The 53,783-nt window shown below is 68.4% G+C and carries 59 protein-coding genes, 2 tRNA genes, 1 pseudogene and 1 riboswitch (1 of these 63 running past the window's edge); of the genes and pseudogenes, 28 read left to right on the top strand and 34 right to left on the bottom strand.

All coding sequences use genetic code 11. The annotated features are described in order from the left end of the window. The 3 genes in view from AB0F43_RS33595 to AB0F43_RS33585 are tightly spaced (at most 1 nt apart) and all read right to left on the bottom strand, a layout consistent with a single transcriptional unit that may run on beyond the window. Window positions 1-788, bottom strand: the 5' portion of a protein-coding gene (locus AB0F43_RS33595) for a carbohydrate ABC transporter permease (RefSeq protein ID WP_360486242.1). 40 nt of this gene lie to the left of the window's left edge; only the first 788 of its 828 coding nucleotides appear in the window; its start codon is at window positions 786-788; its stop codon lies off the left edge, out of view. After that, the gene (locus AB0F43_RS33590; protein WP_360486239.1) at window positions 778-1,773 is read right to left on the bottom strand and encodes a sugar ABC transporter permease; all 996 of its coding nucleotides are present in this window, start codon (window positions 1,771-1,773) and stop codon (window positions 778-780) included. The genes AB0F43_RS33595 and AB0F43_RS33590 overlap by 11 nt, the downstream gene beginning before the upstream one ends. Window position 1,774: 1 nt before the next feature. Then, a complete protein-coding gene (locus AB0F43_RS33585; RefSeq protein WP_360486236.1) occupies window positions 1,775-3,058 on the bottom strand; it encodes an extracellular solute-binding protein in 1,284 nt (427 codons plus the stop codon). A gap of 123 nt (window positions 3,059-3,181) precedes the next feature. On the opposite strand from AB0F43_RS33585, the gene AB0F43_RS33580 reads away from it, so the two are divergent. Next, window positions 3,182-3,784 (top strand): HAD-IA family hydrolase, encoded by a 603-nt coding sequence (locus AB0F43_RS33580; protein ID WP_360486233.1) that lies wholly within the window; start codon window positions 3,182-3,184, stop codon window positions 3,782-3,784. 11 nt (window positions 3,785-3,795) lie between these two features. After that, window positions 3,796-4,026 (top strand): hypothetical protein, encoded by a 231-nt coding sequence (locus AB0F43_RS33575; RefSeq protein ID WP_360486231.1) that lies wholly within the window; start codon window positions 3,796-3,798, stop codon window positions 4,024-4,026. Between the two features lie 60 nt (window positions 4,027-4,086). On the opposite strand, the gene AB0F43_RS33570 is transcribed toward AB0F43_RS33575, so the two are convergent. From AB0F43_RS33570 to AB0F43_RS33555, 4 genes are all read right to left on the bottom strand, one after another. Beyond that, window positions 4,087-4,569 carry a GNAT family N-acetyltransferase gene (locus AB0F43_RS33570; protein WP_360486228.1) on the bottom strand — a complete coding sequence of 161 codons (483 nt, stop codon included), beginning with the start codon at window positions 4,567-4,569 and terminating at the stop codon, window positions 4,087-4,089. Between the two features lie 172 nt (window positions 4,570-4,741). After that, window positions 4,742-6,538, bottom strand: coding sequence for a DUF222 domain-containing protein (locus tag AB0F43_RS33565; RefSeq protein ID WP_360486225.1), 1,797 nt, complete (start codon window positions 6,536-6,538; stop codon window positions 4,742-4,744). Window positions 6,539-7,048: 510 nt separating this feature from the next. Beyond that, complete coding sequence (locus AB0F43_RS33560; protein WP_360486222.1) at window positions 7,049-8,236, bottom strand: MFS transporter; 1,188 nt, start codon at window positions 8,234-8,236, stop codon at window positions 7,049-7,051. Then, a complete protein-coding gene (locus tag AB0F43_RS33555) occupies window positions 8,233-8,889 on the bottom strand; it encodes an HAD-IA family hydrolase (protein WP_360486219.1) in 657 nt (218 codons plus the stop codon). Before AB0F43_RS33555 ends, AB0F43_RS33560 begins: the two co-directional genes overlap by 4 nt. A gap of 47 nt (window positions 8,890-8,936) precedes the next feature. On the opposite strand from AB0F43_RS33555, the gene AB0F43_RS33550 reads away from it, so the two are divergent. Next, the gene (locus tag AB0F43_RS33550) at window positions 8,937-10,097 is read left to right on the top strand and encodes an ROK family transcriptional regulator (protein ID WP_360486216.1); all 1,161 of its coding nucleotides are present in this window, start codon (window positions 8,937-8,939) and stop codon (window positions 10,095-10,097) included. On the opposite strand, the gene AB0F43_RS33545 is transcribed toward AB0F43_RS33550, so the two are convergent. From AB0F43_RS33545 to AB0F43_RS33535, 3 genes are read right to left on the bottom strand one after another with little or no spacing between them, the layout of a single operon-like run. Further along, window positions 10,075-10,710, bottom strand: a complete 636-nt coding sequence (locus AB0F43_RS33545) for a DinB family protein (RefSeq protein WP_360486213.1) — start codon at window positions 10,708-10,710, stop codon at window positions 10,075-10,077. The two genes, AB0F43_RS33550 and AB0F43_RS33545, sit on opposite strands and share 23 nt — an antisense overlap. Further along, a complete protein-coding gene (gene thiD, locus AB0F43_RS33540) occupies window positions 10,707-11,510 on the bottom strand; it encodes a bifunctional hydroxymethylpyrimidine kinase/phosphomethylpyrimidine kinase (protein WP_360486210.1) in 804 nt (267 codons plus the stop codon). The genes AB0F43_RS33545 and thiD overlap by 4 nt, the downstream gene beginning before the upstream one ends. 1 nt (window position 11,511) lies before the next feature. After that, entirely contained in the window at window positions 11,512-12,474 is a 963-nt protein-coding gene (locus tag AB0F43_RS33535; RefSeq protein WP_360486207.1) for a thiamine-phosphate kinase, read from the bottom strand. A gap of 130 nt (window positions 12,475-12,604) precedes the next feature. Between AB0F43_RS33535 and AB0F43_RS33530 the strand changes: the two genes are divergently transcribed. The 4 genes from AB0F43_RS33530 to AB0F43_RS33515 all read left to right on the top strand — a co-directional run bounded on the left by AB0F43_RS33530 (window position 12,605) and on the right by AB0F43_RS33515 (window position 15,067). Next, window positions 12,605-12,838, top strand: a complete 234-nt coding sequence (locus AB0F43_RS33530; protein ID WP_040455366.1) for an Lrp/AsnC ligand binding domain-containing protein — start codon at window positions 12,605-12,607, stop codon at window positions 12,836-12,838. Between the two features lie 27 nt (window positions 12,839-12,865). Further along, a complete protein-coding gene (locus tag AB0F43_RS33525; protein WP_360486204.1) occupies window positions 12,866-13,321 on the top strand; it encodes a DUF3515 domain-containing protein in 456 nt (151 codons plus the stop codon). 120 nt (window positions 13,322-13,441) lie between these two features. Then, window positions 13,442-13,858 carry a YciI family protein gene (locus AB0F43_RS33520; RefSeq protein ID WP_360486201.1) on the top strand — a complete coding sequence of 139 codons (417 nt, stop codon included), beginning with the start codon at window positions 13,442-13,444 and terminating at the stop codon, window positions 13,856-13,858. Between the two features lie 6 nt (window positions 13,859-13,864). Then, complete coding sequence (locus AB0F43_RS33515) at window positions 13,865-15,067, top strand: sigma-70 family RNA polymerase sigma factor (protein WP_360486198.1); 1,203 nt, start codon at window positions 13,865-13,867, stop codon at window positions 15,065-15,067. A gap of 58 nt (window positions 15,068-15,125) precedes the next feature. On the opposite strand, the gene AB0F43_RS33510 is transcribed toward AB0F43_RS33515, so the two are convergent. Continuing rightward, a complete protein-coding gene (locus AB0F43_RS33510) occupies window positions 15,126-16,259 on the bottom strand; it encodes a D-alanine--D-alanine ligase family protein (protein ID WP_360486195.1) in 1,134 nt (377 codons plus the stop codon). Window positions 16,260-16,338: 79 nt separating this feature from the next. Beyond that, a complete protein-coding gene (locus AB0F43_RS33505) occupies window positions 16,339-16,524 on the bottom strand; it encodes a hypothetical protein (protein ID WP_360486192.1) in 186 nt (61 codons plus the stop codon). Window positions 16,525-16,619: 95 nt separating this feature from the next. Between AB0F43_RS33505 and AB0F43_RS33500 the strand changes: the two genes are divergently transcribed. Both AB0F43_RS33500 and AB0F43_RS33495 read left to right on the top strand, forming a co-directional pair. Beyond that, the gene (locus AB0F43_RS33500) at window positions 16,620-17,234 is read left to right on the top strand and encodes a TetR/AcrR family transcriptional regulator (protein ID WP_360486189.1); all 615 of its coding nucleotides are present in this window, start codon (window positions 16,620-16,622) and stop codon (window positions 17,232-17,234) included. Between the two features lie 83 nt (window positions 17,235-17,317). Further along, window positions 17,318-18,430 (top strand): aminotransferase class I/II-fold pyridoxal phosphate-dependent enzyme, encoded by a 1,113-nt coding sequence (locus AB0F43_RS33495; protein ID WP_360486186.1) that lies wholly within the window; start codon window positions 17,318-17,320, stop codon window positions 18,428-18,430. Here AB0F43_RS33495 and AB0F43_RS33490 read toward each other — a convergent pair. Both AB0F43_RS33490 and AB0F43_RS33485 read right to left on the bottom strand, forming a co-directional pair. Then, window positions 18,414-19,580 (bottom strand): MFS transporter, encoded by a 1,167-nt coding sequence (locus tag AB0F43_RS33490; protein WP_360486183.1) that lies wholly within the window; start codon window positions 19,578-19,580, stop codon window positions 18,414-18,416. The two genes, AB0F43_RS33495 and AB0F43_RS33490, sit on opposite strands and share 17 nt — an antisense overlap. A 130-nt stretch (window positions 19,581-19,710) precedes the next feature. Then, complete coding sequence (locus AB0F43_RS33485; protein ID WP_360486180.1) at window positions 19,711-20,448, bottom strand: DeoR/GlpR family DNA-binding transcription regulator; 738 nt, start codon at window positions 20,446-20,448, stop codon at window positions 19,711-19,713. Between the two features lie 76 nt (window positions 20,449-20,524). Between AB0F43_RS33485 and AB0F43_RS33480 the strand changes: the two genes are divergently transcribed. Beyond that, entirely contained in the window at window positions 20,525-21,679 is a 1,155-nt protein-coding gene (locus AB0F43_RS33480; RefSeq protein ID WP_360486177.1) for an MFS transporter, read from the top strand. Window positions 21,680-21,764: 85 nt separating this feature from the next. Continuing rightward, the gene (locus tag AB0F43_RS33475; RefSeq protein WP_360486174.1) at window positions 21,765-21,974 is read left to right on the top strand and encodes a hypothetical protein; all 210 of its coding nucleotides are present in this window, start codon (window positions 21,765-21,767) and stop codon (window positions 21,972-21,974) included. Here AB0F43_RS33475 and AB0F43_RS33470 read toward each other — a convergent pair. Further along, a complete protein-coding gene (locus AB0F43_RS33470) occupies window positions 21,971-22,432 on the bottom strand; it encodes a helix-turn-helix domain-containing protein (RefSeq protein ID WP_360486171.1) in 462 nt (153 codons plus the stop codon). The genes AB0F43_RS33475 and AB0F43_RS33470 overlap by 4 nt on opposite strands. A 91-nt stretch (window positions 22,433-22,523) precedes the next feature. Between AB0F43_RS33470 and AB0F43_RS33465 the strand changes: the two genes are divergently transcribed. From AB0F43_RS33465 to AB0F43_RS33455, 3 genes are read left to right on the top strand one after another with little or no spacing between them, the layout of a single operon-like run. Beyond that, window positions 22,524-22,799, top strand: a complete 276-nt coding sequence (locus AB0F43_RS33465) for a hypothetical protein (RefSeq protein ID WP_360486168.1) — start codon at window positions 22,524-22,526, stop codon at window positions 22,797-22,799. Further along, window positions 22,781-22,972 (top strand): dihydrofolate reductase family protein, encoded by a 192-nt coding sequence (locus tag AB0F43_RS33460; RefSeq protein WP_360486165.1) that lies wholly within the window; start codon window positions 22,781-22,783, stop codon window positions 22,970-22,972. The genes AB0F43_RS33465 and AB0F43_RS33460 overlap by 19 nt, the downstream gene beginning before the upstream one ends. A 25-nt stretch (window positions 22,973-22,997) precedes the next feature. Continuing rightward, window positions 22,998-23,381: a TIGR03618 family F420-dependent PPOX class oxidoreductase gene (locus tag AB0F43_RS33455; protein ID WP_360486162.1), complete on the top strand. Its 384-nt coding sequence runs from the start codon at window positions 22,998-23,000 to the stop codon at window positions 23,379-23,381. A 2-nt stretch (window positions 23,382-23,383) separates the two neighbouring features. On the opposite strand, the gene AB0F43_RS33450 is transcribed toward AB0F43_RS33455, so the two are convergent. Together AB0F43_RS33450 and AB0F43_RS33445 are read right to left on the bottom strand one after the other, a co-directional pair. Then, entirely contained in the window at window positions 23,384-24,391 is a 1,008-nt protein-coding gene (locus tag AB0F43_RS33450; RefSeq protein WP_360486159.1) for a sugar phosphate isomerase/epimerase family protein, read from the bottom strand. Between the two features lie 11 nt (window positions 24,392-24,402). Further along, window positions 24,403-25,497 carry a Gfo/Idh/MocA family oxidoreductase gene (locus AB0F43_RS33445; protein WP_360486156.1) on the bottom strand — a complete coding sequence of 365 codons (1,095 nt, stop codon included), beginning with the start codon at window positions 25,495-25,497 and terminating at the stop codon, window positions 24,403-24,405. A gap of 75 nt (window positions 25,498-25,572) precedes the next feature. On the opposite strand from AB0F43_RS33445, the gene AB0F43_RS33440 reads away from it, so the two are divergent. After that, window positions 25,573-26,700: an ROK family transcriptional regulator gene (locus tag AB0F43_RS33440; protein WP_360486153.1), complete on the top strand. Its 1,128-nt coding sequence runs from the start codon at window positions 25,573-25,575 to the stop codon at window positions 26,698-26,700. Here AB0F43_RS33440 and AB0F43_RS33435 read toward each other — a convergent pair. From AB0F43_RS33435 to AB0F43_RS33425, 3 genes are all read right to left on the bottom strand, one after another. Next, window positions 26,676-27,590 (bottom strand): aminoglycoside phosphotransferase family protein, encoded by a 915-nt coding sequence (locus AB0F43_RS33435; RefSeq protein ID WP_360486150.1) that lies wholly within the window; start codon window positions 27,588-27,590, stop codon window positions 26,676-26,678. The two genes, AB0F43_RS33440 and AB0F43_RS33435, sit on opposite strands and share 25 nt — an antisense overlap. Further along, window positions 27,587-28,591: an NAD(P)H-dependent glycerol-3-phosphate dehydrogenase gene (locus AB0F43_RS33430; protein WP_360486147.1), complete on the bottom strand. Its 1,005-nt coding sequence runs from the start codon at window positions 28,589-28,591 to the stop codon at window positions 27,587-27,589. Before AB0F43_RS33430 ends, AB0F43_RS33435 begins: the two co-directional genes overlap by 4 nt. Before the next feature lie 115 nt (window positions 28,592-28,706). Beyond that, window positions 28,707-29,492, bottom strand: a complete 786-nt coding sequence (locus AB0F43_RS33425; RefSeq protein ID WP_360486144.1) for a lysophospholipid acyltransferase family protein — start codon at window positions 29,490-29,492, stop codon at window positions 28,707-28,709. Between the two features lie 16 nt (window positions 29,493-29,508). Here AB0F43_RS33425 and cofC point away from each other — a divergent pair, with 16 nt between their 5' ends. Both cofC and AB0F43_RS33415 read left to right on the top strand, forming a co-directional pair. After that, on the top strand, window positions 29,509-30,180 hold the full coding sequence (gene cofC / locus AB0F43_RS33420; RefSeq protein ID WP_360486141.1) for a 2-phospho-L-lactate guanylyltransferase: 672 nt from the start codon (window positions 29,509-29,511) through the stop codon (window positions 30,178-30,180). 19 nt (window positions 30,181-30,199) lie between these two features. After that, the gene (locus AB0F43_RS33415) at window positions 30,200-30,406 is read left to right on the top strand and encodes a hypothetical protein (protein ID WP_360486139.1); all 207 of its coding nucleotides are present in this window, start codon (window positions 30,200-30,202) and stop codon (window positions 30,404-30,406) included. A 119-nt stretch (window positions 30,407-30,525) separates the two neighbouring features. On the opposite strand, the gene AB0F43_RS33410 is transcribed toward AB0F43_RS33415, so the two are convergent. The 5 genes from AB0F43_RS33410 to leuC all read right to left on the bottom strand — a co-directional run bounded on the left by AB0F43_RS33410 (window position 30,526) and on the right by leuC (window position 35,040). Next, a complete protein-coding gene (locus AB0F43_RS33410; RefSeq protein WP_360486136.1) occupies window positions 30,526-31,092 on the bottom strand; it encodes an HU family DNA-binding protein in 567 nt (188 codons plus the stop codon). A gap of 224 nt (window positions 31,093-31,316) precedes the next feature. Then, complete coding sequence (locus tag AB0F43_RS33405) at window positions 31,317-31,502, bottom strand: hypothetical protein (RefSeq protein WP_360486133.1); 186 nt, start codon at window positions 31,500-31,502, stop codon at window positions 31,317-31,319. A 62-nt stretch (window positions 31,503-31,564) separates the two neighbouring features. Beyond that, complete coding sequence (corA, locus tag AB0F43_RS33400; RefSeq protein ID WP_360486130.1) at window positions 31,565-32,710, bottom strand: magnesium/cobalt transporter CorA; 1,146 nt, start codon at window positions 32,708-32,710, stop codon at window positions 31,565-31,567. Between the two features lie 255 nt (window positions 32,711-32,965). Further along, on the bottom strand, window positions 32,966-33,565 hold the full coding sequence (gene leuD / locus AB0F43_RS33395) for a 3-isopropylmalate dehydratase small subunit (protein WP_360486127.1): 600 nt from the start codon (window positions 33,563-33,565) through the stop codon (window positions 32,966-32,968). 11 nt (window positions 33,566-33,576) lie between these two features. Beyond that, the gene (leuC, locus tag AB0F43_RS33390) at window positions 33,577-35,040 is read right to left on the bottom strand and encodes a 3-isopropylmalate dehydratase large subunit (RefSeq protein WP_360486124.1); all 1,464 of its coding nucleotides are present in this window, start codon (window positions 35,038-35,040) and stop codon (window positions 33,577-33,579) included. 107 nt (window positions 35,041-35,147) lie between these two features. On the opposite strand from leuC, the gene AB0F43_RS33385 reads away from it, so the two are divergent. Next, entirely contained in the window at window positions 35,148-35,867 is a 720-nt protein-coding gene (locus AB0F43_RS33385; RefSeq protein WP_360286824.1) for an IclR family transcriptional regulator, read from the top strand. Between the two features lie 18 nt (window positions 35,868-35,885). On the opposite strand, the gene AB0F43_RS33380 is transcribed toward AB0F43_RS33385, so the two are convergent. Then, complete coding sequence (locus tag AB0F43_RS33380) at window positions 35,886-36,395, bottom strand: 2'-5' RNA ligase family protein (protein ID WP_360486121.1); 510 nt, start codon at window positions 36,393-36,395, stop codon at window positions 35,886-35,888. 7 nt (window positions 36,396-36,402) lie between these two features. Then, window positions 36,403-39,165: a LuxR C-terminal-related transcriptional regulator gene (locus tag AB0F43_RS33375; protein ID WP_360486118.1), complete on the bottom strand. Its 2,763-nt coding sequence runs from the start codon at window positions 39,163-39,165 to the stop codon at window positions 36,403-36,405. Window positions 39,166-39,314: 149 nt separating this feature from the next. Here AB0F43_RS33375 and AB0F43_RS33370 point away from each other — a divergent pair, with 149 nt between their 5' ends. Then, on the top strand, window positions 39,315-39,620 hold the full coding sequence (locus tag AB0F43_RS33370; protein WP_360486115.1) for a hypothetical protein: 306 nt from the start codon (window positions 39,315-39,317) through the stop codon (window positions 39,618-39,620). Window positions 39,621-39,663: 43 nt separating this feature from the next. Here AB0F43_RS33370 and AB0F43_RS33365 read toward each other — a convergent pair. Together AB0F43_RS33365 and AB0F43_RS33360 are read right to left on the bottom strand one after the other, a co-directional pair. Next, window positions 39,664-39,739, bottom strand: a tRNA-Glu gene (locus tag AB0F43_RS33365). Between the two features lie 78 nt (window positions 39,740-39,817). Further along, window positions 39,818-39,889 (bottom strand) — tRNA-Gln (locus AB0F43_RS33360). Between the two features lie 214 nt (window positions 39,890-40,103). Here AB0F43_RS33360 and AB0F43_RS33355 point away from each other — a divergent pair. Further along, window positions 40,104-40,163 (top strand): annotated as a pseudogene (locus AB0F43_RS33355) (hypothetical protein); the annotation flags it as partial. A 547-nt stretch (window positions 40,164-40,710) separates the two neighbouring features. Further along, on the top strand, window positions 40,711-41,301 hold the full coding sequence (locus AB0F43_RS33350; RefSeq protein WP_360486112.1) for a transposase: 591 nt from the start codon (window positions 40,711-40,713) through the stop codon (window positions 41,299-41,301). A 39-nt stretch (window positions 41,302-41,340) separates the two neighbouring features. Here the strand turns inward: AB0F43_RS33350 and AB0F43_RS33345 are convergent, their stop codons facing one another. From AB0F43_RS33345 to AB0F43_RS33335, 3 genes are read right to left on the bottom strand one after another with little or no spacing between them, the layout of a single operon-like run. After that, window positions 41,341-42,249, bottom strand: a complete 909-nt coding sequence (locus tag AB0F43_RS33345) for a CPBP family intramembrane glutamic endopeptidase (protein WP_360486109.1) — start codon at window positions 42,247-42,249, stop codon at window positions 41,341-41,343. Then, entirely contained in the window at window positions 42,249-43,784 is a 1,536-nt protein-coding gene (gene gltX, locus AB0F43_RS33340) for a glutamate--tRNA ligase (protein WP_360486106.1), read from the bottom strand. The genes AB0F43_RS33345 and gltX overlap by 1 nt, the downstream gene beginning before the upstream one ends. After that, window positions 43,777-44,565, bottom strand: a complete 789-nt coding sequence (locus AB0F43_RS33335) for a fumarylacetoacetate hydrolase family protein (protein ID WP_360486103.1) — start codon at window positions 44,563-44,565, stop codon at window positions 43,777-43,779. Before AB0F43_RS33335 ends, gltX begins: the two co-directional genes overlap by 8 nt. A gap of 41 nt (window positions 44,566-44,606) precedes the next feature. Between AB0F43_RS33335 and AB0F43_RS33330 the strand changes: the two genes are divergently transcribed. The 3 genes from AB0F43_RS33330 to AB0F43_RS33320 are packed head-to-tail and all read left to right on the top strand — an operon-like array spanning window position 44,607 to window position 46,150. Further along, the gene (locus AB0F43_RS33330) at window positions 44,607-45,095 is read left to right on the top strand and encodes a GNAT family N-acetyltransferase (protein ID WP_360486100.1); all 489 of its coding nucleotides are present in this window, start codon (window positions 44,607-44,609) and stop codon (window positions 45,093-45,095) included. Next, the gene (locus AB0F43_RS33325) at window positions 45,092-45,943 is read left to right on the top strand and encodes a 3-methyladenine DNA glycosylase (RefSeq protein WP_360486097.1); all 852 of its coding nucleotides are present in this window, start codon (window positions 45,092-45,094) and stop codon (window positions 45,941-45,943) included. Before AB0F43_RS33330 ends, AB0F43_RS33325 begins: the two co-directional genes overlap by 4 nt. Window positions 45,944-45,952: 9 nt before the next feature. Next, window positions 45,953-46,150 (top strand): hypothetical protein, encoded by a 198-nt coding sequence (locus tag AB0F43_RS33320; RefSeq protein WP_360486094.1) that lies wholly within the window; start codon window positions 45,953-45,955, stop codon window positions 46,148-46,150. A gap of 41 nt (window positions 46,151-46,191) precedes the next feature. On the opposite strand, the gene AB0F43_RS33315 is transcribed toward AB0F43_RS33320, so the two are convergent. Further along, on the bottom strand, window positions 46,192-46,824 hold the full coding sequence (locus AB0F43_RS33315) for a class I SAM-dependent methyltransferase (protein ID WP_360486091.1): 633 nt from the start codon (window positions 46,822-46,824) through the stop codon (window positions 46,192-46,194). A 31-nt stretch (window positions 46,825-46,855) separates the two neighbouring features. Next, the gene (locus AB0F43_RS33310; RefSeq protein WP_360486088.1) at window positions 46,856-47,683 is read right to left on the bottom strand and encodes a class I SAM-dependent methyltransferase; all 828 of its coding nucleotides are present in this window, start codon (window positions 47,681-47,683) and stop codon (window positions 46,856-46,858) included. A 153-nt stretch (window positions 47,684-47,836) separates the two neighbouring features. Here AB0F43_RS33310 and AB0F43_RS33305 point away from each other — a divergent pair, with 153 nt between their 5' ends. From AB0F43_RS33305 to AB0F43_RS33290, 4 genes are all read left to right on the top strand, one after another. Continuing rightward, entirely contained in the window at window positions 47,837-49,111 is a 1,275-nt protein-coding gene (locus AB0F43_RS33305) for a Fic family protein (protein WP_360486085.1), read from the top strand. Window positions 49,112-49,191: 80 nt separating this feature from the next. Further along, window positions 49,192-49,773: a DinB family protein gene (locus AB0F43_RS33300; RefSeq protein ID WP_360486082.1), complete on the top strand. Its 582-nt coding sequence runs from the start codon at window positions 49,192-49,194 to the stop codon at window positions 49,771-49,773. A gap of 66 nt (window positions 49,774-49,839) precedes the next feature. Continuing rightward, a riboswitch (cobalamin riboswitch) is annotated at window positions 49,840-49,996 on the top strand. Window positions 49,997-50,128: 132 nt separating this feature from the next. Beyond that, on the top strand, window positions 50,129-52,672 hold the full coding sequence (locus tag AB0F43_RS33295) for a ribonucleoside-diphosphate reductase subunit alpha (protein WP_360486079.1): 2,544 nt from the start codon (window positions 50,129-50,131) through the stop codon (window positions 52,670-52,672). Next, complete coding sequence (locus AB0F43_RS33290) at window positions 52,669-53,724, top strand: ribonucleotide-diphosphate reductase subunit beta (protein WP_360486076.1); 1,056 nt, start codon at window positions 52,669-52,671, stop codon at window positions 53,722-53,724. Before AB0F43_RS33295 ends, AB0F43_RS33290 begins: the two co-directional genes overlap by 4 nt. Window positions 53,725-53,783: the final 59 nt, after the last annotated feature.

Here is a 53,783-nt window from a genome sequence, read left to right as displayed (position 1 = left end):
TGGCGTCCACCGATGATGAAGACGCCGATCAGCGGGATGACACTCATCAGGGCACCGGCCATCACCATCGAGTAGTCGGTGCCGTAGATGCCGTTGAGCTGCTGCAGGGCGACCTGCAGGGGCAGCTTGTTCGGGTCGGTCATCACGATCAATGGCCAGAGGTAGTCGTTCCAGACGTTGATGAAGGTGAAGATACCCAGAAAGGCCAAGCCGGGCCTGAGCACGGGGATGCCGACGGTGAGGTACTGGCGGAAGAATCCGGCGCCGTCCACCTTGGCCGCGGCGATGAGCTCGTCGGGGATGGCGCCGCGGGCGTACTGGCGCATCCAGAAGATCCCGAACGCGTTGGCGGCGCCGGGGATGATCAGTGCCTTCAGCGACCCGATCCAGCCGAACTCGGCCAGTGTCACGAACTGCGGCACCAGGCTCAGCTGGGCCGGGATCATGAACGTGGCCAGCAGCAGCCCGAAGAGCCAGTTGCGGCCGGGGAACTCGTACTTGGCGAAGGCGAAGGCGGCCAGCGAGTCGAAGAACAGCACCAGCACGGTGACCGCGACCGACACGATCAGGGTGATCAGCATCGAGCCGAAGAAGTCGATGTTGTCGAGCACCTTGCCCATGTTCTCGAACAGGTGCGATCCGATCACCAGTTTGGGTGGGTAGCTGAAGATGTCCGAGGTGGTGTTGGAGGCCATCACCACCATCCAGTAGAACGGGAAGATCGACAGCAGCACGCCGAACATCAGCACGGCGTGGCTGATCACGTTACGGGCCCGGTCAGCGCGCATCGGCGGTCTCCTTTCCGGCGCGGCGGGAGGCTCGGCGGGCGATCCGCTCGTCACCGCCGCCGATCAGTCGCCAGTTGATGATGCTGAACAGCACGATCAGGATGAACAGGGCCCAGCCGATCGCGGCGCCGTACCCGAACTGGTTGTCCAGGAACGCGCTCTCGTACAGGTACGACACGATCGTCGTTCCCGCTCCACCCGGTCCGCCGGTGTCGCCGACCAGGACCTGGGACTCGGTGAAGATCTGCAGGCCGCCGATCGTCGAGGTGACCGCGGTGAACAGGATGACCGGGCGCAGCAGCGGCACGGTGATCCGCCAGAACGTCTGCCGCGACGACGCGCCGTCGACCCTGGCCGCCTCGTACACGTCGTTCGAGATCGCCTGCAGGCCGGCCAGGAAGATGATCGCGTTGTAGCCGACCCAGCGCCAGGTGACGATGGTGGCGATCGCGATCTTGATCCCCCACGGCTGGGTGAGCCATTCGATCTTGGTCAGCCCGACCGACTGCAGGAACGCGTTCAGCAGGCCGAAGTTGTTGCTGAAGATCGAGCCGAACACCATCGTGACGGCGACCACCGAGGTGACGTTCGGGATGAAGTAGGCGATCCGGTAGAAGCTGCGGAACCGGGTGGCGTTGTGCAGCGCGTTGGCGATCACCAGCGCCAGCATCAGCATCGGGACGGTCGACAGCACCCAGATGATGAGGGTGTTCCCGATCGACTGCCAGAACTTCGGGTCACCGAGCAGGTAGCTGTACTGCTCCAGGCCGACCCAGGTCATCTGCCCGATGCCGTCCCAGGAGTGGAACGAGATCCAGATCGAGAACAGCACCGGGAACGCGCCGAAGACAGCGAACAGGATGAAGAACGGCGAGATCGCGGCGTACTGCGGCAACGCCTGCCGGTACTTGCCCGGCGGCTTTCCGGAGCCCGGATCCTTGGTGGTGCTGATCGCGGACGGGAGTGTCTTGCTGGTCACTGCCATGTCAGATCGCCCCCGCTCGGGTGAGTTCACGCTCGATCTGCCGCTGGGCGTCGGCCCAGGCCTGGTCGGGCGACTTGCCCGCGACCTCGACGTTGACCAGCTCGGCAGAGATCGGCGAGCCGATGATCGAGTCGTACGGACTGAAGTAGGCGCCCGGGTACTTCTTGGCCGACGCGCCGAACACGTCGACGATCTTCTGGCCGCCGAAGAACGGATCCGGCGCGGTCATCCGCTCGTCGGTGTAGCTGGCCGGTGTGGACGGGAACAGCACCGGGTCGAGGAACGCCTGGGCCTGGTTCTTCGACGACTCCAGCCAGCTGATGAAGGCGAACGCGGCCTCGGGGTTCTTGCAGTACTTCGTGATGGCCAGGAACGACCCGCCACGGTTGCCGGCGCCGCCGGGCGGAGTCGTGACCCGCCAGAGTCCCTTGGTCTTCGGGGCAGCGTTCTTCGGCCCGAGCTGAGCCCACCAGACGGCCGCGTTGTAGGCGACGAGCTTGCCGTTGGTGACGACGGCATTGGCGTCCGTCGTCCCGGACTGCGCGTTGGCGGACAACCCTTCCTTCACCACCCGGATCGCGAGGTCGAACTGCTCGCGGATGTGGTCCTGGTCGCCGATGTATTGGCCGTCCTGCGTCATGTAGCGCTTGGACTGCTGAGCCAGCGCGTAACTGTAGACACCGGTGATGTTGTCGGTGATGGCCGAGCCGGGCACGGCCGCCTTGAGCTTCTTGCCGAGCTCGATGTAGGCGTCCCAGGTCGGCGCCAGCTCGGCGACGGCGGCCGGATCGGTGTCGATGCCGGCCTTCTGGAGCATGTCCGTGCGGTAGAACAGCGCGGTGGGGCCGGTGTCCATCGGGTACGCCATCATCTTGCCCTCGGGCGTGATCCCGAGCTTCCACTTCCAGGCGAGGAAGTCCTTCTCGAGCTCCTTGGCGCCGAGGTCGTTGAGATCGAGGAACTGGTCTGCGTTCGGGAAGTACGTCGCGACGTCGTCGTTGATCGCGACGATGTCGGGGACCAGCGATTTGCCGGCCAGCGCGGTCAGCACCTTGGTCTTGTAGTTGGTGCCGATCCGGGTCATCGCCAGGCGCATGTCGTCGTACCCTGGGATCGCCTTCTCGGCCTGTCCGATCAGGTCGTCGTTCACCGACCCGACCCAGGTCCACATGCTGAGCTGGTCGGAACCACCGAGCGAGCTGCGGGATCCGCACCCGGTGAGACCGGTCGCGGCCGCGGTGGCGCCCGCGCCGAGCGCGAAGAACTTCCTTCTGCTCACTGTCATACGCCTCACCTGGCGCTTTCTGTGTTCATTTCCGCCGGAAGTTGTCCAGAATTGTTCAGGCACCGACAAGGTAAGCGCATACCGACTGAACCGGTCAAGGCCCCAAGGTGTCAGGATGGCGACATGATCTCCGCCGTTCTCTTCGACGCCGACGGCGTCATCCAGCGCCCGACCATCGACTGGTGGTCGCGGCTGACGTCGTTCGTCCCGGCCGGCGACGGCGATGCCTTCGTCGCTGACCTCATGCAGGCCGAGAAGCCGAGCCTGGTCGGCAAAGGTGACTTCCGGGACGCCGTGGCCGAAGTCCTCCGGCGCTGGAACTCTCCTGTGCCGCTGGAGGACGCGCTGGAGCCGTGGCACTGGTTCGCCGCTGAACCGGCGGCCGTCTCGTTGATCGCAGCCTTGCGCGCCGATGGCGTCGACTGTCATCTCGCCACGAACCAGCATGCGTATCGGCGCGCGATCATGCAGGACGAGCGCGGGTACGGCGAGTGGTTCGACCAGACCTTCTACTCGTGCGACCTGGGGCTGGCCAAGCCCGATCCGGCGTACTTCCGGGCGATTCTCGGCGCGCTCGAGGTCCCGGCCTCGTCGGTGCTGTTCATCGACGACAACGAAAGCAACGTAGCGGGCGCCCGGAGCGTCGGACTGCACGCCGAGGTCTACGATCTCGAGTCGGGCGTGGACGAGCTGATCGCCCTGCTTCGCCGGTACGAACTCTTGTGATGCGGGAGTAGATGTGGCATCGTCGCGGGACAGATGACAACGTAGGACAGCGCCAGCCGCTCCTGGAGGCAACGGCGACCCGCAACCCGTTCTCGGAGGCCGGCTACTCGATCGTCCTCTGGCACGCGTGGAGCAAGTCGGTCGACAACGTGATGACGGTCGTCAACGGCCTCGCCCCCCATGTGAAGGTCATCCCGCCCGACTCCCTCGTCAAGATGGTCGGCAAGCACACGAAGCAGTAGAAGCGTTCTGATGTGGCCCGGCTGGTCGCGGCGGATGGTCGCGACCAGCCGGGACAGGCGTCAGAGCTTGCGGTAGTAGACGGCAACCGGGAGTTGTACGCAGCCGAGGCTCTCGTAGAGAGCGCGAGCGGGCGCGTGGAAGTCGTCGCCCCCGGTGCCGATCTCGACTACCTCGGCACCGTGCTGTCGCATCGCATCGAAGGCGTGCTCGCAGAGTGCGGTGCCGAGGTTGTCCCGGCGGTGGTCGGCCGCGACAGCCAGGATGGTGATGCTGCCGTTCCGCCGTACGGAGTCGATGCTCCAGGCAACGTAACCGGCGACGACCCGATCGACTTCGGCGACCGCGACGTGCTTGTCCTGCGCGGGCTCGTGGAGCCCAGCGACCTGTTTGCGGTAGTCGTCGCGCCAGTTGCCGTGCTGGTTGGCGAAAATGGTCTCGCCCACGAGCGGGCGGAAGGACTCTTCGTAGAACGGCCGGAATGTCTCGATGGTCAGCTCGGTGAGCCGAGTGAGATCAGCTTGGACGTACGAACGAATGAGCATGAAGTGTGCCTCTCGCACTGAGGGAGGATCGGACGTGTCTTGACCCGCTCAGGCTCGTGATGCAGCGGCGGGTCACCCTCAGCGGCGACTACGCCAGGCGGCGAAGCACTCCATGCGCGCAACAGTACTTTGCGTGCCTGACCAACCTGGGGTGACTGACGAGCTCAGCGGTTCAGTCATCCGGCAGCGGTCCTGGGGCTCGGTGGGTGCCAGTGGGGTCGACGGTGAAGGTGAAGCCGTTGGGGGTGGTCCATTCCAGGGTTGTGTGGTCGAGGCGGCGTAGCTTCCAGCGGCCGTGGGTCTTGACCCTGTGCGGGAAGCGGCGCAGGGGTGCGAGATTCATGGTGTTGGTCTGGCCGGGTGGGCCGAGCGGGTCGTAGGGCTGGATATGGTCCAGGTCCATCGGGGCGTGGGTTTCGCGGGTGCCGTAGGGGAACACTTCGACCGGGTGCATCAGCTTGATCCGTTCGCGGATCCGGTCGGGGATTTCGTATGCGTCGACGCTGACGGCGTCATGCAGATCGATGATCGGCTTTACGGTGTACGGGCCGTGGCCGATGAGTTCGGTGAGCTGGGACGCGATGAGCGGGCCGATGTCTTCGGCCCTGAGTACGCCGTTGCCGGTGGCGAGGGTGTGGTCGGTGAGGTGTACGTAGATCTCGGTCTGCCCAGGGCTCAGCCGTCCGCGGGATCGCGGCTGGGTGTGTGCGTCGTACCTGATCTGCGCGAGCCGGGCGTCCAGCGCGCGGCGGGCGGCAGCGTCCAGCGGCTGGCCGGCGTCGGGGTCGGACAGCAGGCCAGGGTCGAACGGCTCGACAGCCTCGTTGTAAAGGGTGTCGAGTGGGTCGGGGAGGTCGCTGTCTGCGGGGTGTGGCGCGTCGCGGTCCGCCTCGTCGTTCAGGTGAGGCTCGGCCCAATCGTCCGGCGGGACTTCGTCCTCAAGACGGTCGGGGCCATCCGTGCCTGTCTGTTCGGGCAGATCGCAAGTCCGGGGTGTACGACCTTCCTCGGTGGCCGGCTCAGCGGTCGCCGCAGAGGGTGGCGCGGCACTGCCGCCGGCGGTGTCAACCGCTCGTGCGGTGCGGTGCGGGGTGGCGGCGGCGTCAGCCGCTCGGGCGTGGCGATCCGGAATCGTCGCCGGACGGGTGCTGATGAGGTGTTGGTGAGCCTGGTGGAGGAGTTCTTCGGTGTAGCGGGGGTCGGCGATGATGCCGACGGCGCTGGCGCGGCGGTTTTGTAGAGAGTTCGTGTCGCCGATGATCTTCAGGGCTTCGGCGATGCTGCCGATGCGGGCGTTGAACCTCGTTGCATGCCCGGAGGCGGTGCGGATGAAGATCTTCTTGGAGCCAAACTCGTCGCAGCGGCTCACATAGACGCCGCGTTCCCGGTTCTTCTCCTCGGCCTTCTTGCGGGCGCCGTCGGGGTCGGCGTGCTTCTTCGCGGCTTCGACGATCTTGTCCAGCCGGCCGGGAGTGAGTGAGTCGACGACCCGGGCTACTCGCTGGTCGACAGTCCTGGCGGCGTCATAGGACAACTCCAGGCAGGCGGTGGCGATCTTGCGGGCCTTCCAGGGCGTTGCCTCTCCGGCCAGGACGCGGGCCCAGGTCAACGGGAGGCGGTGCCGCAGCGCCAAGGCTTGCCCGATGTAATCCGCGGCCGCGCCCGCCGAGATCCCGATCATCACGCCGAACTCGGCCGGTGCGAACTCGGCGATCTCGGGGCAGCCGTCGCCGCCGAGGACGACGGCACGTTCGCGGCCGTCGGAAGACGGCCGCCGGGGACGGGTCGGACAGAGGCCGGGGTGGTAGCGGTCGGCGTAGATCTGGGCGTGTTCGAGAAGCCGCGCGTCGAGGCGGTTGGCCTCGGCACGGTGCGCGGCGGCCGATTCCAACAGGTCAGCCGTCGGCAGCGAAGTCAGATCTTCATCGAACATGTGTTCGATCTTATGCCAAACCTCGCACCGCGCCAAACGCAGACAGGCTCAGAATCCCTTATCCACAAGGGGAAACGTCACACTCATTCAACGCAACCAAGCATGTATGCAGGCACGACTGCGGTAAGTCGCGGGACGACGGGGGCGTCGAGTTCGCTGGGCGGAAGCAGCACGCGGCTGCCTACCTCGGACGGTGATGGGGTCGACAGTTTGCCCCGCAGCGCGGGGGTCTTCTCGTCGAGCGTGCCCAGGTCATCGCGCTGAAGGCTGGTCACTACGTCCGCTCGGCGCGCGAGTGCCGAGCGGTATGCCAGCGACCGAGCCGCCCCAGCGGACCACGGCCGCGCTGCATCGGCGGCCGTGGGCCGGGGCCGCCAGTGCATACGGATGACCGCGGGAGCCAGCGCGGGCGAGCGACCACCGCACCAACTCCCGCGTGCACCAGCGGACTGCGGCCATACAGTTCGCGGGCGTCCGATGGCGGCGCTGGTGCACGCGGGTGCGCCACGACGTGGTGGGCGCGGATAGGTGTACTCGGGCTGGTTGTCAGTCGCTCTGCTGAGCGCGGGGAGTCAGGCAGTCGACGCGGTGGAGGGTGTCTCCATGGGCAGGCTGGAGGGCCTCACGCCTGTCCGGTCGGCGGCTGAGGGCGATGAGGGCGAGGATCAGCGGGATCGCGATCAGATAGGCCGTGCGGAGATCGGCCAGGCGGGCTAGGGACGCTAGGGCGGCGGGGGTTACCAGGATGGCAGTGCCGGAGGCCAGGGCGCCGATTGCTGCTAGGCGGGTTGGGTTGGGGCCTGGGGTGGCGACCAGGGCGGCCAGGGTGACGGGGTAGAGCGGGGCTACGCCGGTACCGGCGATGACCAGGCCGATGGTGACGGCGGCCGGGGAGTCGAAGAGGCTGACGAGGAGCGTGCCGATGATCGCGAGCAGGCCGCCCGGGACGACAGGCGACCAGGTGCGCCAGTGGATAGGACCGACCGCGCGGCCAACCGCCATACCGATCGGGAACGCGCTGCCTAAGAGCGCGGAAGTTGCCATCGGCAACCCTGTGGCCAGCAGCCGTGCGACAGCCCAGACAACGAAGCAGAACTCCACACCGACCGCCAGCACCACACGCAGCCAGCCCAATGCGACGGCCACAGCGGCAGTGCGGGTCGACGCCACTCCCCCGCTGAGCGGTTCGTCAGGCTGGCCGTCCACAGGCTTGACCTTGAGTACGGCGAGGCCGACAAGCGGCGGTACGGCGGCCAGCAGCGCCAGGCGGCCCGTGGGACCGAGAGAGTCAACCGCACCGATCGCGATAGGCGCCAGAATCCCCGTGGCACTGGCGACCGCGTTCACCCTGCTCAGGCGCGCAGCAGCAGTTGGGCCGTGCAACACGAGTGGAGCGACGAGTACGAGCAGCGCCCCACCCAGGCCGACGCACAGTCCGCCTGCGACCGCCACGCCGTACGCAGGCGCCAGCGCGAGCAGCACCGCGCCAACCGCACACACCAGCGAGCCGATGCGCAGCACCGTGGTGAGCGCCCACGATCGCAGCAGCATCGGGCCCACTACCGCGACGACGACCAGCCCCACTGCGAAGGCGGACGACAGTAGCGCGAGTCGGCCAGTGGACTCGTCCAGGTCACGGGCGAGCACGGCGACGCAGGCACCGAGCCCCGCCAGCAGGTACCCCATTGACGAGAGTCCGACGCCGATCCGGATCCCGTCCGCCCGGCCTGTCATCCGGCTGTCAGATCGGCAGACCCAGAGTCCTCCGTCCGGGCGGCTGCGAGCAGGTCGGCGAGCTGGTGAAGGTCAGCCAACTGGATGTCGGCCGACAGCCCCTTCAAACCGGCTGTAACAGCTCCAGCGGCTTCGCCGGCTGCCAGGCCGACTGCGGCATCTTCTACGACCAGGCACTGCCGAGGTGGTACGCCGAGTAGATCGGCAGCGTGCAGATACCCCTCAGGGTCCGGCTTGCCACGGGTGATGTCTTCGACCGTCACCAGCACAGGTGGTTCGATGCCGGCTGCAGCCAGGCGTACCTTGGCCAGCCGGTTGTCCGCGCTGGTCACGACCGCCCAAGGCAGGCCGAGTCGATCCAGCACGCCGAGAACCTCGACCGCACCAGGTGTCGCCACAACGTCGGACAGGTCGTCGTACTGGAGCTCCAGCTGCCTGGCCGCTGCTGCCGCCCGTGCCTCCGCCGGCAAGTCGGAGCGCATGCGGTCCACAGTGGATTCGGCCGGGCTGCCGTGGGCGATGGCGAGCACGTCGGCGACCGGTACGCCGTACTCCCCCGACCAGACCGTCCACGCGCGCTCCACGGCGGCGTCGGAGTCGACGAGTGTGCCGTCCATGTCGAACAGCACGGCGCGGATGTCGCGGATCGCCATCACCCCTCCATTAAACTCGTTCTCCGAGCATAAGGTAGAACCATGGCATGACGACAGTGGTGCGCCGCGGGCAGTGGCAGACGGCTGCCGACGTACTCACTCGGGTGAGCCGTCGGCCCGGGATCACGCGGGCCGAGGTGGCGCGGGAGCTGCGGCTGAGCACCAGTTCGGCCACTGAGGTCACCGCGCGGCTGCGCGAAGTACAGCTACTCACTGAGGTCCCTGCACCTAGTCGGGGACGCGGGCGGCCGACGACTCTGCTGCGCGCGCATCCCCGTGGCCCTGTGGTGCTCGCACTGGACCTCCGGCAGGGCAGTTGGCGGAGTGCTGTGGTCGCGCTGGACGGGTCGTTCCTGGACCAGCAGTCAAAGCGTCACCGGAGTCGAAGGCCGCAGGTGGTCCTGGGTAATCTGCAAAGAGTCGTGGAGCAGGTGCGGGACGAGTACGGCGAGCGCCTGCGAGTGGTGAGCCTCGCGGCGCCAGGCACCATCCGCGACAACCATCTAATGCAGGCACCGACGCTGGACTGGTCCGAGCTGGACCTGGAGATCGTCACAGCAGGTACAGGGCTGACGCTGCTCGCCGGCAACGACGCCACGCTGAGTGGTGTGGCTGAGGCCCGCACTGGCGCTGCTGCCGGAGCTGGTACGGCGTTGCACCTGATCGTCGAGGTGGGTATCGGCGGCACGCTGCTGATCGACGGCGTGCCCGCGCAGGGGCGGTCGGGGGCTGGCGGGGAGTACGGGCACGTACCGTTCGGCGACCGCGCACGGCAGTGTCCGTGCGGAGCGCGTGGGTGCTGGGACCTGGAGGTCGACGGTCGCGCACTGGCTCGTCACCTCAAGGAGCCTGCACCAGAGGACCCGTACGGCTACGCCGAGGACGTGCTGCGGCGTACTGGCCCTGCTGCGAGCCGTGCGGTCGCCAGAGTGGTCACTGCACTCGCCACTGGCATCGCAGGTCTCGTCAACGCGCATGACCCGGATGTGGTCACTCTGGGCGGGTTGGCCATCCCACTCCGGGCTGCCGCCAACTCCACCTTCGACCAGGCCTACCTAGCCGGACTGATGACCTTCCACCGCGCCTCTCCCCCGCCGGTGATGCCTGCCGCGCACCAGCCTGACGGTCCGTTGCGCGGGGCCGCGGCACTGGCGCTGGACCACCTCACCGCCGAGCCGTCGATCGCTACGTGGGCTGATCGGCGCTGACTTCCCCCACCGGCGGCTCGTCCTCAACAGCCGACTCTGCCTCCACAGCGGGCTTGGGGACGATCGGAGGCTCCACCTGCGCCAGGATCGTGATGATGTCGTGGCGGTGGTGCTGGATCTCGTGAGCGGTGTGGCGGATGATCCAGCCCAGTGTCCGCGGCGCACGCACCGGGTAGTTGTAGAGACCCAGCTTGCCCAGCTGCGGCGGCGTCAGCACCCGCGCGGCCGCACCGAACTCGCGAGCGAACCGCATCAGCGCGGCCGCCACCTCCATCGGGTCCTGGTCCTCGTACTTGAGCTCCTTCACCCGACCGGTCCGGTCCATGGGCGCGTACACCGGCCGGTCCTCCGCGAGGCACTGGGCTATCCGCTGCCGCTGGACCTCCAGCACGTCGCGCACATGGCAGGCGTACTCGATGGCCGACCACACCTCAGGCTCCGGCCGCAGCCGTACGACGTCCGGATCAGGCCCGGCCGCCGCTTTGGTGAGCGCCATGCTGCAGTCGGCTGACTGCCGGATCAGCGTGGTCACCGTGCCCTGCAGATCGCCCGTGTCGTAGTTGAACCCGCACTGCTCGCAGTACCCGTCCACCGGCGGCTGCCGCTTGCTCAACTGCTGCTCCCTCGAAATCGCCAGGCGTGATCGACCGGACCGATTCCACCACCGAGCGCGAACCCGGCCCCGATCGCCCCGGTCACGTACTCCTTGGCCGCCCCCACTGCACCCGGTACGTCGTACCCACGCGCAAGGTACGACGCGATCGCACTGGCCAGTGTGCATCCGGTGCCATGGGTGTGCCGGTTGTCCGCGCGTACGGCGCTGTAGGCCCGCCGTACCCCTGGACCGTGCAGTACGTCGACAGACGCCGTACCCGGGTCGTGGCCGCCCTTCACGAGCACCCACGAGGCTCCTGCATCGAGTAGCACCTTCGCCGCGAGCTCTCGATCCTCCACCGTCTCCAAGTCCATGCCGGCGACCGGTCCGAGCTCGGTGAGGTTCGGCGTGAGGACAGTTGCCAGCGGCACGATCTCCGACCGTACGGCGTCCATCGCATCGGCGGCCAGCAACGCGTCACCGTGCTTCGACACCGAGACCGGGTCCACCACGACAGGCACCGACGGCGGCAAGGTGCGCAGCAACGACGCGACCACCCGGACCATCGACTCCGACGCCAGCATGCCGGTCTTCACAGCGTCGACCCCGATGTCGTCCACCACACTGCGGAACTGCGCCCGCACCTGCTCCTCCGGCAGCTCCCACGCCCCCTGGACGCCGAGACTGTTCTGCGCCGTGATCGCGGTCAGCACGCTCATCCCGTGCACACCGTTGGCCAGCATCGACTTCAGATCCGCCTGGATCCCGGCACCGCCGCCGGAGTCCGATCCGGCGATCGTCAGCACTCTGGGCAGCATCTCAACTCCTGAAATGAGCGTGACCGGACTCGGCGGCGTACGCCTCTCCGTCCACCGTGACGGTTCCGGCCGACCGTTCCTCGTTGCCCTCCGCAACCGAACCGATGACGGTCCAGCCCTCGGGTACGTCGGCCGGCTCGAAAGTACCGACCAGCGCGTGGTCCTCGCCGCCGGTCAGGACGAACTTGAGCGCGTCCAGGCCAGTCGCCGCCGCGACGGCCTGCAGTGGCTCGGGTACGGTGAGCGCCTGCGAGTGCACGTCGATGACGACCTGACTGGCGACTGCGATATGACCGAGGTCGGCCAGCAGCCCGTCGCTCACGTCACACAGGGAGGAAGCGCCGGCGAGGGCAGCCTTGGGCCCTTCGGCGTACGGCGGTTGCGGGCGGCGATGTGCCTCGACCACCGAGCGGGGTGAGCGGAAGCCGCGGCTCAGCACCATCCAGCCGGCTTCGGCCCAGCCCAGCCGGCCGATGTAGGCGACCTCGTCGCCAGGGCGCGCACCGGAGCGCAGGACCGGCGGCCGGCCATCCAGCGTGCCGAACGCGGTCACCGAGACGATGATCTTGTCCGACTGCACGGTGTCGCCGCCCACGATGCTGACCTCGACCAGCTCGGCCTCGTCGACCAGGCCCTGGTTGAGCTCCAGCGCCCAGGCGGTCGGCAGGTCCGGCGGCGCTCCGAAGCCGACCACGAGCGAGGTCGGCCGGGCACCCATGGCCATGATGTCGGCCAGGTTCTGTGCCGCGGCCTTGCGGCCCACGTCGTACGCCGACGACCAGTCCTGGCGGAAGTGGCGGCCCTCGACCAGCAGATCCGTCGTGATCACCATCCGGCCGTCCGGCACGGCCACCACGGCCGCGTCGTCGCCGGGCCCGACCAGGACGTCCTCACCTGTGGACAGCCCTTTGGTGACGGCCTCGATCAGGCCGAACTCACCCGTGCTCCCCAACGTCTCTGTCACGTCAGCAGACCTCCCATATCGCCAACCGGAGTCTAGGCGGTACCGTGACCGGGCAACGAAGAGTACGCCCGGCCGTCTCGCAGTACCGTGGCCGGAGCCAGCTGAGGACGACTGAGTGGAGAACGACGTGGTGGTCCAGGCCTACATCCTGATCCAGACCGAGGTCGGCAAAGCTGCCGATGTCGCGGCACAGATCGCCGAGGTCCAGGGCGTCACCCTGGCTGAGGACGTCACCGGTCCGTACGACGTGATCGTGCGCGCCGAAGCCCGCAACGTCGACGAGCTGGGCAAACTGGTGGTTGCCAAGGTCCAGAACGTGCCCGGCATCACCCGCACCCTGACCTGCCCCGTCGTTCACATCTGACCACGAGGGGTCCCGCCCTCCTTTCGCATGCCCAAAGTCCTGTTCGCTGCACTCGGCGTGATCCTGGTGGCCGGGTGCAGCCCGGGCCCCGTGCCCGTCGCCGTACCGTCTCCCGGCCCCGAGGTCGCGGCCGCCTGTGATCCGCTGGTGAAAGCGCTGCCCGACAAGGTGCTGGACGCCGAGCGGCGTGAGACCGAGCCGGTCAGTCCGCTCACCGCGGCGTACGGCGATCCGCCGATCGAGGTCACCTGCGGGGTAGCGCAGCCGGCCGGGATGGCCGAGGCGCAGTCGCAGTGCTTCGAGGTGAACGGCGTCGGCTGGTTCGCCAAGGAAGTGGAGAACGGCGTCATCTTCACCACGATCGGCCGCCAGGTGTACTTCGAGGTCGCCGTTCCGTCGAAATACGCTCCGGAAGCGAACGCCCTGACCGACGTTTCCGACGCTGTCCACAGGTACAACAAACTCATCACTCCCTGCATCTGACAACGGCATACTCCAGCCGAAACCGAAAAATGTTCGTCGGCGGTGTCCGGTTCGATCCGGCGGGGGCGACGTACCAGGCGAGAGGCACCGCGGTGGTGCCCGGGACGACGGGAGATTCCGATGAAGTACATGATCCTCACGTACGCGTCGCAGCAGGACTACGACGGGATGGCGGGCAAGGACACCGGCAAGCCGGCCTGGACCGCCGAGGACTTCGCGGCGATGGGCGCGTTCATGGAGAAGTTCAACAACGACCTGATCGAGTCCGGGGAACTGGTGGAGACGCGCGGGCTCGCGGCGCCGGTGCTGACCAGACGGCTGGGTTCGAAGGACGGCGCCGCGGTGGTGACGGACGGGCCGTACGCCGAGACACAAGAAGTGCTGGCCGGTTACTGGATCGTCGAGTGCGAGTCGTTCGACCGGGCGACCGAGATCGCCGCCCGGCTGGCCGACACGCCCGCGCCTGAGTTCGTTCGAGCGACCGCGTACGCCGACATCCGGCCGGTGATCGAGGGTCGCGGCGAGATCCTGGACTGACCGGTCATGACCGCGCCTCTCGAGGATCTGCTGCGGGAACTGACGCCTCAGGTGCTCGGGGCGGTGGTGCGGCGGTACGGGCACTTCGACACCGCGGAGGACGCGGTGCAGGAGGCCCTGCTGGCCGCGGCGCAGCAGTGGCCCGTGGATGGGGTTCCGGACAGTCCGCGAGGGTGGTTGATCACGGTGGCTTCGCGCCGGTTGACGGATCTGCTCCGTCGTGAGCAGGCCCGTCAGCGGCGCGAGGACCGGGTGGCGCAGTGGACGACGGTGCCGAGTGAGCCGATCGCGGACACCGACGACACGCTGATCCTGCTGTTCATGTGTTGCCACCCGTCGCTGTCGCCGGCGTCGCAGATCGCGTTGACGCTACGGGCGGTCGGCGGTCTCACCACAGCGGAGATCGCGCGGGCGTTCCTGGTGCCGGAGGCGACGATGACACGGCGGATCAGCCGGGCCAAGGCGAGTGTGAAGGACAGTGGGGCTCGGTTCGCGCTGCCGGCGGATCGGGACGAGCGGCTGGGCGCGGTGCTGAAGGTCGTGTACCTGATCTTCAACGAGGGCTACACGAGTACGACGGGGCCGAGTCTGCAGCGGGTCGAGTTGGCGGCGGAGGGGATCCGGCTGGCGCGGATGCTGCATCGGCTGCTCCCGGACGACAGCGAGGTCGCCGGATTGCTCGCGTTGATGCTGCTGACGGACGCTCGGCGGCCGGCCCGGACCGGTCCCTTGGGTGAGTTGGTTCCGATGCATGAGCAGGATCGGTCGTTGTGGATACCAGAGTTGATCCAGGAAGGAGTTGAGCTGATCACGGCGACGTTGCCGCGAGGGCCGGTCGGGCCTTATCAGCTCCAGGCGGCGATCGCTGCCGTGCACGATGAGGCGCCGTCCGCGGAGGAGACCGACTGGGCGCAGATCGTTGCGTTGTACGACGTACTGCTGCAACTGGTCGACAACCCGATGGTCGCGCTGAATCAGGTGGTCGCGGTGGCGATGGCGCGTGGCGCTGACGAAGGGCTGAAGTTGCTCGGCACGATCGAGGACGACGAGCGGATCGCCTCGGACCACCGGTTGCCGGCGGTGCGAGCGCATCTGCTGGAGATCTCCGGTGATGCGGTGGGTGCGCGGGCGGCGTACGAGGAGGCTGCGGGGAGGACGACGAGTCTGCCGCAGCAGCGGTACCTCCGCGAGCGGGCGAGCCGCCTATGACCGCCCGGCCCCACCCGTCTACCCATCTGGGCAGGCTGGGTGGGTGGGGCGGGAGTGGTTAGCGGAGGCCGGTGCGGCGGGTCAGGGCAAGGGAAAGGAGACGGTCTACCAGGGCCGGGTAGTCGACGCCGGTGGCGGCCCACAGGCGGGGGAACATGCTGGTGGGGGTGAACCCGGGCATGGTGTTGATCTCGTTGATGACGACCCGGCCGTCGGCGTCGAGGAAGAAGTCGACGCGGGCCAGGCCCTCGCCCTCTATGGCGTCGAAGGCCGTGGCTGCCTTGGCGCGGATGTCGGCCGCGATCTCGTCGGGGAGGTCGGCCGGGACCGAGAGGGCGGTGTACTCCTCGCCTTCGGGCAGGTACTTGGTCTCGAAGTCGTAGAAGTCGTGCCCGCCGCCGGAGACCGCGATCTCACCGCAGACGCTGACCTCGGCCGGCCCGCCGTCCAGGCCACCGAGGACGCCGACCTCGATCTCGCGTGGGCTCTTCGCGGACGCCTCGACGATCACCTTCGGGTCGTGGGCACGCGCCTCGGTGACCGCGGCGTCGAGCTCGGCCAGGTTGTTGACCTTGCTGATGCCGAGGCTCGATCCGCCGCGGCACGGCTTCACGAAGACCGGGTAGCCGAGCGCGTCGACCGCCTCGCGGCAGGCGGCGGGGTCGCGGGTCCAGTCACGGTCGCGGATCACGACGTACGGCGTGACCTCGAGGCCGGCCGCCTGGAAGACGACCTTCATGTAGTGCTTGTCCATGCCGACCGCGCTGGCCAGTACGCCTGAGCCGACGTACCGGATGTCGGACATCTCGAGCAGGCCCTGGATGGTGCCGTCCTCGCCCCACGGGCCGTGCAGGAGTGGGAAGACCACGTCGACCTCGCCGAGCGTGCTCGGTACCTGGTCCGGTTCGCTCACCACGAGCTCGCGGTTCGCGCCGAACAGCACCGGCAGCGCGGTCACGTCGACCTCCGGAAGCTTGCCGTCGGTGATCGACAGTCGCTCCGGGTCGCCGCTCTCCAGCACCCAGTGGCCGCTGGTGCTGATGCCGATCGGGACCACGTCGTACTTGTCCCGGTCGATCGCCTGCAGCACGTTGGCCGCGGTCACGCAGGAGATGGCGTGCTCGCTCGACCGGCCGCCGAACACCACGGCGACGCGGGGCTTGCGTTGTTCTTCCCTCGAGTGCTCACTCACCGGCTCGACTGTAGCGGCCTTGCGATCAGGTTCCGACCTGGGTTCGGTTAAGAGCTCTTCAGATCGCGGTCCGTAGCGATCACTCCCCGGTGACGGGCAGGGCGGTCACGCCGTACACGAGGGTGTTGTCCTTGAACCGGATCCTCGAACGGGACGGCCAGTCGCAGCGTCGGGATGCGCCGGTCGAGTCGGTACGGCGGAAATCGGCGTACTCACGAGCTGGGTCGAACGGACAGCCGGACGGTCGCGTCATCGGGAAGGTCACGCGGGAATCCCTTCGGCCAGATTTTGGCAGTGACTACCGTATGGCAGAATCTACCGTGACACGCCGGAACCGGTACTCTGCCCGCGGAGGTGGAGATGGGACTGCGCGAACTGAAGCGGGAGCGGACCCGCCGGCTGATCGCGGACAAGGCCTTCGAGCTGTTCACCGACCACGGCTTCGGCCGAACCACGGTGGAGCAGATCGCCGCGGCCGCCGAAGTCGGCCCGAGCACGCTGTACCGGTACTTCCCGACCAAGGAGACGCTCGTCCTGGAGTTCGTCGAGGATTGCCTGCTGGGCGCGGTCGCCTGGTTCCGCGAGCAGCCCGAGGTGGAGCTGCCGGACGGCCTGCAGTCGGTGATCGAGCGGGTGCTGGAGCAGCTCGACGGCAATCCGGTCCGGGTCCGCGCGGTGTTCGACCTGGCCGCTCAGACGGCGTCGGTGAGCGCTCATCTCAACGAGATGACCTGGCGCTTCCGCAACGAACTGACCGATGAGCTCGTACGGCGCCTGGCCGGCGACGATCCGCAGGACGCCGAGTTCACCGCCGCCCTGGCCGCCGGAATCGCGATGAACATCATCGAGACGGTGGTCCGGAGCTGGGTCGAGAACCCCGACGGTGCCGAGGTGAAGGAACTCGCCCGCCGAGCCATGACACTCCTCCGCGGCGGCGGCATCCCACTCCCCACCGCAGGAGTCCCCGGCAGCTGAAGAGGGTCGCGCGGCTCTCGGGACCTACCTGGCGCGGGGGCCCGGGCGGGTCGGCGTGAGGCGTTGCCGGGAGAATTCCTGGTATGTCGCCTGATCTCGATCCTTCCACCGTCGTCGTGCATGCGGGCCGCCCCGAGCGGGTGCCGAACGCACCGGTCAACGAGTCACCCGTGTTCAGCTCGACGTACGTCGCCGGCGGCGATCGTGGATACGGGCGTTTCGGCAACGACGCCTGGACAGCGCTCGAGCAGACACTGGGGCAGCTCGAGGGCGGCCGGGGCCTGACCTTCGCTTCCGGGATGGCGGCGGTGGCGGCGATCGCCGACCTGGTGCCGGTCGGGGGCCGGGTCGTCGCGCCGCAGCACGCGTATTCCGGCGTACTCGCGCTGCTCGATCAGCAGGCGACGGCCGGGCGATTGACCGTCCAGAGGGTGAACATCGCGGACACCGACGCGGTCACGCAAGCGGTCGATCAAGCGGACATGTTGTGGATCGAGTCGCCGACCAACCCGGCCATGGAGGTCGCCGACCTGCCGGCCATCTCCGCGGCGGGCCGCGAGGCGGGTGCGACCGTAGTCGTCGACAACACCTTCGCCACGCCCCTGCTTCAGCAGCCGCTCAAGCTCGGCGCCGACATCGTGATGCACTCGGCAACGAAGTTCATCGCGGGTCACTCCGATGTCGTCCTCGGTGCGGTCGTCACCGCCGACGACGACCTATGGAACGCGATCGAACTCCGCCGCCGCAGCCTCGGCGCGATCCCCGGACCCATGGAGGCGTGGCTGGCGCTGAGAGGGCTGCGAACGCTCGCCCTCCGGCTGGAGCGGGCCCAATCGAACGCCGCGTTCCTGGCCGAGCGCCTCCGACAGCACCCGCGCGTCAGCCGCGTGCGGTACCCGGGCCTCCCCGACGATCCGGGCCACGCACGGGCCGCCGCGCAGATGTCCGGGTACGGCGCGATCCTGTCGTTCGAGCTCGGGGGTGACGCCGAAGGTGCTCAGCGGGTCTGCGAGAGTACGGCGCTCTGGGTCCACGCAACCAGCCTCGGCGGAGTCGAGTCGATGCTGGAACGCCGTCGCCGCTGGCCGATCGAGGTACCGACCATCCCGGAGGACCTGATCCGGCTGGCCGTCGGGATCGAGCACCCCGACGACCTGTGGGCCGACCTGGAGCAGGCGCTCAAGACCGCGACTTGAGCACTGGCCCGCCGAGGAACGTCAGCACACACAGCACGACCGGCAGGATGAACGCGATGTTCAGCGGCATCCAGTGCGCGAGTCCGCCGATCAACGCCGGGCCGGCCAGCAGACCGACGTACCCGAGCCCGACGACGCGGGCCATCAGGGCGCCGGCCGCGCGCGGGTCGAGGTTGCCGGCGGCGGTGAACAACTGCGGTACCCCGCCGGCCAGCCCGAGACCGAACAACGCCCAGCCGAACAACGCGACCGGCACCCACGGTACGACGATCACGATGGTGAGACCGACCGCGGCCATCGCGGCGCCGTAGCGGACGATCGCGGCCGGGCCGACGACGGCCGCGACCCGGTCGGTGAGGAAGCGTCCGACAGTCATCGCCACGGCGAAGGCGCCATACGCGTAGGCCGCCGTACTGACCGACGTACCGAGGACGTCGCGGAAGTGCAGGGCGGCCCAGTCGTTGGCGACCCCCTCCGCGAGCATCAGGCCGAACGCGAGGCCGCCGAGCGCCCACACCAGCTTCGCCGGCGGCTTCGCGCGCTCCTCCTGCTCCTCGTGCTCCTCGGTCGTTGCCTCGATCAAGAATCGGCTCACGGCCAAGGAGACGACGACACACACCGCGCCCGCCAGACCGAGAGTTACCCCTGTCGGTACGCCGATTCGCAGCGTGGCGGCTCCGATCAGTGCGGCGAAGGCGCCGCCGATCGACCACATCGCGTGGAAGGCGGCCATGATCGGGCGCGGGTAGCCGCGTTCGACCACGACGGCCTGGGCATTCATCCCGACGTCGATCGAGCCGTTGGCGAACCCGAGCATCATCAACGCGAGGCCGAGAGTCCACCAGTTCTGTGCGAGGCCGGGCCAGGGCAGGGCGATGCCGAGAAGGATGCCGGCGGAAGGCACCAGGCGGCGTTGGCCGAGGCGGTCGACGAGCGGGCCGGCGACCTGCATGCCGAGGAAGGCGGCGCCGCCCAGCGCGAGCAGCAGCAGGCCGAGGGTGCTGTGGGTGATCCCAGTGGCGTGCTCGATGCTGGGAATGTGGACGACCCACATGCCGACAGCGAAACCGTTGAGGCCGAAGTAGGTCCAGGTGGCGATGCGGGCGGCTCGGGGCGGTGCGGTCTGCGGACGCAGATCGCTCGCGGTCATGGGGCCTCCCGCCCTGGACTGATGAGCGCAGGGAGCCCGGTCATGGGCCTCCCGGACTGGAGCGACGAGGGAAGGCCGGGAGTCAAGGCCCATGACCGAGCCGGCGCCGGAGGCCCGGCCAAAAGTACGGTCAAGAGGTCACCTCAATCAGCACTCCACGTTGGGCAAGCATGGTGCGTTGATCCTCCGGGGCGGTCGGGTCGGTGATGATCAGGTCGGGGCGGTCGGCCGGGCACACGTAGGCGAGCGCGGCACGGTCCCATTTGGCGCCGTCGGCAAGCACCATCGACCGGGTGGCGACGTCGAGCGCCGCCTGCTTGACCTCGGCGTCGCCCAGGTCGAACGCGGTCAGGCCGGCGTCGAGACTGAAGGCACAGGGACTGAGTACGGCGAGGTCGAAGCGCAGCGCCCGCAGCGACGCGACGGTGAGCGGACCGACCAGGGCCAGCTCGCCTTTGCGCGCTTCGCCGCCGGGCATCAGCAGCCGGATCCGCGGCGCCTCGGCCAGCTCCTGCGCGACGTGCAGCGAGAGCGGCATGACGGTGACCGCGCGGTCGTGGAGCAGCTTGGCCACCTCGAGAGCCGTCGTACCGCTGTCGAGGACGATGGTCTCGCCATCGCGGATGTGCTCGACGGCGGCCGCGGCGATGGCGCGCTTGGCGGCGACGGCCGCTTGGGCGCGCAGCGAGTACGGCGGCTCGACCCCCGACGGCATCGCGGACACAGCTCCGCCGTGGACCCGCTTGAGCACGCCCTGGGCGGCCAGGAAGTCGAGATCGCGGCGGACCGTCATATCCGATGCCTCGGTGATCTCGACCAGTTCGTGGACGGAGACTCGGTCAGCTCTACGCAGTCGTTCTACGATCACTTGGTGCCGTTCTGCACTCCTCACGCGCAGAAATCTACCATCCAAATGTTCGATCAAACAAAGAGAGTGTTTGCCTGTGGCTGACCTTGTCCAGCGGTCGAGGTATGCGGTAGCGGCGGTCTTCTGTGTGCACGGCGCGGTGACAGGCTCGTTCGCCACCCGGGTGCCCTGGATCCAGGAACACTCCGGGGTGTCCGCCGGCCAGCTCGGGCTGGCGCTCGCGTTCCCGGCGCTCGGCGCGGCGCTGATGATGCCGCTCGCGGCCCGCATCAGCCACGCCTTCGGCACCCGGAACGCACTCCGCGGCCTGCTCGCCCTCTGGACGCTCGCACTGGTCCTGCCGTCCCTCTCCCCCAACCTGCTCACGCTGTGCGCGTCCTTGCTCGTGTACGGCGGCACAGCGGGGATGGCCGATGTCGCGATGAACGCGCTCGGTGTCGAGGTGGAGCACCGGCTGGACAAGTCGATCATGTCCGGACTGCATGGCCTGTGGAGTGTCGGTGCACTGATCGGGTCGGCGGCCGGCACCGTGGCCGCGCATGCCGAGTTGAGTGCGCAGATCCATCACGCGCTGGCGGCCGCCGTACTGACCGTCATCGGGGTCGTGGTGTGTCAGTTCGTGCTCAATGTGCACCCTTCGGACGACGAGGAGCCGCCGGCGAGGTTCGCGTTGCCGCCGCGGTCGGCGTTGCTGATCGGGGCGGTCGGGTTCTGCGCTGTGTTCGCGGAGGGGGCCAGTCTGGACTGGTCGGCCGTGTATCTGCGCGACGTCCTCGACAGCTCTGCCGGTGTGGCGGCCGGGGCGACCACGGGCTTCACGTTGACGATGGCGATCGCGCGGATCACCGGTGATGCGGTGATCGACCGCATCGGCGCCGTACGGACTGTGCGCTGGAGCGGGGTGATCGCGACCGCGGGCGGCGTACTGGTCGTGGTTGCACCGCATCCGGTGCTCGCGATGGCGGGATTCGGACTGATCGGGATCGGGATTGCGGTCGCCGTACCGCTCGCGTTCGCCGCGGCCGGTCACACGGGCGCCAACGCGAGCCATGCCATCGCGGGCGTCGCGACGATCACCTACGCCTCCGGCCTGGTGGCCCCGTCGATCATCGGCGGAATCGCGCAGGCGAGCAGCCTGACGATGTCGTTCCTGGTGGTGACCGTGCTGGCGACCGGCCTGGCGATTTTCGCACCGGTTCTGGGCACGCGCACCCGCTCACGAGTCAGCTGAGAAACCCTCTCCCCCGAAGTAAGCCCGGGCGCAACCTTTGACGCAACCAACAGGCGTCGGTCTGGGTCCGGAAGGGCTGACCTCGATGACTCAGGAGGTCGCCGGCACTGTTGGTACGCCGGTCCTCGCGGCGATCGCGGCCACACAGGCTACGCAGCTCGCCGGCATGCATCTTGCCCTGTCAGTGGATGCGGCTCTGACGCTGGCCAGCGTGGCCCTGGTCTGGTTCGGCCTACGCCCACGCACCACCGCGATCAGCACCAACCAACGAACCACCGAAATGGCAACGACCTAGTCAAGCTGGGCCATGCTGCCGGGGCCGGGGAGGACCTCGACGTCGCGGGCGTGCATGGGTTTGTCGCAGTGGGTGCAGTGGAGGTCGACGCGGGCGATCTCGCCGCAGGCGTGGTGGCGGTAGAGGACTGGAGGTCCGGCCTCGCCGGCCAGCCATTTGTCGCCCCAGCCGGCCATCACCATGAGCATGTCGACGAGCTCGGCGCCCTTCGTCGTCAGGTGGTACTCGTACCGCGGGCGGTTGTCGTACGGGCGGCGCTCAAGCACGCCCTGGTCGACGAGGTAGTTGAGGCGCTCGGTCAGCACCTTGCGCGAGATCCCGAGATCGGACTGCAGCTGGTCGAACCGGGTCATCCCGACCCAGACGTCGCGCAGGATCAGCGGGGACCACGGCTCCCCGATCACGTCGAGCGTGCGTGCGATCGAGCAGACCATCTCGCCGAAGTTCGTCCGTTGCATGCAGGCAGTCTAGCAATTGGGGTTTCCTTACGGAACGCCAACTGGTACGGTCATGGAGTCTCCTGAAGGAACTCAGAAGGGAAGCACCTCGATGAGCAAGGTCTTCGCCGCACTGACAGTCTCGGTCGACGGGTACCTCACCGGTCGCGACCCAGGTCCCGGCCGAGGCCTCGGCGACGCCTCGATGCTCTTCGACTGGTACTTCAACGGCGACGTCCCCAGCCAGGTGTTCGACGGGTTCAAGCTCAGCGAGCCGAGTGCCCGCGTGTTCGACGCCGCCGCCGGTCGCGTCGGCGCCATCCTCGCCGGGCGCACAAGAAGGCGGCCCGGGGCAAGGACGTCGGGCTCATGGGCGGCGGTGTCGTGACCGAGGCCCTGAAGGCGGGCCTGCTCGACGAGTTCATGCTGCATCAGGTTCCGGTCCTGCTCGGCGCCGGCCGGCCCTTCTTCCAGGAGTTGCCCGACCACATCCGGCTGCGCATCGTCGACGTGGTGGCTGCCCCAGGCGTCACCCACCTCCACTACGAGGTCCAGCGATGATCCTCGTCCCCGCTAGGAGATTGCCATGCTGAACCCCGACGTACGCCGTGTGCTCGACAGCACCGCGGTCGCCCACCTCGCCACCGTTCTCCCCGACGGCGCTCCGCACTCCGTTCCGCTGTGGGTCATGCCGGTCGGCGAGCAGATCGCGTTCCTCACCGGCCCGGACTCACGCAAGGCCCGCAACCTGCGGCGGGACCCGCGGGTTGCCCTCTCGCTGACGCCCGCGGGCAACCCGTTCGAGCCGATCATCGTTCGCGGCCGCGTCGTCGAGTGGCTCGAGGGCGATGAGGCCTGGAAGATCGTCGACCGGATCTGCACGAAGTACACCGGCGGTCCGTACCCACGCGACGAGGAGCGCGTCATCGCCCTCATCGAGCCAGATCGTCAACAGGTGGGGATGAGCTGAGGCTACTTGTCCGTGGCGAAGGCGGCGTCGAAGGACGCTTCGGGCTGGTCGAAGGCCAGGGCGCGGATGACGTTGACGGCCTCGGCCGCACCGACCGTACGCTCCATCCCGGCGTCTTCCCACTCGACCGAGATCGGGCCGTCGTACCCGATGGCATTGAGGACGCGGAAGCAGTCCTCCCACTTCACGTCACCGTGGCCGGTCGAGTAGAAGTCCCAGCCGCGGCGTGGGTCACCCCAGGGCAGGTGCGAGCCGAGACGGCCGTTGCGGCCGCCACCCACCCGCATCCGGGTGTCCTTGCAGTCGACGTGGTAGATCCGGTCCTTGAAGTCCCACAGGAACGCGACCGGGTCGATGTCCTGCCAGACCATGTGGCTCGGGTCCCAGTTCAGCCCGAACGCCTCGCGGTGACCGATCGCCTCCAGGGTGAGCTTGGTGGTCCAGTAGTCGTAGGCGATCTCGGACGGGTGCACCTCGTGCGCGAACCGGACGCCGACCTCGTCGAACACGTCGAGGATCGGGCTCCACCGGTCCGCGAAGTCCTGGTACCCGGCCGCGATCCGCTCGGCCGGCACCGGCGGGAACATCGCGACGTACTGCCAGATCGACGACCCGGTGAAGCCGATCACGGTGTTCACACCCAGCTTGGCCGCGGCGCGCGCGGTGTTCTTCAGGTCCTCGGCGGCCCGCTGCCGGACGCCTTCCGGATCGCCGTCGCCCCACACCCGGGACGGCACGATCGCCTGGTGCCGGAAGTCGATCGGGTCGTCGCAGACGGCCTGGCCGACCAGGTGGTTCGAGATCGCGAAGACCTTCAGGTTGTACTTCGCCAGGATGTCGTGCCGGCCCTGGACGTAGGAGTCGTCCTCGACCGCCTGCTGGACGTCGAAGTGGTCACCCGAGCAGGCGATCTCGACACCGTCGTAGCCCCACTTCGAGGCGAGGCTGCACACCTCCTCGAACGGCAGGTCGGCCCACTGGCCCGTGAACAACGTGATCGGACGTGGCATCTGGCTGGCTCCTAGGAGTTCTCGACGGTGATCCAGGCACTGTCCGCGGCGGCCGAACGCAGTACGGCGTCGACCAGCCGGGCGGACCGCGCACCGGCGGCGAAATCGGGTAGTCCGTCCGGGCGGTCACCCAGTACGGCGGCATAGCTGTCGCCGACGAAGCTGTCGAAGGCGTCCTGGTACCCCTGCGCATGCCCGGCCGGCAACCGGTTCACCCGGGCAGCGGGCGGGCTCAGTGTCTCGGGATCGCGGGTGAGGAGCCGGCTCTCGGTACGACGGCCGGCCCACAGGCGATCCGGATCCTCCTGGTCGAAGCCGAAACTCGACTCGGTGCCGGAGACCTCCAGGTACAACCGGTTCTTCCGGCCGGCCGCGACCTGGCTGACCACGATCGTGCCGACGACACCGGCCTCGGTCCGGAACTGGGCAGTGGCCAGATCCTCGGTGCGTACGTCGACACCGCCACGCTGACCGCGGATCGTCCGGGTCTGTGCGCTGATCGCGGCGATCCGGTCGCCGGTGACGAACTCCATCAGGTCGCACCAGTGCGATCCGATGTCGGCGAACGTCCGGGAGGGACCGCCGGCCTCGTCGTCGACGCGCCAGTTCTGATCGTCCGCACCGGCCAGCCAGTCCTGCAGGTAGGACCCGTGCAGGCTGGTGATCAGGCCGGCTTCGCCTTCGGCAATCCGGGTCCGCAGTTCGCGGACCATCGGGTGGTAGCGGTAGACGAACGGCACCGTTCCGACCAGCGAAGCCTCCAGGGCGGCAGCGTGCAGCCCGGCCGCGTCCTGGACCGAGGTGGCGAGCGGTTTCTCGCAGATCACGTGCTTGCCGGCTTCCAGCGCCCTGAGCGTCACCGGGAGGTGCGTGTTGTTCGGCGTACAGACGTGGACCACGTCGAGGTCGGCGGCAAGCAGTTCGTCGAGGTCCGCGAAGCCACGCTCGGCTCCGGTGGCCTCGGCTGCGGCCCCCGCACGGTCCGGCGACGAACCGATCGCGCCGACCACCTGGGCGCCCGCGACCAGCGCGGACCTGCCGTGGACGCGGCCCATGAAACCGCCGCCGACGATCCCGACCCGGAGCTTGCGCGCACTGGTGGACACGCTGAAGGACGCTATGTGAGACTTTTGAACCCTGTCAAGCAAAAGTCCAGCGTCCCTCCGACGGAAGTCCGGCCTATGAGTGATCTCGGTACTGCGGGAACCGGCGCGGTGCTGCGACTGCTGCTGGACGGACAGCCGCGGACCCGGGCCGAGCTCATCGACCTCAGCGGACTGGCCCGATCCACGGTGACCGGCCGGATCGAGGAGCTGGTCGCGTCCGGTCTCGTCGTACCGTCGGGTGAAGCGGCGTCGACCGGTGGACGGCCGCCGGCCCGCTTCCGGTTCAACCCGGCCGCGCGGCTGATCCTGGCCGCGGACGTCGGCGCGACGCATCTGTCCGTCGCGCTCACCGATCTGGCCGGCACGATCCTCGATCGGTCCACAACGGCGTTGAACATCGCGGAAGGGCCCGAGACCGTCCTCAAAACCGTGGTTCGCACCGGACGTTCGTTGCTGAAGAAGGCGGGCCGAGAGGTCGACGACCTCGCCGGCACCGGCGTTGGACTACCGGGACCCGTCGAGCACAGCACCGGTCGCCCCAACCATCCGCCGATCATGCCGGGCTGGGATTCGTACGACGTGGTCGGACGACTGAGCCGTGAGCTCACCGGACCGGTGCTGGTCGACAACGACGTGAACATCATGGCGCTCGGCGAGCATGCGACCGAGTACGCCGACGTCGAGCACCTGCTGTTCGTGAAAGTCGCGACCGGGATCGGTGCGGGCGTGATCAGCGGCGGCCGGCTCCACCGCGGCGCACAGGGCGCGGCCGGGGACATCGGCCACGTCCAGGCACCGGGTCACACCGAGGTCTGTCGCTGCGGGAACACGGGCTGCCTGGAGGCAATCGCATCGGCCGCGGCGATCGCGAAACAGCTGGGCGTCGCCCAGAGCCAGGACATCGTCGATCTCGTCCGCGCGGGCAACACAGTCGCGACCACAGCGGTTCGCCAAGCGGGCCGGGAGATCGGCACCGTGCTGGCCGCCTGCGTCAGCCTGCTCAATCCCTCGGTCATCGTCGTGGGCGGCTCACTCTCCCAGGCCGGCGACAGCCTGCTGGCCGGGATCCGGGAAGCGATCTATGCCAGATCGTTGCCCCTGGCCACCACCGACCTTCGGGTGGTCACGTCACGATCGGGCCAGGACGCCGCGCTCCGCGGCGCCGCGACCCTCGTCCTTCAGCACCAGCTGATGGCCAGCTGATCCACCAGCCCGATCAGCCGGTTGAGGTACGGCCCACCGCGCGCCCGTCCGAAACCATTGCGCCGGCCGTGGAAGGCCGCCTGCACGGCCTGGAAGTGCGCCCACCTGCGGACCCGCTCGCGATCCAGCTCCGCGGCCTCGGCGAACACATCCAGCTCGTGGCGTAGCGCCTTCATCAGGTCCTCGGACTCGATCAGCGCCAAGGCACGAGGCTTGAGTAACGTCGCGCCGTCGTACGCCGGATCTCCGACGTAGCCCTTGGGATCGACGGCCAGCCACGGTTCGCGCTCGCCGCGGAGGATGTTGCGGGGATGAAAGTCGCCGTGCACGAGAAGGTCCGGCTGTTTCCGGCCGAGCTCGTCGACAACCGCCAGCGCGGCGTCCACCACCGCGACGGGCAACGCGCCGGGAAAGTCGGCGATTCCCCGGCGCAACTCCTCGGCCCAGCCGTCGGCCTGGTCCGCCAGTCGCGGAAGCCCAGCGGGCCCCGGGATCGACAGCCGGCGACTCAGCTGTCCCGCGACGGCGGCGATCTCGTCGCCGTCACCGAGCTCGCCCAGAGTGGAGGGTTGCACTCGTTCGAGCAGCATGGCGAACCGCTCGTCGTCGCGCTCGTACAGCAGGACGGCACCGCGCCCACCCCACGCAGCGAACGCGTCTGGCTCGTTCACGTTGCCGGGATGCGGGAACGACACCTTGAGCACCGCGGCTCCGGAGGTACGCCGGACCGGCACGATCACACCGACCTGACCATGCGCGACATCACCGTCGAGCGTGCATCCCCACCGCGCCAGCAAATCCTCGACGATCTGGGGCAGCTCGGACAGCCAGGCCGCACCTGCCTCGCCCTCGCGGTCGATCGTGGACCGGGCGAAGACTTCCGGGATCATCCCCAGCGCTCCGACTTCGCCGACCGGGAAACCAGGCTGAACAGCATGTCCTTGGGTGTCATCTCGCCGGCCACGACCCTGGTGACGTGTTCGACGATCGGCATCTCGACGTCGTGGTGGTGGGCGAGCTCGGTGATCGACGCGCAGGACTTCACGCCCTCGGCCACCTGGCGGGTGCCGCCGGCGATGTCGGCGACCGTCATGCCCTGACCGAGCTTCTCGCCGAAGGTCCGGTTGCGGGACAACGGCGACGAGCAGGTCGCGACCAGATCGCCCAGGCCGGCCAGGCCCGAGAACGTGTGCTCCTGCGCGCCGAGGGCCGTACCCAGTCGAGCGGTTTCCACCAGGCCGCGGGTGATCACCGATGCCCGGGCGTTGTCGCCGAAACCGAGGCCGACCGCCATCCCGACGGCCAGCGCGATCACGTTCTTCGTCGCGCCGCCGAGCTCACAGCCGATCACGTCGTTGTTCGTGTACGGGCGGAACGTCGGCGAGTGGCACAGCTTCTGCAGCCGGGTCGCGGTCCCCTCGTCGGCACAGGCGACCACCGACGCGGCCGGCTGTCCTTCGGCGATCTCGCGGGCCAGGTTCGGACCCGACACGACCGCGATCCGCTCCGGCCCGGCGCCGGTGAGCTCCGCGATCACCTCGCTCATCCGCTTCGTCGTACCGACCTCGACACCCTTCATCAGGCTGACCAGCGGTACGGCGTTCGGCAGCACGCCGGCCCAGTCCTTCAGGTTGTCGCGCAGCGACTGACTCGGCACCGCCAGGACGACGGCTTCCGCGCCGGCCGCTGCCGCGGCCGGATCATGGGTCGCGGTGATCGCGTCCGGCAGGCGCAGCCCGGGAAGGTAGTCGGGGTTCTCGTGCCGGGTGTTGATCGCCTCACACAGCGACTCACGCCGGCCCCAGATCGACACCTGGTTGCCCGCGTTCGCCAGCACCGTGGCAAACGCCGTACCCCACGATCCGGCTCCGAATACTGCAACTTTGGTCATGGGGCCTCCCGGCCTGGACTGAGGAGTGGAGGGAGCGAAGCGACTAGAGCGACGAGGGAAGGCCGGGAGCCACAGCCCCATGACCCGCCGCGCGGCAGCGCGGCAATATGCACGGTCATGGGGCCTCCCGGGCCTTGCGCGGGTCGAACAGTTCCTTGGGCGGGTCCTCGCCACGCAGCTCGCCGAGTGTTTCCGCGATCGCGCGCATGATCACCTCGGTTGCCTCGTGCAACAGCTGGTTGGTGATCGGCTTGCCCTCGAAGGCGCTCAGGTCGACCGGACGGCCGGCTCGCACCTTGAGGGTCTTGCGGGGCAGCAACCGGATCCGCAGCTTGCCGGTGTACGAGGCGAAGATCTCCTGCGCGCCCCAGTTGGCGATCGGGATCACCGGGCAGCCGGTCATCAACGCGATCCGGGCCGCGCCGGTCTTGCCGGTCATTGGCCACAGCTCCGGATCCCGCGTGATCGTGCCCTCCGGGTAAACGCCGACGCACTCACCGCGCTCGACCGCGGCGACGGCGTCGCGGAAGGCGTCGGCGGCCTGGCTGGAGTCGCGGTACACCGGGATCTGTCCGGCACTGGAGATGATCCGGCCGACCACCGGGATCTTGAACACCGACGCCTTACCCAGGAACCGCGGGATCCGGCGGCACTCCCAGATGAAGAACCCGAGCACCAGCGGGTCGAAGTGGGACAGATGGTTCGGCGTGAACACGACACCACCTGATCGCGGCAGGTTCTCCCGGCCGGTGAACTCCGGCTTGGTGAAGACCAGCAGGAACGGTTTGACCAGCGCGACCACCAAGCCGAACCAGAAGCCCCGGCGCGGCCGGGGATCCGGCGTCTCACTGGGCCGGCCGTCCACTGCTGCCTCCTGGTGCTCGTCACTGCCATCCGTCATGGGAGAATCCTGCCTGATGGCAGACCTACAGGTCGCTTCCTGGACCCTGGCGATCCCGGTGAAGCGTACGGCGATCGCGAAGAGCCGACTCGCTGCGGCCTACCCGCAGCACCGTCCGGAGCTCGCCCGCGCCTTCGCTGTCGACACTACTGCGGCCGCCCTCGCCTCTCCCCTGGTCCGCGCCGTCCTGGTCGTCACCGACGACCCGGTCGTCGCCGCGGACGTCACCGCGGTGGGTGCCCGGGTGGTGCCGGACCTCCCGGCCGCGGGGCTCAACGAAGCCTTGCTGCATGGCGCCACAGTCGCCGCTGCCGAGTTCCCGGACAACGGAATCGTTGCTCTCTCCGCAGACCTGCCGGCACTGCGACCGGCCGAGCTGACCGCCGTACTGGCTGCTTGTGTCGCGCCGCGATCGTTCGTGGTCGACCTGCCTGGGACCGGTACGACGTTGCTCGCGGCGGCGCCGGGAATCACGCTGGATCCCCGCTTCGGCGTGGGTTCCGCACTAGCCCACCAAGTATCGGGGGCGATTCCGATCGAGCTGACCGGTATCGACTCGGTACGCCGTGACGTCGACACCGCGGCCGATCTGGCCCACGCCGTACAACTCGGGGTGGGTCCGGCGACGGCCGATGTGATGTCGCTGGTGCTGGGCGCGGCCACCGGGACCGAGGGTCTCGCCTGCTGAATGCCTTACGGTTGAGCGCATGCAGGGAACCGTGAGCCGCTACGACACCGAGACCTTCTCCGGTGCGGTGCTGACCGACACCGGGATCGAACTCCCCTTCACCGTGCACGCGGTCGCCGACACCCCGGTGCGGCATCTGCGCGTCGGCCAGCGGGTTCGCCTGGAAACCAGCGGTTCCGGGGCCGGCCTGACCGTCACCAAGGTGGACTTCATCACCGAGCTCTGAAGGTTGCTCAAGGCATCACCTCACCTCACCCGGCACTGTGCCACCACGGCGAAGGCCGGTCGCCCCTGGAGTGGGGTGACCGGCCTTCGCTGGTGTTGCGGTGCTGCAGTGCTCGAAGGTCAGCGAGACGAAGCGCGCTTCGCCGGAGCCTTCTTGGCGGCGGCCTTCTTGGCCGGAGCCTTCTTGGCAACGGCCTTCGCCGGAGCCTTCTTGGCCGGAGCCTTCTTGGCAACGGTCTTGGCCGGGGCCTTCTTGGCCGTGGCCTTCTTGGCAGCGGTCTTGGCCGGCGCCTTCTTGGCGGCGGTCTTGGTCGCGGCGGCCTTCGCCGGAGCGGCCTTCTTCGCCGGGGCAGCCGCCTTGGTGGCGGACGCGGCCGGCTTCGGCACGACCAGCTTCGGCAGCTTCTTCGCCCCGGAGACAACGGCCTTCAGCTCCGCACCCGCGCGGAACTTCGGAACCGTGGTCTTCTTGGCGCGCTTGGTCTCACCGGTCCGCGGGTTGCGCACGATGCGCGCGCCGCGCTCGATGGCCTCGAAGGCACCGAAACCGGTGATCGCGACCTTGCCACCCTTCTTGGTCAGCTCACGCTGGACGGTGTCGATCACCGATTCCAACGCGTGCTGGGCCTGGCGGCGGTTTCCGTCGAAGTGCACTGCGAGCGCTTCGACCAACTGGCTCTTGTTCACTGCTTCCCTCCGTGAACACTAGGCGTCGAGCACAGCGCTCGATCTCACGTGAACGTTATGGACTCAACCGGCCGTTCACAAACACCAACGCGGCAATTCGGCCTTGTTTTGGGCGATTCATGCCACAATTTCGCCCGAATCGGTCCTTCAGAGCTCTCCGAGTGCCCTCGGAATCCCTTCAGAGCAACGAGCCGGTCCCCAACAGTGACGATCCAGGGACCACCTCAGCGACGCTTGCCGCGTAATGTTCGCAGCCCGGACTGGGCCGTGTCGAGGCCTCGGGTGACGGCCGAGTCGCCCTTCCTGGCACGCAACTCGTCCGCTACCTTGCCGAGCAGGTAGTCCAGCAACGGTACGGCGATCGCCAGCACCACCCACATGATCAGGCGCCGGCGCAGGAACAACCACATGGTCCGCCTCCAAGGTCTTCAAGGGTGTCTGAAGACCAGTGCCCGCCGAAGGCACCAAACATTCAGAGCCAGCCGCGGCGCTTGAAGATCTGGTGCAGACCTCCGCAGACCAACGCCATCAGGCCGATCGCGAACGGGTAGCCGTACTGCCAGTGCAGCTCCGGCATCACGTCGAAGTTCATCCCGTAGACGGTGCCGATCAGCGTCGGGGCGAACAGGATCGCCGCCCACGCGGAGATCCGCTTCACCTCTTCGTTCTGCTCGCTGCTGGCGATCGCGAGGCTCTTCATCTCCTCGTTCTGCTGCTGGGCCACCAGCGTCGCGTTCACGGTCAGGATGTCTCGCAGCAGTTCGCGGAACCCGTCGACCTTCTCCACCACCTCGGTGACGTGATCGGCCACGTCGCGCAGGGACCGTTGCAGTTCCTCGTCGACGCCGTACTTCTCGAAGCCACCGCGCAGCGCCTCGAGCATGCCGACCAGTGGGCGGGTCGCGCGCCGGAACTCGATCACCTCACGGGACAGTTCGTAGATGCGCCGCGACACCTTGGGATCGCCGCGGAACACCTCGGTCTCGATCTCGTCGATGTCGTTCTCCAGGCCGGCGACCACCGGCGCGTACCCGTCCACGACCTTGTCCATGATCGCGTAGAGGACCGCCTCGGTGCCGCGTTCGAGCAACTCCGGATCACGTTCGACCCGGCGCCGTACCGCGGCCAGGTTGGGCGCCTCGGCATGCCGGACCGTCACCACGAAGTCCGGTCCGACGAACACGTGCACCTCGCCGAACTCGACCTCCTCGGTCGCGTCCCGGTAGCGGGCGGCCTTGAGGACGACGAACAACGTGTCGCCGTAGCGCTCCAGCTTCGGCCGCTGATGGGCCTGGATGGCGTCCTCGATGGCCAGCTCGTGCAGGTCGAACTCCTGCGCCAGCGAGGCGAGCTCGCGCCGGTCCGGCCGGTACAGGCCGATCCAGGCCAGGCTCTTCGGCGACTTGTGCAGGACGTGATAGGTCTCGGCCAGCGACTCCGGCGACGCGACCCGGCGGCCGTCGCAGTAGATCGCACTGTCGACGACGCTGTGCCCCTTGGGCTTCGGGGTGTCGCGGACCGGCTGCTCGACGGGACGGTCCGGCAGGGTACGGCGGGCGGCCCGGATCGACGGGGTGCGGCTGAACGCGCGAAGCGTGCGTGTACGCAGGTCGGACATGAGTCCTCCAGATGCGGTGGTGCGGGTGTCTGTGGGCACACGTCTGCCCGACCCCACGGCACGCGGGCCGCATCAAGAGAAGGAGATATCAGCCTCTCGAAGGTCGAGCGAGATCGGTATGTCTGGAGGGATCGCTGCTCATGAGCGCCTCACCTCCCAGATCTCGCAAGCCTTGTGCTGACAACCACGCAAGGGTAACACCAGAGTTATCGCCGCCGAGATCCTGCACGTTACGGCGGCGATAACTCTGCAGCGTCAGGCCTTTGCGGGCAGAGTGGCCGGCTTGAAGCTCGGCCGGGTCGCTTCGTAGGCGGCGATGTCGGCCTCGTGCGACAAGGTGATGCCGACGTCGTCGAGACCGTTCAGCAGCCGGTAGCGCGTGTAGTCGTCGATGTCGAACGGCGCCACGAGGTCCCCGGCCGAGATCGTCTTGTGCTCCAGGTCGACCGTGATCTTGGTCCCCGGGTCGGCCTCGATCGTGGTCCACAACTGCTCCACGACGTCCTGGTCCACCAACGCGGCGAGCAGTCCGGCCTTGCCCGAGTTGCCCCGGAAGATGTCGCCGAACCGTGACGACACCACGACCCGGAACCCGTAGTCGAGCAGCGCCCAGACCGCGTGCTCACGCGACGACCCGGTGCCGAAGTCCGGACCGGCCACGAGCACCGAGACACCGTCGTACTCCGGCTGGTTCAGGACGAACTCGGGATCGTTGCGCCAGGCCGCGAACAGCCCGTCCTCGAACCCGGTCCGGGTGACCCGCTTCAGATAGACGGCCGGGATGATCTGGTCGGTGTCGACGTTGCTGCGGCGCAACGGAGCCGCCGTACCGATGTGCTGGATGAAGGCTTCCATGACTCCTCTTCTCAGACGTTCTCGGGTACGGCCGGGGTGGGTTGGGGTGGGGCCGAAGGCAGAACGCTGTCCAGCGGCTGCAGGTCCGCCGGGGCCGCAAGGGTTCCGGTGACGGCGGTCGCGGCGGCGACCAGCGGCGAGACCAGGTGGGTCCGGCCGCCCTTGCCCTGGCGGCCCTCGAAGTTCCGGTTCGACGTGGAGGCGCTGCGCTCACCCGGGGCGAGCTGGTCCGGGTTCATGCCCAGGCACATCGAGCAGCCCGCGCCACGCCACTCGGCGCCGGCGTCCTTGAAGATCTTGTCCAGGCCCTCGGCCTCGGCCTGCAGCCGGACCCGGCCGGAGCCGGGGACGACGAGCATCCTGGTGCCCTCGGCAACCTTCCGGCCGGCCAGCACCCCGGCCGCGGCCCGCAGGTCCTCGATCCGGCCGTTGGTGCAGGAGCCCAGGAACACCGTGTCCACGTGGATCTCGCGCATCGGCGTACCGGCTTCGAGGCCCATGTACTCCAGGGCACGCTCGGCGGCGCGCTTGTCGTTGTCGTTGTCGAAGTCGTCCGGCGACGGCACCTTCGCCGACAGCGGCACCCCCTGGCCCGGGTTCGTGCCCCAGGTGACGAACGGCGCGATGTCCTCGGCGCGCAGCACGACCTCGCGGTCGAAGGTGGCGTCCTCGTCGGTGGCCAGGCTCTTCCAGTACTCGACCGCAGCCTCCCAGTCGACACCCTGCGGCGCGTGCGGCTTGTCCTTCAGGTAGGCGAACGTGGTCTCGTCCGGCGCGATCATGCCAGCCTTGGCGCCCCACTCGATCGACATGTTGCAGATCGTCATCCGGGCTTCCATGCTCAGCGCGCGGATCGCCTCGCCGCGGTACTCGACGATGTAGCCCTGGCCGCCGCCGGTGCCGACCTTCGCGATCAGCGCGAGCACCAGGTCCTTGGCCGAGACACCGTCGGGCAGTACGCCGTCGACCGTGACGGCCATCGTCTTCGGCCGGGCCTGCATCAGGGTCTGGGTGGCCAGCACGTGCTCGACCTCGCTGGTGCCGATGCCGAAGGCGATCGCGCCGAACGCGCCGTGCGTGCTGGTGTGGCTGTCACCGCAGACCACCGTCATCCCGGGCTGGGTCAGGCCGAGCTGCGGGCCGATCACGTGCACGACGCCCTGGTCCGGGTCGCCCAGGGTGTGGATCCGGATGCCGAACTCCTCGGCGTTCTTCCGCAGCGTGTCCACCTGGGTCCGCGACACCGGGTCGGCGATCGGCTTGTCCACATCGAAGGTCGGGACGTTGTGGTCCTCGGTGGCGATGGTCAGGTCCGGGCGCCGTACCTGCCGGCCGGCCAGCCGGAGCCCGTCGAACGCCTGCGGGCTGGTCACCTCGTGCACCAGGTGGAGGTCGATGTAGAGGAGGTCGGGCTCTCCGTCGGCATGGCGCACGACGTGCGCATCCCAGACCTTTTCCGACAACGTCCTGCCCATCAGACTTCTCCTTTGAGGTTTGTGATGAGGTGCTATCGCTCACAGTGCTCTGGATCAGGCCACAGAAGCGACTTGCGTTCCACGATTCGAGACGGCAATATCGTCTCATGGACAACTCTAGCGGAGTCGGCGTTCTCGACAAAGCAGCCCTCGTTCTGTCCGCGCTCGAGTCCGGGCCGGCGACCCTGGCCGGACTCGTCGCGGCCACCGGGCTGGCCCGCCCGACCGCCCACCGGCTGGCGGTCGCGCTCGAGCACCACCGGCTGGTCGGCCGGGACATGCAGGGACGGTTCGTGCTCGGCCCGCGACTGAGCGAGTTGGCCTCCGCGGCCGGTGAGGACCGGCTGCTGGCGACCGCGGGCCCGGTGCTGGCGCGGCTGCGCGACATCACCGGTGAGTCGGCGCAACTGTTCCGCCGGCAGGGCGAGTACCGCGTCTGTGTCGCGGCCGCGGAGCGCCCGTCCGGTCTGCGCGACACGGTTCCGGTCGGCAGCCAACTGACCATGTCGGCCGGCTCCGCTGCCCAAATACTGCTCGCCTGGGAGGACCCGGAGCGGATGCACCGCGGCCTTCACAACGCGACCTTCAACGCCGCCGCGCTGGCCGGCGTACGGCGTCGCGGCTGGGCCCACTCCGTCGGCGAACGCGAGCAGGGCGTCGCGTCCGTGTCGGCTCCGGTCCGCTCCCCCAGCGGCAAGGTGATCGCCGCCGTGTCTGTCTCCGGCCCGATCGAGCGCCTCTCCCGTCAACCCGGCCGCATGCACGCCCCCGCCGTGATGGCCGCCGCCGAGCGCCTTTCCGAGGCGTTGCGCCGCGCCTCCGAGTAACGCTGCGCCTTCGAGTAATCAAGGCAGCGGCCACACCTGACCGGTGCTGCTGTCGATCAGCGCGGCGTGGTCAACGGTCGTCTCCAGTGGCAGTACGTCGTACACGGCGGCCGCAAGGATCGGTAAGGCGACCAGTGGCACGCGAGGTGCGAGGGTGCAGTGTGGCACCCACCGCCCTGGTTCGTAATGCCGGTGAAGCTCAGCGCCCGTCTCGGTCACAGCCGAGACCACCTGCCGCTGCCGCTGCATCAGTTCCACGCCGACCGCAGGCACCAGCCAGGCCCGACCGCGCCGGAACGTTCCGACCGCATCGAAGTACAAACTGCTAGGCCCCATCAGTGGCTGGACGGCCTTGAGGACCTTCTCGTGGTCCCACTCCCGCAACACCGCGAGCGACAGGTGCGGCACATGCCGGCCGTGCGTGTGTGACTTCAACGTCGGCACACCGAGATCCTCCAGCCGATCCCACAATCCCCGCAGGATCCGGTCGGAACGCCGATCGAACAGAAGACAGACGGCCAACGCCATAACGGACCTACAGTGGCTGGGGTTTGTCGAGCCCGAGACGCACGGCCAGGGCGGCGGCCTGGACCCGGCTCTCGACGCCGAGCTTCTCGAGGATGTGCGTCACGTGGACGCTTGCCGTCTTGGGGCTCATATAGAGGGCATCGCCGATCTCCCGGTTGGTGAGACCGTCGGCGAGCAGAGCAAGGACCTGTTGCTCGCGGTCTGTCAGAGTCGCTGGCTCCTGCGCGGGCTCTGTCCGGTCAGCGGCCGTGCGCCGTGGCCCTGTGTCGACGCGGGCGAGTCGGGCGAGTTTGTCGATCTCCTCGTGCAGCGGAGCCGCACCGAGGCGTTCAGCCAGACGTCGTGCGGTGATGAGTTGTTCGGCGGCGGTACGCCGGGCCGCGGCGCCGCGCCGGCTGGCGAGGACCGCCTCGGCGGCGCGGAGGTGTGCCCACGCTTCGTCGTGAGGCCGGCCGATCGTGGCCCACTCCCGCGCCGCGATCAGCCACAGGTCGGGGTCGGGAGCACCGACCGCCCGGGAGCGCTCAGCATCGATGACTGCGCTCACGGCCGGCTCGATGCGGCCCTGTGCTGCCCCACCGAACAGCGCGACCAGCTGTTCGAGCCGCTCGGGCGCGGCGCCGACTGCAGCTTCTAGGCCGACCAGCAGAAGGTCCGCCGCCTCAGGCCCCAGGTGCCTCTCGGTCATCGTCTCGGCGATCGACAACACCAGTTCGAGCGCCACGTCGGGATGTCCCGTTTGGAGCAGGAGACGGGCCCGAGCCTCGCCGTACTGGCACAGGAACTGCGGTTGATCACGCTCGCTGAGTGATGCGGCTTGTGCTTGCAGTTCCTCAGCAGCTGCGAGGTCACCACGCGCCAGGTGAACCAGCTGTAGCACTGCCTGGAAGAAGCCCAGATCGGACGGCTCGGTTGGGTCGGGCATCCACGCGATGGCCTCGTCCCACCGACCCGCCTCGTAGAGCGCCTGGACGACGTTGCCGTCCATGATGTCCTCCAGCCAGTGTCGTCCCAGCATCAGTCGACCGACCTCCCGCCGCACGACGGCCGCGACCCGCGCGGCTCGGTCCGGGTCTCCGAACCGCCAGTGGACGTCGGTCAGCACGACGCCGGCCAGGGCGAGATCCTCGGGTTCGGCCAGCTTGTGCGCGATCGCGAATGCCGTCTGATGATGCTCAAGCGCTTGGAACAGGCGACCTTCGAGACCAGCCCGGAGACCGAGCAGGGCATGAGCCGTGCCGACCGTACGAGTGTCACCGGTCTTCGCGCCGAGTTCGAGCGCGGTCCTGGCCGGGCCCGCCGCTTCGTCCCAGCGCGAGCAGGTGCCGAGCGCCATCGCGCGGCCGGCACAGATCCGGGCCCAGGTCAGTTCGTCCTGCGGAGCTGTCAACTGCTGAGCGAGGTCGACGTCGCGCAGTGCCTGGTCAGTGTCGCCCACGGTGGTTCCGAGCCAGCAGCGGGCGAGTGCCGCGCGTACGACCTCCTCGGACGCATCGGACATGCGAGTCAGGTCGCCTTTCAAGAGCGCCATGGCTCTGGCCGGTTGACCGATAGACGCCAGGTGTGTCGCCGCGGAGACGAGCAGTGCCAGCTTCTCGGGTACGTCGTCCCGCGCCTTGCGGGCGGAATCCCACAGCGACGCGGCCACGGCGTACCAGTGGCCGGCCTCCGCGATCGCGTACCTCTGCTCGGCCGCAACCGCAGCGCGCACCGACCAGAGGAGCCCGTCTTCGGGGTCGTCTGCGCGCCGACACTGCTCGGCCACCTCCGCGACCGTGGCCGCGCTCGGCCGCGCAGGCAGGACCGCCTCCAGGTGCGTCGCCATCCTGCTGTGCAGCTGTCGCCGATCACGGGAGAACAGCCGTTCGTACGCGACCTCGGCCAATACGGGGTGCCGAGCGGACGACCCGCGTCCGGGCTCGCGCACCACGAGGCCGGACTCGCAGGCCTGCCAGACGGCGTCGGGGTCACCGGAAGCCGCGACAAGCATCTCGTCGTCGGTCAGCGCCCGGCCAAGAGTCGCGGCGGCAGCGACCACCAGCCGGGCCGGCGCCTCGACGGCGTCGAGCCTCGAAAGCAGCGCCTGGCGCAGCGACTCCGACGGTTCCGCATCGCCACGAGCGAGCTCCGCGTTGAGATACGGGTTGCCCGCGCTGCGCCCGTACACCGCTGCCACCAACTCCACGGAGCACTCCGGCAGCTGACGGCCGGTCTCCTCGAGCGTGAGCCGGTGGAGCGGCACGTCGGTGACGGCCGGACTCCGCAACTGCTCGCTCAGCCACCGCGCCCGCTCGGGGTCGGTGTCGTCGTCTCGCCAGGTCAGCAAGACCAGAAGACCAGTCGGGGGGAGGTTGCGGCTCAGGTACGCGATGAAGTCGAGCGTCGACACATCTGCCCAGTGCACGTCCTCGACGACGAGCACCGCCCCGCGCTCGGCGAGTGCTCCTACCGTGCGCAGCATCGACTCGACGGCCCACGCGCGACCCGCCGCGAGCGACGTGAACACCTTGCCGGCGCTTTCCCGGCCCGCCCCGAGTGCAGCATCCAGCCCGCCGTACGCCACCGTGCCGGACAACGGCGCACATGCGCCGCTCAGGATCTCCAACCCGGCAGCGTCGGCCTCCGCGACGGCGGCACGAACCAGTGTGGTCTTCCCGATTCCCGCCTCGCCCCGCACAACAGCAACGGCCGACGCCGCCCTCGGCAGTCGGGCCATCAAACTCCGGATCAGCGCGAGCTCCTCCTCGCGGCCGACCATCGCCCCGCCCACACCACCATCATGCGCCCGTCCGTCATCGGTAAGGCGTTGGCAGCAACTGGCTAAGGAAACGCGGCGGCGAGCTGTGCTCGGATGCCCGATGTGCCCATGCCATCCGCGGACGGACTGTGAGAGGACACGAAACCCCGCCAGGAGGAGCCATGAACCAGAGGTATTCCATCATCGCCGTACCCGCCCTCGCGGTAGCCGCCGTTGCGTTCACGGCGTCCGAGTCGACCGCGAAGGTACCGCCGGAGAAGCCCGGGCCGGCCGCAGTCGTGCCGCGCGACCCCGGCCCGCCGAACTACCCCGACTACTCCAGCTACCAGGCCCCCATCAACTCCAGCGTGGCGGTCGACGACACCGCGGTCGAGGTCGTGCAAGCAGGTGCATCCGCCGTGGGCGGAGCAGGTATCGCCATCGCCGGCGCCTGGCTGTACCGACGTCGCCAGGCCCGCCTCGCCTGAAACCAAAGAGCGCCTCCCACCTGATGGTGAGAGGCGCTTTCTCTGGTAGCCCCGACGGGATTCGAACCCGCGCTACCGCCTTGAGAGGGCGGCGTGCTAGGCCGCTACACAACGGGGCCAGAGGTTTGTCGACCGGTCCTTGCGGGCCGGGCAACGAGGTTGAACTCTACCGATTTCCATCGGCGCGGTCCAATCCGCTGGGGTACTAGGACTCGAACCTAGACTAACTGAACCAGAATCAGTCGGGCTGCCAATTACCCCATACCCCAAAGGCATTTCACTGCTGCTGTGAGTTTGTCTCCGCCCTCACAACCTGGCTCGAAGAGAGTACCCGAGCAAGGGCCCGGACACCAAAACGGGCCCCCGGCGGCCTTGTCACCTGAGTTGACGCGGGCAAACCCCGTCGTTCAGGGCGGGGAGGTACCGCGACCGCCTCCCTTCGGAGAGCGGGGACTGTCGGTCCTGGCTGACTGAGTGGGTGGCATGTCCCGCTACCGGCTGTACCCGAGTGCCGCGCAGCAGGCTGGGCTGCTGGGCCACTGTGGGCATGCCGGGTATGTGTGGAACCTGGCGCTCGAGCGGTGGTCGATGTGGACCCCCGACAGGGCCGCGACGCCGGGCTTCGCGGAGCAGTGCCGCCAGTTGACCGAAGCGCGGGCCGTGTTCGATTGGCTGAGGGCCGGGTCGCAGACCGTGCAACAGCAGGCACTGCGCGACTTCGACCAGGCCGCCAGGAACTTCTACGCAGGAACCCACCGGCGCCCGACCTGGCGCAAGGCCGGGCTGCACGAGGGATTCCGCATCGTCGGTCCCCAGGCGTCACGGATCGTGAAGCTGAGCCGGAAGTGGGCCAAGGTCAACGTGCCCAAAGTCGGCTGGGTCCGGTTCCGCCTGTCGCGTGCCGTTCCCGAGGCCAGGTCGTACCGCATCACCCGCGACCGGGCGGGTCGCTTGTACCTCGCGTTCGCCGTGATCCCGGAGCCGATCCCCGCACCTGGTACGGGTGAGGTTGTCGGCGTGGACCGCGGCGTCACCGTCTCGGCCGCGCTGTCCACCGGCGAACTCCTGTCGTGTCCTGGGCTGTCGGACCGTGAGCAGGAACGGCTCAAGTGCATGCAACGTCGCCTGGCCCGCTGCCGTCCCCGGCTCAAAACGCCGCAGGCGGGTGCAGGCCGCGATCGCCAAGCTGCACGCCCGTTCCGGCGACCGACGCAAGGACTGGGTCGAGAAGACCAGCACCGCCCTCGCCCGCCGCTTCGACGTGATCCGCATCGAGGACCTGCGGGTCGCGCAGATGACCAGGCGACCCAAGCCCAAACCCGATCCCGAACGGTTGGGCAGCTATCTTCCGAACCGTCGCCGCGCCAAGGCCGGACTGAACCGGGGGATCCTCGCCAACGGCTGGGGACTGCTGGTCCGGCGCCTGGAGCGCAAGGCCGCGGGCCGGGTCGAGAAAGTGAATCCTGCGTTCACGTCGCAGACCTGCAGCGTCTGTGGGCATCGCGCACCGGGAAACCGCAAGAGCCAAGCGGCCTTCCGGTGCGCAGCCTGCGGGCATCAGGCGAACGCCGATGTGAATGCGGCAGTCAACATCGCGGCCGGACGGGCCGTCAGCGCACGCCGAGAGACGCCACCAGGGGTCTCGTCGAAGCGTGAACCTCAACTCGCTACCTCCGCGTAGGAGAGTTGGAATCCCTGTTCCTTCAGGCCGGGGAGGACGTCAAACCAGTCTCTTGCCGGGCAGCGGAGCGGCGGTCAGCGGCAGATCGCACACGGCCGCCAGCTTGGTCCGCCGCGCCAGCCACAACGCCACCAGACCGAACGCCACGAACTTCGCCACGTCCACCGCCACCAGCGACCAGGGCGCGTCGTCGGCCCCGAGGCTGGCGCCCACGCTGTCGGTCAACGCGGCGAACACGAACGTCACCACGTTGTTCGCCGCATGCGCCGCGATCGACGCCTCCAGCCCACCGGTTCGTACGACGAGGAACCCGGCGACCAGGCCGAACGCGAACCGGTCGATGAACAACGCCGGGCTCTCCCACGGCCAGATCCCGTGCGCCATCGTGAACAGCACCGTGGTGACGAGCACCGCCACCACCGAGCTCCGCACCAGCGCACCGATCGCCTGCAACAGGTACCCGCGGAAGAAGTACTCCTCACCCGCCGCCTGGAACGTCGACGTGAGCAACGTGACAGCGATCACCCCGGCCGCATCGGGCGCGACCCCGCCGTTGCCGTCGCCCAGCAGTTCGACACCGCCGAGCTGGATGACGCCCAGCATCACCAACTCGAGCAGTACGGCGGCCGCCGCGAACCAACCCAGCGACCGCCACCGCAGCCTGCCGACCACCGAGGACAACAACCCCGGCGCCTGCCGGTTGAGTTTCTGGGCGACCAGCATGCTGAGCGGGATCAGCACGATCAGCGACAGGTTCGTCGCGAGCAGCCCGAACCAGGAGACGGTGCCCTCGGGGTCCTTCCGGATGCTCTGCTGGACCGACAGGATCACCAGGCTGGTGAAGATCCATCCGGCGAAGATCGTGAAAGCCCCGAGGATCACGTATCCGCTCGGGGTCGACGGGTTCCGCAGCAACCGGTGGTACGGCGCCGGGGTCAGGTCAGCCATTACTCCGCCGGCAACGACGCGCGGGCCTGCTCGAGCCGGTGCAGCGACTTCTCCCGGCCGAGCAGTTCCAGCGACTCGAACAGCGGCGGCGAGATCCGGCGTCCGGAGATCGCCACCCGGACCGGGCCGAACGCGTTCTTCGGCTTCAGGCCGAGGCCGTCGATCAGCGACGTACGCAACGCCGCCTCGATCGCCTCGGTGGTCCACTCGACGTCGGCCAGTGCCTTGACCGACGCCTCCAGGACGGCGCCCGCGTCACCGGTCAGCACCTTGCCGGCGGCGTCCGGATCGAGCGTAAACGCCGCCTCGTCGACAAACAGGAAGCCGAGCATGTCGACCGACTCCGACAGCGTGTTCATCCGCTCCTGCACCAGCGGTACGGCGGCCCGCAGGACGTCGAGCTGATCGGCCGACGGCTCGGCCGGCAGGACGCCCTCCTTGGCCAAAAACGGGATCATCCGGGTGGCGAAGTCGTCCGCGGGCAGCATCCGCATGTGCGCCGCGTTGATCGCCTCGCACTTCTTCGGGTCGAACCGGGCCGCGTTCGCGTTCACCTTGCGGATGTCGAACGCCTCGATCATCTCGGCCATGGTGAAGACGTCGCGGTCCTCGGCGATCGACCAGCCGAGCAGAGCCAGGTAGTTCAGCAGGCCCTCGGGCAGGAAGCCGCGCTCCATGTACTCGCCGAGACCGGAGCCCGGGTCGCGCTTCGACAGCTTCTTGTTGCCCTCACCCATCACGAACGGCAGGTGCCCGAACCGCGGCGTCCGGCCGCCGCCGACGCCGATCTCTGCCAGCGCCTCGTAGAGCGCGATCTGCCGCGGCGTCGACGGGAGCAGGTCCTCGCCGCGCAGCACGTGCGTGATCTCCATCAGCGCGTCGTCGACCGGGTTCACCAGCGGGTACAGCGGGTACCCGTTCGCGCGGACCAGGACGTAGTCGCCCAGGTTCTCCGGCAGGAAGGTGATCTCGCCGCGGACCAGGTCCTCGAACACGATCGGGCGGTCGGGCATCCGCAGCCGGACCACAGGCCGACGGCCTTCCTCGACGTACGCGTTGACCTGCTCGTCGCTGAGGTTGCGGCAGTGGCCGTCGTACCCGCTGTGCTGCCCGGCGGTGCGGGCGGCCTCGCGGCGCTGGTCGAGCTCTTCCTGCGAGCAGTAGCAGTGGTAGGCCTTGCCGGCCGCGAGGAGCTTCTCGACGACATCGGCGTACAGGTCCATCCGCTCGGACTGCAGGTACGGGCCGTACTCGCCACCGACCTCCGGGCCCTCGTCCCAGTTCAGGCCGAGCCAGCGCAGCGACTCCAGCGTGTACGCGAGGGCTTCCGGGGTGTTCCGGGACTGGTCGGTGTCCTCGATCCGGAGCACCAGCTTGCCGCCGTAGTGGCGGGCGAACGCCCAGTTGAACAGCGCGCTGCGGATGTTGCCGACCGTCAGCAGACCGGTCGGCGACGGTGGGAACCGCACCCGTACCTGGTTGGGTTCGAGGCCGCCCAGGACATCATTGTCGGAGGAGGCTGGCCGCTCAGTCACGCACGATCACCTTGTTCGTCAGAGTTCCGATTCCTTCGACGCTGACCGACACCTCGTCGCCGGGCAGCATCGGGCCGACACCCGCCGGGGTGCCGGTGAGGACCACGTCGCCGGGCAGCAGCGTGGTGAAGGAGGTGATGTAGGCCAGCACCTCCGGGATGTCGAAGATGAACTGCGAGGTCCGCCCGTCCTGCTTCGCCTCGCCGTTCACGGTCGTGGAGACCCGCAGGTCGGACACGTCGAGCTCGGTGCTGATCCACGGGCCGAGCGGGCAGAACGTGTCGTACCCCTTGGCCCGGGCCCACTGCCCGTCGGACTGCTGCAGGTCCCGCGCGGTCACGTCGTTGGCCACCGTGTAGCCGAAGATCACCTCGTTGACCCGCTCCTTGGGCAGGTCGCGGCAGATCCGCCCGATCACGATCGCCAGCTCGCCCTCGAAGTGCAGGTTGTTGGTCTGCTCGGGGTAGACGATGCCGTCGCGCGGGCCGATCACCGAGGTGTTCGGCTTCAGGAAGATCATCGGCTCGGTCGGGATCTCGTTGCCGAGCTCCTCGGCGTGCGCGGCGTAGTTCCGGCCGACGCAGACCACTTTGCTGCGCGGGATCACCGGTGCGAGCAGCCGCACGTCGGCCAGTTGCAGTTTCTCCCCGGTGAACTGGACCGGCCGGTAGAGCGGGTCCGAGTCGAGTACGGAGACGGTGCCGACGAGGCCTTCGGGGTCGTCGGTCTCGACGACGCCGTACTTCGGTTCGTCGTCCACGGAGAATCTGGCGATACGCACGGGCCGAGCCTACCGTCGGCGCGGGATGAGACAGTTATCCGGTGACGGTGGACATCCGACTGGCCCTGCCCAGCGAGTACGACGCCGCCGGCGAGCTGGCCGTCGAGGCGTACGCGTACGACGGGTTCCTGCCGGCTGGATCCGGTTACGCCTCGATCCTGCGCGACGCCGCGGACCGGGCGGCCAAGGCCGAGCTGTGGGTCGCGACCGACGGTGACGCACTGCTCGGGACGGTGACGTATTGCCCACCCGGCTCGGTCTATCGCGAGATCGGGCTGGACGACGAGGGCGAGTTCCGGATGCTCGCGGTGTCAGGACGCGCGCGCGGACTGGGGATCGGGACGGCTCTGACCGTCCGCTGCATCGACCGGTGCCGCGAGCTCGGGCTGTCCCGGGTCGTTCTGAGCAGCGCGGCGTACATGGCGTCCGCGCACCGCATCTACGAGCGCCTCGGCTTCGTCCGCCTGCCCGAACGCGACTGGTCGCCCATCACCAACGTCGATCTCTACGCCTTCGCACTGGACCTGTGACTGCCACGCTGACCCGCTCCGACTGGACGTCCCTGGCTGACGCCCATCGTCTCCGCGTCGACGCCCTGGTCGCGGACCACCTGGACCGCCGGAGGCGCCGCGAGGCGCACCCGGTCGAGGATTTCCTTTTCACCTACTACCCCACCCGGCCCAGCCAACTCCGCGTCTGGCACCCCGGCCCCGGGGTGCGGCTCATGGGTGCGGTCGAGTACGACGGACGCTGCGGCTACACGTACGCCGACGGGGCTGCGTTATTGGATCCGGCCGCAGTGGACCGGCGCCGCGACAGCATCCAGTGGATCCGGCAGTTGCTCGCGGCGACCGCGGATCGCCAGCCACAGTTCGGCTGTTTTGGGATGCATGAATGGGCGATGGTCTACCGGACGTCCGACGTACGGCATCAGAAGTGGCCGTTGCGACTGGGTGCCGAAGGCACCGATCGAGTGGTGGAGTCGCACAAGATCGCGTGCTCGCACTTCGATGCCTTCCGCTTCTTCACCGCGCCCGCGCGGGGGCTGAACGTCCTCCAACCCACCCGCGAATCCCAGCCCGCACTGGAACAAGGCGGCTGCCTGCACGCCAACATGGACCTCTACAAGTGGGCCGGCAAGCTGATGCCGTTCGCACCGAGCTCGCTGGTGCTGGACTGTTTCGAGCTGGCTCGCGACATCCGTACCCTCGACATGCGTGCCTCGCCGTACGACCTGTCCGGGCTGGGATATGAGCCGGTGGCGATCGAGACTCCCGCGGGCAAAGCGGAGTACGCGACCGCTCAGCGCTCCTTCGCCACGCGCGCGCGTCCGCTCCGCCTGCGACTCGTCGCGCTGTGCGACGACCTGCTCGGCTAGGGTCATCTCATGGGGAAGATCGTGGCCATCGCACTCGGAGTGCTGCTGACCGTGTCCGGGGCGATCTTCACGTTGCAGGGCCTCGGCTACCTCGAAGGCAGCTCCATGACCGGCAGCAGCTTCTGGGCCATCGTCGGGCCCATCATCGCCGCCGGCGGCGTCTCACTCCTGTACGTCGCGATCCGCGGACCGCAGCAACGCCGCTAACAGGAGCAGGCGGCGACCCGGACGCCGCGCAGCGGAATGGGTCAGGCCGGCGTGCGCAGGACTGCCCACTGATAGTGCATCGGCCCGGCATCCCGCCGGGCCTGCCACTGCTCGACGGTTCCGTGGCGGCCGAGAATTTCCTTTATCGCGCTGTCGGTGCGGATGCAGAAGAACCGCCCAGGCCCATGGCCGCTGTCGTCCTGCCAGACCCGCTCCCCGCCCACGTCGTCACCCCACAGTCCGATCCCCACCGGGGCGCCCGGCCGCACCACGCGCACGATCTCCGCCAACGCGTCGTCGAGATCCGCGTCGGCGACGTGCAGCAACGTGCTCATCGTCCAGCCGGCTTCGAAGGTCGCGTCCTCGAACGGCAGGTCGAGGACCGAAGCGACGTACGCCTTCAGGCCGAACGAGCGGCAAGCCTCGACACTGGCCGGCGCGAGATCGACGCCGGTGTAGTCGAGCCCGGCCGCCGAGAACGCCTCACCGTCGCGGCCAGGACCACAACCGATCTCGACCACCGACCGGCGCCTCTCGGCGTGGAGCTGGTCGAGAAAACCCTTGCGCAGCTCGATCCTGGAGGCCGGCAGCTCCCGATCCTTGCGGTCCTGAACCTCGTGGGTGTAGTAGCTGATCAGATCGCTCTCGCGCTGCGCCCGCCCGTCGTCATTCATCCGACTCATCCTAGAAGCGCGATCGTCCCAGTCACGCCGGCAAAGTCGCCTTCAAGGCGAAGAGCAGCGGGACTCGCGGGGCCTCGTCGGGGAGCCGCCACCAGCCTTCCGGAGTTTGCTGCATCGAAGGCCAGCGGGGCCATTGCAGGACTTCGGACTCTCGAAGGGTGGTGATGGCGAGCCCGGTGGATGCGAGCGTGGTGACGAGCTCGCCGAGGCCGTGGCGCCATTCGTAGCTGCGTTGGCGGCCGGGCACCTCGTCGCCGGTGTACGTCACGGTCGACTCGTGGGCGATCGGCCCGCGGCCTTCGAGGTAGTCGGTGCGGATGGTCAGGTCGTCGGACTCACCGGGGAGCGAGACCGGCCGGAGCGCGTTGAGGAGTGGATGGAACTCGACGATGTAGAGGACGCCGCCGGGTTTCAGGAGATCGCGGACGACGTTCGCCCAGTGCTGCAGATCGGGGAGATAGCAGAGCGCGCCCTTGCCCGTGTAGACGATGTCGAACCGGCGGCCTTGAAGCGCCTCGACGGCGTCGTACACATCGGCGTGCACATACTCGACCGGCTGCCCCGCTTCAGCCGCGATCCGGCGTGCTTCCTCGAGTGACTTCGCGGACAGATCGAGGCCGACAGTCCGCGCCCCACGACGCGCGAACGCGATCGTCTCCGTCCCGAGGTGGCACTGCAGATGCAGTACGTCGCGATCCTCGAGCGGGCCGAGATCCAGCCACTCGTAGTCCGCGAACCAGTACTCCGCCGGCTGGCTGTAGAACCCACTCGCGGCATGGAGCGGCGCCCGGGCATCCCAGTCCGCCTCGTTGGCCGCCACCATCCGCCGAGTCTCCGCGTCCAACGTCACCGGCGCCTCCGTTCGTCCGCCCTGAGCCTGAGCCCAGTCTGCCCAAGCCCGGGTCCACACCTCCACGCTTATGCTCATCGCGGATCCTCCTCAGTCCCGGGCAGCTCCTTGTTCAAGATTATGAGCTAAGCTTGAACAAGGAAGGAGCTTGTTATGGCTCGGGTGGAGTTGCATCGATGGCCTGGGCAGCCGGACGGGTTCACCCGGGCGGAGCGCTTGGGCGGGTCGTACGAGCTGTACTTCCCGGACCCGCTGGCCGGGCGGGTGTTCGACCTGAGCGAGGACGTGCTGGCCGCCTTGGAGGACGCGGCCGGGGATCTCGGCCGGCTCGACGCGACGGCCGCCGTCCTGACGAACAGTGAAGCGCTGGCGCGGCTGCTGCTGCGGGCCGAGGCGGTCGGATCGTCGCAGATCGAAGGGCTGGTCGTCGGAGCGCGGCGACTGCTGAAGGCGGAGGTACTGCGGGACCCGCAGCGTGACGTGACCGCCGAGGAGGTGCTCGGCGCGGTCGACGCGATGACCTGGGTGACCGAATCCGTCCAGGCCGGCGACAAGCTCGAGGTCGAGCATCTGCTGGAGGCCCATCGACGGCTGATGGCGCATTCGCCGTCGCCGGAGTTCGGCGGTGAGATCCGGTATCTGCAGAACTGGATCGGTGGCCGCTCCCCCGCCGAGGCGTACTACGTCCCGCCGCCCGCTCAACTGGTCCCCGAACTCCTCGCCGACCTGATGACCTTTGTGCGCGAGTCGCGCCTGCCGGTGCTGGCGAAGACCGCGATCGCGCACGCCCAGTTCGAGACGATCCATCCCTTTGCCGATGGCAACGGCCGGACCGGCCGCGCGCTGATCCACCTGATCCTGCGCGCGGAAGGGCTGGTCGAGCGGACCGTGCCGCCGGTGTCGCTGTCGCTCGCGACTCACGCGACCCAGTACGTCGAAGCACTCACCGCCTTCCGGCACACCGGCAAGCCGACGAGTCCGCGGGCCCGGACGGCGGCCAACCAGTGGCTGCTCATGTTCGCCGCCGCGTGTAGTCACGCCACCGCGGAGGCCGCCCGATTCGAGCGCACCGCGGCCGACCTCAAGGCCGCTTGGCGGGAGCGCGCCGCACCCGTGCGGGCCGGCTCGGCCGTGGAGCTGCTGATCGAGACGCTGCCGGCGGCACCGGTGCTCACGCTGGCCGCCGCGGCTCGGCTGATCGACCGGTCGCAGCAGGCCGCCAACCAGGCGCTCGCCCGGTTGGTCGACGTACGCATCCTGCGAGAGATCACCGACGGCCGGCGAAACCGCGTCTACGAGGCACCCGAGCTGATCGACGCCTTCACCTTGCTGGAACGACGTTTCGCCAGCCCGGCCGCCGATACCAGGATCGAACCGCCTACCAGGCCGGTGCCGTCGAGACCAGAACCGACACACCGTGCACATTGACTTTCTCCTCCCGTCGGGCAACAATTCGAACACATGTTCGATCTTGCCGCAAACTCCACCCGGGAGTGTGAGGAACCGTGATGCCGGAGCCGTTCGACTGGGACATCCTGTACCGCCCATCGGCGATGGCGATGGTGCGCGGGCAGCTCGGCTTCAGCTGGATGGTGTTGTCCGGCCGGCTCGCGGAGCTGACCGACGAGCAGTACTTCTGGCAGCCGAGCGGTGAGGCGCTGACCGTCGTCCGGCGCCACTATGCCGGCCGGTTCCGACCACTCGGCTCCGGCGAGTGGGTCGCGCAGTGGCCGGACGAGCCGGATCATCGCGGTCCCCGCACGATCGCGTGGCTGATCGCGCACCTGACCGAGCTGTTCTTCGAGCGCTGGGAGTGGACATTCGGGGAGAGCCGGCAGGGGCGGGCGGACATCACGCTGCACGGCAACGCCCGGGATGCGGTCGCCTGGCTGACGCACTGGGTGGAGGCCTGGCAGGACTCGATCGCCGCGCTGGACGAGGAGCAGGTGATGACGGTCGGCCTCAGCCAGGCGACCGAGCTCGACGCCCATGAGCCGTTCGGCCACGTCGTACTGCGCCTCAACCGCGAGCTCATCCACCACGGTTCGGAGATCATGACGCTGCAGGATCTCTACGCGGCGGCCGCGTGAGGCGGGCGGCCACAAGATGTGCGACACGCGGCGTGGCGTTGCCACAAGATCTAGGGTCGGGCGCCTAGCATCACTACTGCTGGTGGTTCGGAGTGGCCGGCACCACAAGATGTGGGCCACGCCGAGGCAAGAGGGGAATCCGGTGCGAGTCCGGAGCTGCCCCGCAACGGTGAGTGGAGTCCTTCCACGAGTCCGAGTACCTGCCACCGGCGCGTGCACCGCCGGTGCGCGCGGTCCGAGACCTCGAGGGTGGGTCGCAGGGCGTGACGGCAGTAGACCCGGCCGGTGCTGCCTGTCCCGTCGTGCGCCCCACTCACGAGTCGCGGTCCTTCGAACTCCTGCGGAAAGAGCTTCTGTGACCGTCACTTCCTCATCGCAACCGACGGCCGACCAACCGGCCCGGTCGATCGAGCTGACCGTCGTACGACGCGACGGCAGCAGTACTGCCGAACTGGCCGACATCGCCGAGAAACCCGCCATCACCGTCCGTTCCGCCGGCGGCGCCGGCGCACCACTGGATATCGACCGGCTGCGCGTGATCGTCGCGGAGGCGGCGGCCGGCCTCGACGCGGTCGACCCGGAGCTGATCCTCGACGAGACCCTCGGCTCGTGTTACGACGGCATCGCCCAGCACGAGGTCGAGCTCGCGCTGGTGATGGCTGCCCGGTCGTACGTCGAGACCGAGCCGCAGTACAGCTTCGCCGCGGCCCGCCTGCTGCTGGACCAGATCCGCCGCGAAGCCCTCGGCCGCGTCTACGGTGACGTTCGTCAGGCGAGCCAGGCCGACATGACCACGGCGTACCCGGAGTACTTCCCGGCGTACATCCGGACCGGGATCGAGGCGGGCCAGCTCGACCCGGAGCTGGCGAGCTTCGACCTGACCAGGCTCGCCGCCGCGATCAAGCCCGAGCGGGATCTCGACTTCGCGTTCCTCGGTCTGCAGACCCTCTACGACCGGTACCTGCTGCACATCGACAAGGTCCGCTATGAGTTGCCGCAGGCGTTCTTCCTCCGGGTCGCGATGGGGATGGCGCTGCGCGAGGACGACAGGGAGGCGCGGGCGATCCAGTTCTACGAGCTGCTCAGCTCGTTCCGGTTCATGTCGTCCACGCCGACGCTGTTCAACTCCGGCACCACCCGGCCGCAGCTGTCGTCGTGCTTCCTGACCACCGTCCAGGACGACCTGGCCGGCATCTTCACCAAGATCCGCAACAACGCCCTGCTCGCCAAGTACTCCGGCGGCCTCGGCAACGACTGGACCCCGGTCCGCGGCATCGGCGCCAAGATCCGCGGCACCAACGGTGAGTCGCAGGGGGTCGTACCGTTCCTGAAGATCGCCAACGACACCGCGGTCGCGGTCAACCAGGGCGGCAAGCGCAAAGGCGCGGTCTGTGCCTACCTGGAGACCTGGCACATCGACATCGAGGAGTTCCTCGACCTCCGCAAGAACACCGGCGACGAGCGGCGCCGGACCCACGACATGAACACGGCGAACTGGGTTCCCGACCTGTTCCTGCAGCGAGTCGAGGCGGACGGCGACTGGACCCTCTTCTCCCCCGACGAGGTTCCCGACCTCCACGATCTGTACGGCGCCGCCTTCGCCGAGGCCTACCGTGATTACGAGGCAGCCGCGGATCGCGGCGAGATCAGGGTGTTCCGGCGGGTCCGGGCGGTCGAGCTGTGGCGACGGATGCTGACCGTGCTGTTCGAGACCGGGCATCCGTGGATCACCTTCAAGGACGCCTGCAACCTGCGGTCGCCGCAGCAGCACGACGGCGTGGTCCACTCGTCCAACCTGTGCACCGAGATCACGCTGAACACCACGGTCGACGAGACGGCGGTGTGCAACCTCGGCTCGGTCAACCTGGTTGCTCATCTCACCGGCGACGGCCTCGACGCCGAGCTGCTCCGCGACACCGTCAAGACGGCGGTCCGGATGCTCGACAACGTCATCGACGTGAACTTCTACACGACACCGGAGTCCGAGCGCGCGAACCACCGGCACCGCCCGGTCGGCCTCGGCCTGATGGGGTTCGCCGACGCCTTGTTCACGCTGCGGATCCCGTACGCCTGCGATGCGGCCGTCGCCTTCGCGGACAGCTCGATGGAGCAGATCAGCTACCACGCGATCGAGGCGTCCAGTGACCTCGCCGCCGAGCGCGGCCGCTACTCGACGTACGACGGTTCGCTGTGGAGCCAGGGCATCCTGCCGATCGACTCGATCGCGCTGCTGCGGACTGCCCGGGACGGCGACGTGATCGTTGACGAGAGCAAGCGACTCGACTGGGACGCGCTGCGAGAGAAGGTTCAGCGTGTCGGGATGCGCAACTCCAACGTGATGGCGATCGCGCCGACCGCGACGATCTCCAACATCTGCGGGGTGAGCCAGTCGATCGAGCCGACGTACAGCAACCTGTTCGTGAAGTCGAACATGTCCGGCGAGTTCACCGTCGCGAACCCGTATCTGGTCGCCGACCTGAAGGCGCGCGGGCTGTGGGACCAGGTGATGGTGTCGGACCTGAAGTACCACGACGGCGTCCTGGCCGGGATCGAGCGGATCCCGGCGGACCTGCGCGAGCTGTACGCGACCGCGTTCGAGATCGACCCGCGGTGGCTGGTGCAGGCGGCGTCACGGCGCCAGAAGTGGATCGATCAGGCACAGTCGCTCAACCTCTACATGTCCGCACCGTCGGGCCGCGCGCTGGACGAGTTGTACCGGTCGGCATGGCGTCATGGCCTCAAGACGACTTATTACCTGCGTTCCCAGTCAGCGACCCACGTGGAGAAGTCGACTCTGCAGGGCACCGACGGTCGGCTCAACGCCGTACCCGTGAGCCTGCCTGAACCGACCGGAGCCGCCTGCGCCATCGACGATCCAGACTGCGAGGCCTGCCAGTGACGACGACCGGATTGGGAGAGATCGCGGTCGGCGCGGAGCGGGTTCACGTCGCCGACAAGGCAATGATCAACGCGCGGGCCGACGTCAACCAACTGCTGCCGTTGAAGTACCGCTGGGCCTGGGAGAAGTACCTTGCCGGCTGCAACAACCACTGGATGCCGACCGAGGTGTCGATGCAAGCCGACATCGCGCTGTGGAAGGCGCGCGACGGCCTGACCGACGACGAGCGGTTGATGCTCAAGCGCAACCTCGGCTTCTTCGCCACCGCGGAGTCGCTGGTCGCGAACAACATCGTGCTCGCCGTCTACCGGCAGCTGACCAACCCCGAGTGCCGGCAGTACCTGCTGCGCCAGGCATTCGAGGAGGCCGTGCACACGCACACCTTCCAGTACATCTGTACGTCGCTCGGCCTCGACGAGGGCGAGTTGTTCAACATGTACCGGGAGGTGCCGTCGATCTCGGACAAGGACGCCTGGGCGCTGAAGTACACCCGGCACCTGGAGGACCCGGAGTTCCGGACCGGGACGCCGGAGGCCGACACCGCGTTCCTGCGCGACCTGATCGCGTTCTACGTGGTGTTCGAGGGGATGTGGTTCTACACCGGGTTCGCGCAGATCCTGTCGCTCGGCCGGCGGAACAAGATGGTCGGGATCGCCGAGCAGTACCAGTACATCCTGCGCGACGAGTCGATCCACCTGAACTTCGGCATCGACTGCATCAACCAGATCAAGCAGGAGAACCCACACCTGTGGACGACTGACTTCCAGGCCGAGGTGCGGCAGATGCTGACCGAGGCGTGTGAGCTCGAGGTCGCGTACGGCCGGGCGACGATGCCGAACGGCATGCTCGGCCTGACCGCGGAGCTGTGCGAGCAGTACATGCACTTCATCACCGACCGCCGCGCCGAGCAGATCGGCCTCGCCCCGATCTTCGGCGAGACCCGCAATCCGTTCGGCTGGATGTCGGAGGTGATGGACCTGAAGAAGGAGAAGAACTTCTTCGAGACCCGAGTAATCGAGTACCAGTCCGCGAGCGGACTGAGCTGGGACTGATCCGGAGTCTGGCGCGGGCGCCCCCCGCGGCCCCCCCCCCGCCGCCCACGGCGGCGCCG

Source organism: Kribbella sp. NPDC023972 (genome assembly GCF_040639075.1).
Taxonomy (GTDB): domain Bacteria; phylum Actinomycetota; class Actinomycetes; order Propionibacteriales; family Kribbellaceae; genus Kribbella.
Note: the sequence above shows the minus strand (reverse complement) of the source record. Positions and strands in the feature narration are given on the sequence as shown.

Bases quoted from the DNA above. Each gene is read 5' to 3' on its own strand.
- AB0F43_RS33590 (WP_360486239.1), bottom strand. From the start codon at position 1,773: ATGGCAGTGACCAGCAAGACACTCCCGTCCGCGATCAGCACCACCAAG.
- AB0F43_RS33585 (WP_360486236.1), bottom strand. From the start codon at position 3,058: ATGACAGTGAGCAGAAGGAAGTTCTTCGCGCTCGGCGCGGGCGCCACC.
- AB0F43_RS33580 (WP_360486233.1), top strand. From the start codon at position 3,182: ATGATCTCCGCCGTTCTCTTCGACGCCGACGGCGTCATCCAGCGCCCG.
- AB0F43_RS33575 (WP_360486231.1), top strand. From the start codon at position 3,796: ATGTGGCATCGTCGCGGGACAGATGACAACGTAGGACAGCGCCAGCCG.
- AB0F43_RS33570 (WP_360486228.1), bottom strand. From the start codon at position 4,569: ATGCTCATTCGTTCGTACGTCCAAGCTGATCTCACTCGGCTCACCGAG.
- AB0F43_RS33560 (WP_360486222.1), bottom strand. From the start codon at position 8,236: ATGACAGGCCGGGCGGACGGGATCCGGATCGGCGTCGGACTCTCGTCA.
- AB0F43_RS33555 (WP_360486219.1), bottom strand. From the start codon at position 8,889: ATGGCGATCCGCGACATCCGCGCCGTGCTGTTCGACATGGACGGCACA.
- AB0F43_RS33550 (WP_360486216.1), top strand. From the start codon at position 8,937: ATGACGACAGTGGTGCGCCGCGGGCAGTGGCAGACGGCTGCCGACGTA.
- thiD (WP_360486210.1), bottom strand. From the start codon at position 11,510: ATGCTGCCCAGAGTGCTGACGATCGCCGGATCGGACTCCGGCGGCGGT.
- AB0F43_RS33525 (WP_360486204.1), top strand. From the start codon at position 12,866: ATGCCCAAAGTCCTGTTCGCTGCACTCGGCGTGATCCTGGTGGCCGGG.
- AB0F43_RS33520 (WP_360486201.1), top strand. From the start codon at position 13,442: ATGAAGTACATGATCCTCACGTACGCGTCGCAGCAGGACTACGACGGG.
- AB0F43_RS33515 (WP_360486198.1), top strand. From the start codon at position 13,865: ATGACCGCGCCTCTCGAGGATCTGCTGCGGGAACTGACGCCTCAGGTG.
- AB0F43_RS33500 (WP_360486189.1), top strand. From the start codon at position 16,620: ATGGGACTGCGCGAACTGAAGCGGGAGCGGACCCGCCGGCTGATCGCG.
- AB0F43_RS33495 (WP_360486186.1), top strand. From the start codon at position 17,318: ATGTCGCCTGATCTCGATCCTTCCACCGTCGTCGTGCATGCGGGCCGC.
- AB0F43_RS33490 (WP_360486183.1), bottom strand. From the start codon at position 19,580: ATGACCGCGAGCGATCTGCGTCCGCAGACCGCACCGCCCCGAGCCGCC.
- AB0F43_RS33475 (WP_360486174.1), top strand. From the start codon at position 21,765: ATGACTCAGGAGGTCGCCGGCACTGTTGGTACGCCGGTCCTCGCGGCG.
- AB0F43_RS33470 (WP_360486171.1), bottom strand. From the start codon at position 22,432: ATGCAACGGACGAACTTCGGCGAGATGGTCTGCTCGATCGCACGCACG.
- AB0F43_RS33465 (WP_360486168.1), top strand. From the start codon at position 22,524: ATGAGCAAGGTCTTCGCCGCACTGACAGTCTCGGTCGACGGGTACCTC.
- AB0F43_RS33460 (WP_360486165.1), top strand. From the start codon at position 22,781: ATGGGCGGCGGTGTCGTGACCGAGGCCCTGAAGGCGGGCCTGCTCGAC.
- AB0F43_RS33455 (WP_360486162.1), top strand. From the start codon at position 22,998: ATGCTGAACCCCGACGTACGCCGTGTGCTCGACAGCACCGCGGTCGCC.
- AB0F43_RS33450 (WP_360486159.1), bottom strand. From the start codon at position 24,391: ATGCCACGTCCGATCACGTTGTTCACGGGCCAGTGGGCCGACCTGCCG.
- AB0F43_RS33440 (WP_360486153.1), top strand. From the start codon at position 25,573: ATGAGTGATCTCGGTACTGCGGGAACCGGCGCGGTGCTGCGACTGCTG.
- AB0F43_RS33435 (WP_360486150.1), bottom strand. From the start codon at position 27,590: ATGATCCCGGAAGTCTTCGCCCGGTCCACGATCGACCGCGAGGGCGAG.
- AB0F43_RS33430 (WP_360486147.1), bottom strand. From the start codon at position 28,591: ATGACCAAAGTTGCAGTATTCGGAGCCGGATCGTGGGGTACGGCGTTT.
- AB0F43_RS33425 (WP_360486144.1), bottom strand. From the start codon at position 29,492: ATGACGGATGGCAGTGACGAGCACCAGGAGGCAGCAGTGGACGGCCGG.
- cofC (WP_360486141.1), top strand. From the start codon at position 29,509: ATGGCAGACCTACAGGTCGCTTCCTGGACCCTGGCGATCCCGGTGAAG.
- AB0F43_RS33415 (WP_360486139.1), top strand. From the start codon at position 30,200: ATGCAGGGAACCGTGAGCCGCTACGACACCGAGACCTTCTCCGGTGCG.
- AB0F43_RS33405 (WP_360486133.1), bottom strand. From the start codon at position 31,502: ATGTGGTTGTTCCTGCGCCGGCGCCTGATCATGTGGGTGGTGCTGGCG.
- corA (WP_360486130.1), bottom strand. From the start codon at position 32,710: ATGTCCGACCTGCGTACACGCACGCTTCGCGCGTTCAGCCGCACCCCG.
- leuD (WP_360486127.1), bottom strand. From the start codon at position 33,565: ATGGAAGCCTTCATCCAGCACATCGGTACGGCGGCTCCGTTGCGCCGC.
- leuC (WP_360486124.1), bottom strand. From the start codon at position 35,040: ATGGGCAGGACGTTGTCGGAAAAGGTCTGGGATGCGCACGTCGTGCGC.
- AB0F43_RS33385 (WP_360286824.1), top strand. From the start codon at position 35,148: ATGGACAACTCTAGCGGAGTCGGCGTTCTCGACAAAGCAGCCCTCGTT.
- AB0F43_RS33380 (WP_360486121.1), bottom strand. From the start codon at position 36,395: ATGGCGTTGGCCGTCTGTCTTCTGTTCGATCGGCGTTCCGACCGGATC.
- AB0F43_RS33370 (WP_360486115.1), top strand. From the start codon at position 39,315: ATGAACCAGAGGTATTCCATCATCGCCGTACCCGCCCTCGCGGTAGCC.
- AB0F43_RS33345 (WP_360486109.1), bottom strand. From the start codon at position 42,249: ATGGCTGACCTGACCCCGGCGCCGTACCACCGGTTGCTGCGGAACCCG.
- AB0F43_RS33320 (WP_360486094.1), top strand. From the start codon at position 45,953: ATGGGGAAGATCGTGGCCATCGCACTCGGAGTGCTGCTGACCGTGTCC.
- AB0F43_RS33315 (WP_360486091.1), bottom strand. From the start codon at position 46,824: ATGAATGACGACGGGCGGGCGCAGCGCGAGAGCGATCTGATCAGCTAC.
- AB0F43_RS33305 (WP_360486085.1), top strand. From the start codon at position 47,837: ATGGCTCGGGTGGAGTTGCATCGATGGCCTGGGCAGCCGGACGGGTTC.
- AB0F43_RS33300 (WP_360486082.1), top strand. From the start codon at position 49,192: ATGCCGGAGCCGTTCGACTGGGACATCCTGTACCGCCCATCGGCGATG.